The sequence below is a fragment of the Acinetobacter sp. ANC 5600 genome (assembly GCF_002018395.1).
Taxonomy (GTDB): Bacteria; Pseudomonadota; Gammaproteobacteria; order Pseudomonadales; family Moraxellaceae; genus Acinetobacter; species Acinetobacter amyesii.
This window is the reverse complement of sequence record NZ_MVKW01000002.1, coordinates 573,889-631,559: the sequence shown is the minus strand read 5'-3', so window position 1 is coordinate 631,559 and position 57,671 is coordinate 573,889. Positions and strand designations below refer to the sequence as shown.

49 protein-coding genes and 2 pseudogenes (1 of these 51 running past the window's edge) are annotated in these 57,671 nt (G+C 41.9%); 19 read left to right on the top strand and 32 right to left on the bottom strand.

All coding sequences use genetic code 11. The features are described from left to right. The 5 genes from B1201_RS06805 to B1201_RS06785 all read right to left on the bottom strand — a co-directional run. On the bottom strand, positions 1 to 686 hold the 5' portion of the coding sequence (locus B1201_RS06805; protein ID WP_228144761.1) for a hypothetical protein. It extends 475 nt beyond the left edge of the window; the window shows 686 of its 1,161 coding nt (coding positions 1-686); its start codon is at positions 684 to 686; the stop codon falls past the left edge of the window. A 98-nt stretch (positions 687 to 784) separates the two neighbouring features. Beyond that, entirely contained in the window at positions 785 to 2,233 is a 1,449-nt protein-coding gene (locus B1201_RS06800) for a hypothetical protein (RefSeq protein WP_078192832.1), read from the bottom strand. 11 nt (positions 2,234 to 2,244) lie between these two features. After that, positions 2,245 to 2,424 (bottom strand): hypothetical protein, encoded by a 180-nt coding sequence (locus tag B1201_RS06795; protein ID WP_078189814.1) that lies wholly within the window; start codon positions 2,422 to 2,424, stop codon positions 2,245 to 2,247. 351 nt (positions 2,425 to 2,775) lie between these two features. Next, on the bottom strand, positions 2,776 to 2,964 hold the full coding sequence (locus tag B1201_RS06790; RefSeq protein WP_078192831.1) for a hypothetical protein: 189 nt from the start codon (positions 2,962 to 2,964) through the stop codon (positions 2,776 to 2,778). 234 nt (positions 2,965 to 3,198) lie between these two features. Further along, on the bottom strand, positions 3,199 to 3,447 hold the full coding sequence (locus B1201_RS06785; RefSeq protein ID WP_078192883.1) for a glycine zipper domain-containing protein: 249 nt from the start codon (positions 3,445 to 3,447) through the stop codon (positions 3,199 to 3,201). Between the two features lie 237 nt (positions 3,448 to 3,684). On the opposite strand from B1201_RS06785, the gene B1201_RS06780 reads away from it, so the two are divergent. After that, complete coding sequence (locus tag B1201_RS06780) at positions 3,685 to 3,885, top strand: dodecin family protein (RefSeq protein ID WP_067761311.1); 201 nt, start codon at positions 3,685 to 3,687, stop codon at positions 3,883 to 3,885. Positions 3,886 to 3,961: 76 nt separating this feature from the next. Here B1201_RS06780 and B1201_RS06775 read toward each other — a convergent pair whose 3' ends face one another. The 5 genes from B1201_RS06775 to ompR all read right to left on the bottom strand — a co-directional run bounded on the left by B1201_RS06775 (position 3,962) and on the right by ompR (position 9,540). Next, positions 3,962 to 4,648 (bottom strand): DsbA family oxidoreductase, encoded by a 687-nt coding sequence (locus B1201_RS06775; RefSeq protein WP_078192830.1) that lies wholly within the window; start codon positions 4,646 to 4,648, stop codon positions 3,962 to 3,964. 149 nt (positions 4,649 to 4,797) lie between these two features. Next, positions 4,798 to 5,217, bottom strand: a complete 420-nt coding sequence (locus B1201_RS06770; RefSeq protein ID WP_078189811.1) for a GNAT family acetyltransferase — start codon at positions 5,215 to 5,217, stop codon at positions 4,798 to 4,800. A 127-nt stretch (positions 5,218 to 5,344) separates the two neighbouring features. Continuing rightward, on the bottom strand, positions 5,345 to 6,862 hold the full coding sequence (locus tag B1201_RS06765) for an acetyl-CoA hydrolase/transferase family protein (protein WP_078192882.1): 1,518 nt from the start codon (positions 6,860 to 6,862) through the stop codon (positions 5,345 to 5,347). 206 nt (positions 6,863 to 7,068) lie between these two features. Beyond that, positions 7,069 to 8,529 (bottom strand): ATP-binding protein, encoded by a 1,461-nt coding sequence (locus B1201_RS06760; RefSeq protein ID WP_078192829.1) that lies wholly within the window; start codon positions 8,527 to 8,529, stop codon positions 7,069 to 7,071. Positions 8,530 to 8,775: 246 nt separating this feature from the next. Beyond that, on the bottom strand, positions 8,776 to 9,540 hold the full coding sequence (gene ompR / locus B1201_RS06755; protein WP_078189809.1) for a two-component system response regulator OmpR: 765 nt from the start codon (positions 9,538 to 9,540) through the stop codon (positions 8,776 to 8,778). 335 nt (positions 9,541 to 9,875) lie between these two features. Between ompR and B1201_RS06750 the strand changes: the two genes are divergently transcribed. Both B1201_RS06750 and B1201_RS06745 read left to right on the top strand, forming a co-directional pair. After that, positions 9,876 to 12,233 (top strand): Tex family protein, encoded by a 2,358-nt coding sequence (locus B1201_RS06750; RefSeq protein WP_078192828.1) that lies wholly within the window; start codon positions 9,876 to 9,878, stop codon positions 12,231 to 12,233. A gap of 249 nt (positions 12,234 to 12,482) precedes the next feature. Further along, entirely contained in the window at positions 12,483 to 14,663 is a 2,181-nt protein-coding gene (locus B1201_RS06745; RefSeq protein WP_078192827.1) for a SulP family inorganic anion transporter, read from the top strand. Positions 14,664 to 14,733: 70 nt separating this feature from the next. Here B1201_RS06745 and B1201_RS06740 read toward each other — a convergent pair whose 3' ends face one another. The 8 genes from B1201_RS06740 to B1201_RS06715 all read right to left on the bottom strand — a co-directional run bounded on the left by B1201_RS06740 (position 14,734) and on the right by B1201_RS06715 (position 21,026). Further along, positions 14,734 to 15,048 (bottom strand): hypothetical protein, encoded by a 315-nt coding sequence (locus B1201_RS06740; RefSeq protein ID WP_078189807.1) that lies wholly within the window; start codon positions 15,046 to 15,048, stop codon positions 14,734 to 14,736. 72 nt (positions 15,049 to 15,120) lie between these two features. After that, complete coding sequence (locus B1201_RS06735) at positions 15,121 to 16,200, bottom strand: patatin-like phospholipase family protein (protein ID WP_078192826.1); 1,080 nt, start codon at positions 16,198 to 16,200, stop codon at positions 15,121 to 15,123. Positions 16,201 to 16,306: 106 nt separating this feature from the next. Further along, positions 16,307 to 16,462, bottom strand: coding sequence for a hypothetical protein (locus tag B1201_RS16935; RefSeq protein WP_171263744.1), 156 nt, complete (start codon positions 16,460 to 16,462; stop codon positions 16,307 to 16,309). 46 nt (positions 16,463 to 16,508) lie between these two features. Then, on the bottom strand, positions 16,509 to 16,715 hold the full coding sequence (locus B1201_RS16775; RefSeq protein WP_143221667.1) for a hypothetical protein: 207 nt from the start codon (positions 16,713 to 16,715) through the stop codon (positions 16,509 to 16,511). A 103-nt stretch (positions 16,716 to 16,818) separates the two neighbouring features. Next, positions 16,819 to 18,438 (bottom strand): ABC1 kinase family protein, encoded by a 1,620-nt coding sequence (locus B1201_RS06730; protein WP_078192825.1) that lies wholly within the window; start codon positions 18,436 to 18,438, stop codon positions 16,819 to 16,821. 18 nt (positions 18,439 to 18,456) lie between these two features. After that, positions 18,457 to 19,125: a ubiquinone biosynthesis accessory factor UbiJ gene (locus tag B1201_RS06725; RefSeq protein ID WP_078192824.1), complete on the bottom strand. Its 669-nt coding sequence runs from the start codon at positions 19,123 to 19,125 to the stop codon at positions 18,457 to 18,459. Between the two features lie 16 nt (positions 19,126 to 19,141). Further along, positions 19,142 to 20,086, bottom strand: a complete 945-nt coding sequence (ubiE, locus tag B1201_RS06720) for a bifunctional demethylmenaquinone methyltransferase/2-methoxy-6-polyprenyl-1,4-benzoquinol methylase UbiE (RefSeq protein ID WP_078192823.1) — start codon at positions 20,084 to 20,086, stop codon at positions 19,142 to 19,144. Positions 20,087 to 20,312: 226 nt separating this feature from the next. Then, the gene (locus tag B1201_RS06715) at positions 20,313 to 21,026 is read right to left on the bottom strand and encodes an FFLEELY motif protein (protein ID WP_078192822.1); all 714 of its coding nucleotides are present in this window, start codon (positions 21,024 to 21,026) and stop codon (positions 20,313 to 20,315) included. A 205-nt stretch (positions 21,027 to 21,231) separates the two neighbouring features. Between B1201_RS06715 and B1201_RS06710 the strand changes: the two genes are divergently transcribed. Beyond that, entirely contained in the window at positions 21,232 to 22,650 is a 1,419-nt protein-coding gene (locus tag B1201_RS06710) for a phosphate--AMP phosphotransferase (protein WP_078192821.1), read from the top strand. Between the two features lie 140 nt (positions 22,651 to 22,790). On the opposite strand, the gene B1201_RS06705 is transcribed toward B1201_RS06710, so the two are convergent. After that, positions 22,791 to 23,312 (bottom strand): hypothetical protein, encoded by a 522-nt coding sequence (locus B1201_RS06705; protein ID WP_078192820.1) that lies wholly within the window; start codon positions 23,310 to 23,312, stop codon positions 22,791 to 22,793. A gap of 179 nt (positions 23,313 to 23,491) precedes the next feature. Here B1201_RS06705 and B1201_RS06700 point away from each other — a divergent pair, with 179 nt between their 5' ends. The 6 genes from B1201_RS06700 to B1201_RS06675 all read left to right on the top strand — a co-directional run bounded on the left by B1201_RS06700 (position 23,492) and on the right by B1201_RS06675 (position 37,871). Continuing rightward, positions 23,492 to 27,277 (top strand): exodeoxyribonuclease V subunit gamma, encoded by a 3,786-nt coding sequence (locus tag B1201_RS06700; protein WP_078192819.1) that lies wholly within the window; start codon positions 23,492 to 23,494, stop codon positions 27,275 to 27,277. Beyond that, the gene (locus B1201_RS06695; RefSeq protein ID WP_228144760.1) at positions 27,274 to 31,044 is read left to right on the top strand and encodes a UvrD-helicase domain-containing protein; all 3,771 of its coding nucleotides are present in this window, start codon (positions 27,274 to 27,276) and stop codon (positions 31,042 to 31,044) included. The genes B1201_RS06700 and B1201_RS06695 overlap by 4 nt, the downstream gene beginning before the upstream one ends. Before the next feature lie 194 nt (positions 31,045 to 31,238). Further along, on the top strand, positions 31,239 to 32,966 hold the full coding sequence (gene recD / locus B1201_RS06690) for an exodeoxyribonuclease V subunit alpha (protein WP_257229884.1): 1,728 nt from the start codon (positions 31,239 to 31,241) through the stop codon (positions 32,964 to 32,966). A gap of 867 nt (positions 32,967 to 33,833) precedes the next feature. Next, entirely contained in the window at positions 33,834 to 34,103 is a 270-nt protein-coding gene (gene rpsO / locus B1201_RS06685; RefSeq protein ID WP_067761248.1) for a 30S ribosomal protein S15, read from the top strand. A gap of 273 nt (positions 34,104 to 34,376) precedes the next feature. Then, positions 34,377 to 36,464 (top strand): polyribonucleotide nucleotidyltransferase, encoded by a 2,088-nt coding sequence (gene pnp / locus B1201_RS06680; protein ID WP_111885640.1) that lies wholly within the window; start codon positions 34,377 to 34,379, stop codon positions 36,462 to 36,464. Between the two features lie 138 nt (positions 36,465 to 36,602). Further along, entirely contained in the window at positions 36,603 to 37,871 is a 1,269-nt protein-coding gene (locus tag B1201_RS06675) for a magnesium transporter CorA family protein (protein WP_078192817.1), read from the top strand. A gap of 35 nt (positions 37,872 to 37,906) precedes the next feature. Here the strand turns inward: B1201_RS06675 and B1201_RS17300 are convergent. The 11 genes and pseudogenes from B1201_RS17300 to B1201_RS06625 all read right to left on the bottom strand — a co-directional run. Continuing rightward, positions 37,907 to 38,046 (bottom strand): annotated as a pseudogene (locus B1201_RS17300) (DUF2147 domain-containing protein); the annotation flags it as partial. Positions 38,047 to 38,156: 110 nt separating this feature from the next. Further along, positions 38,157 to 38,339: a hypothetical protein gene (locus B1201_RS17165; RefSeq protein WP_228144759.1), complete on the bottom strand. Its 183-nt coding sequence runs from the start codon at positions 38,337 to 38,339 to the stop codon at positions 38,157 to 38,159. A gap of 158 nt (positions 38,340 to 38,497) precedes the next feature. Next, entirely contained in the window at positions 38,498 to 38,761 is a 264-nt protein-coding gene (locus B1201_RS06665) for a YdcH family protein (protein ID WP_078192816.1), read from the bottom strand. 81 nt (positions 38,762 to 38,842) lie between these two features. Then, positions 38,843 to 39,179: pseudogene (locus tag B1201_RS06660) on the bottom strand (chaperone modulator CbpM). 10 nt (positions 39,180 to 39,189) lie between these two features. Then, on the bottom strand, positions 39,190 to 40,152 hold the full coding sequence (locus B1201_RS06655) for a DnaJ C-terminal domain-containing protein (RefSeq protein WP_078192879.1): 963 nt from the start codon (positions 40,150 to 40,152) through the stop codon (positions 39,190 to 39,192). A 141-nt stretch (positions 40,153 to 40,293) separates the two neighbouring features. Further along, complete coding sequence (locus B1201_RS06650; protein ID WP_078192815.1) at positions 40,294 to 40,758, bottom strand: DUF2147 domain-containing protein; 465 nt, start codon at positions 40,756 to 40,758, stop codon at positions 40,294 to 40,296. A gap of 188 nt (positions 40,759 to 40,946) precedes the next feature. Beyond that, complete coding sequence (locus B1201_RS06645) at positions 40,947 to 41,411, bottom strand: DUF2147 domain-containing protein (protein WP_078192814.1); 465 nt, start codon at positions 41,409 to 41,411, stop codon at positions 40,947 to 40,949. A gap of 284 nt (positions 41,412 to 41,695) precedes the next feature. Continuing rightward, the gene (locus tag B1201_RS06640; protein ID WP_078192813.1) at positions 41,696 to 42,148 is read right to left on the bottom strand and encodes a DUF2147 domain-containing protein; all 453 of its coding nucleotides are present in this window, start codon (positions 42,146 to 42,148) and stop codon (positions 41,696 to 41,698) included. Positions 42,149 to 42,395: 247 nt separating this feature from the next. Further along, positions 42,396 to 43,271, bottom strand: a complete 876-nt coding sequence (gene hslO, locus B1201_RS06635) for an Hsp33 family molecular chaperone HslO (protein ID WP_078192812.1) — start codon at positions 43,269 to 43,271, stop codon at positions 42,396 to 42,398. A gap of 50 nt (positions 43,272 to 43,321) precedes the next feature. Further along, entirely contained in the window at positions 43,322 to 45,163 is a 1,842-nt protein-coding gene (locus tag B1201_RS06630; protein WP_078192811.1) for a monovalent cation:proton antiporter-2 (CPA2) family protein, read from the bottom strand. Between the two features lie 79 nt (positions 45,164 to 45,242). Beyond that, positions 45,243 to 47,465 (bottom strand): primosomal protein N', encoded by a 2,223-nt coding sequence (locus B1201_RS06625; RefSeq protein WP_078192810.1) that lies wholly within the window; start codon positions 47,463 to 47,465, stop codon positions 45,243 to 45,245. Positions 47,466 to 47,615: 150 nt separating this feature from the next. Between B1201_RS06625 and gspF the strand changes: the two genes are divergently transcribed. The 4 genes from gspF to B1201_RS06605 all read left to right on the top strand — a co-directional run bounded on the left by gspF (position 47,616) and on the right by B1201_RS06605 (position 50,504). Further along, a complete protein-coding gene (gene gspF / locus B1201_RS06620; protein WP_078189785.1) occupies positions 47,616 to 48,821 on the top strand; it encodes a type II secretion system inner membrane protein GspF in 1,206 nt (401 codons plus the stop codon). 36 nt (positions 48,822 to 48,857) lie between these two features. Beyond that, positions 48,858 to 49,295: a type II secretion system major pseudopilin GspG gene (gspG, locus tag B1201_RS06615; protein ID WP_078189784.1), complete on the top strand. Its 438-nt coding sequence runs from the start codon at positions 48,858 to 48,860 to the stop codon at positions 49,293 to 49,295. Positions 49,296 to 49,579: 284 nt separating this feature from the next. Further along, positions 49,580 to 49,915: a hypothetical protein gene (locus B1201_RS06610; protein ID WP_078192809.1), complete on the top strand. Its 336-nt coding sequence runs from the start codon at positions 49,580 to 49,582 to the stop codon at positions 49,913 to 49,915. A 250-nt stretch (positions 49,916 to 50,165) separates the two neighbouring features. Then, on the top strand, positions 50,166 to 50,504 hold the full coding sequence (locus B1201_RS06605) for a tRNA-binding protein (protein WP_078192808.1): 339 nt from the start codon (positions 50,166 to 50,168) through the stop codon (positions 50,502 to 50,504). 84 nt (positions 50,505 to 50,588) lie between these two features. Here B1201_RS06605 and lnt read toward each other — a convergent pair whose 3' ends face one another. Together lnt and B1201_RS06595 are read right to left on the bottom strand one after the other, a co-directional pair. Next, complete coding sequence (gene lnt, locus B1201_RS06600) at positions 50,589 to 52,148, bottom strand: apolipoprotein N-acyltransferase (protein ID WP_078192807.1); 1,560 nt, start codon at positions 52,146 to 52,148, stop codon at positions 50,589 to 50,591. Continuing rightward, positions 52,145 to 52,984, bottom strand: coding sequence for an HlyC/CorC family transporter (locus B1201_RS06595; RefSeq protein ID WP_078189781.1), 840 nt, complete (start codon positions 52,982 to 52,984; stop codon positions 52,145 to 52,147). The genes lnt and B1201_RS06595 overlap by 4 nt, the downstream gene beginning before the upstream one ends. A gap of 200 nt (positions 52,985 to 53,184) precedes the next feature. Between B1201_RS06595 and tusA the strand changes: the two genes are divergently transcribed. The 5 genes from tusA to B1201_RS06575 all read left to right on the top strand — a co-directional run bounded on the left by tusA (position 53,185) and on the right by B1201_RS06575 (position 57,628). After that, positions 53,185 to 53,442 carry a sulfurtransferase TusA gene (gene tusA, locus B1201_RS06590; protein ID WP_078189780.1) on the top strand — a complete coding sequence of 86 codons (258 nt, stop codon included), beginning with the start codon at positions 53,185 to 53,187 and terminating at the stop codon, positions 53,440 to 53,442. Between the two features lie 134 nt (positions 53,443 to 53,576). Next, positions 53,577 to 56,333, top strand: a complete 2,757-nt coding sequence (locus tag B1201_RS06585; protein ID WP_078192878.1) for a type VI secretion system Vgr family protein — start codon at positions 53,577 to 53,579, stop codon at positions 56,331 to 56,333. Continuing rightward, entirely contained in the window at positions 56,333 to 56,623 is a 291-nt protein-coding gene (locus tag B1201_RS17160) for a hypothetical protein (RefSeq protein WP_228144758.1), read from the top strand. Before B1201_RS06585 ends, B1201_RS17160 begins: the two co-directional genes overlap by 1 nt. 12 nt (positions 56,624 to 56,635) lie before the next feature. Next, entirely contained in the window at positions 56,636 to 57,022 is a 387-nt protein-coding gene (locus B1201_RS17155; protein WP_228144757.1) for a hypothetical protein, read from the top strand. A 90-nt stretch (positions 57,023 to 57,112) separates the two neighbouring features. Continuing rightward, positions 57,113 to 57,628: a hypothetical protein gene (locus tag B1201_RS06575; RefSeq protein WP_078192806.1), complete on the top strand. Its 516-nt coding sequence runs from the start codon at positions 57,113 to 57,115 to the stop codon at positions 57,626 to 57,628. The last annotated feature ends 43 nt before the right edge of the window (positions 57,629 to 57,671 follow it).

Below are 57,671 nucleotides of genomic sequence, written 5' to 3'. Positions count from 1 at the left end.
AGATCAACGTCAGTTTCGAAGGGCAGTCGATCTGAAATTTCTGACCAACGTAAAGCCAGTGAACTGTTATCTTCACGGGTTTGCTTATTGTCATAATTTTTATCACTACGCCCCGCAGGGTTTTCATTGGTAATTGCAGCATTATTTTCTAATTCATTATCAAGTGAGTCATCACCAAAGACCACACTCAATTTTTTCTCTAAAGTGGGAAGCTTAATTTTACCGCGAATACGTGGCTTAATTTCGTATTCATCGTGCTTATTCCAACTGTTGTCTAAAATCACCCTAAGGGTAGCATTGGCTGGTTTATCAGGCTCACTTTGCCCAAACCAGTTATCCATGCGAACGGCCGTTCGATCTGCCCAATTTCGGACTTTCTTCTGTTGTCGATCGGTCCAGCTATTATTTTCCGTTTGTTCTGTTGTCGGAACAATGGGGTGATCTGATTGTTCAGGTAAGAAGGTCGGTGTTGCATCAATCCAACGTGGAATTTGATCTAAAAAATCATAGGTTTTTGGCATGATATACGGTGAACTATGCTCGGTTGCAGGCACATCCTGCGAATGTTCACCCTCAGTTTCATTGACGACAGCATCAGTTTCATTGGCCCAAGCAACTTGATACATCAAGCTCATTGATGCGGAAAAAAGCAAAGTCCGAATAAAGTACTGTTGTTTTTTATGCATATGTTTTGGCTCTATTTAATTATCATCTGAGTATCCTGCATCTGTAGTTTTGTTATTTTTATCGGATAAATGCAAGCCAAACTACAAAATAAATGCAATTAATCTTCGGTCATTTGCTTAAGTGCTTGATAAAGCGAAATCACATCAATGGGTTGAGGCAATTGTTGGATCACATTTTGGATGCTTTGCCAATTTAAACCTTGCTGTCGATGGAGGATCAAATAGGGAAGGGCTTGTTCGGTACGCAAGAGTGCCATGCGTTTTTGACCGTGGATTAAACGTATTTTTTGACGTTCTTGTAATAATAACAGCGGGGTATGTAGCGTCGGTTCAGGTTCATCAAAATGAATGAATTTTTGCGTATGAATTAACTGTGCCGGGATAAATGGATAATAGTCGTTTTGCGACCAAATTATTTCAGCCTGCTGAGACTGTTGATAGAGCTGATCAGGTGCAGCACAGAGTTGCTCTAGATTGTCCCATGTCATGACTTTAATCGCGGCAATTTCATGTTGATGTTGTTGGCAAAACAGTTGAGAGAGTCGAATGGCTTCCATTTGCGTTTGCGCACCAAACAACAAGAGATATTTGATGAAGCGGCCCTCGGTATTGATTTGCTCTGCTAAATACAGCGGCTGGTTTTTCCAATCTGTACCATCTATCGTATGCAATAGAACATCAAGTTGTGTTGTGAGTTCAGGCTGATCTATAAACTGCAATTCATACAAGGCCAATTGCGCATCGATGTTTTGCAGCGTTTGAACGCGAGCGGCATATTGAGCGATTTGAACCTGTTCAGGAAGTTCAACGCCTGCCATTGTCGAGTTGAGATGTTCCTCCGATGGCGCATGTGTTGGCTGCTCAATTAGAACAAGAGGAACGGTATCAGGTGCAGAAAGCTCCGGTTTATTTGTATTTGAGTTATCAAGCAACGTATCCGCTTCATTGATTTGCTTATCGCAATGATCTATATCGACAGATCCATCTTTATTTATTGTTTCAATCGGCAGTAGGGCATCCACACTTGCTGCAACATTGTTTGGTGCTGTGCTGACTTCTTCTTTTAGGCGTACGGCATGTAGACGTAGATCGATATCACTGATTAAACATTTATATAGCTGTTGTTGCTCAATTAACCAATCATAGCATTCACTGAAATTGCCCCATTCACTGAGTAACGCCGTGCGCTGTTTAGCTGGAATCATCCAAACTTGCCAACCTAATTCATGGTCATGCAGCAAGGCCCAACCCATCTCTGGATATTGATATAAAGCATTTTCAAGTGCAGCATCATGGTTAAAATAGCCACGAAATAACAATGAATATGGCGTTTGTTTGGAAAATTCAGTGGCAGCCATTTGTGGCTTAGTTAATGCACGATAACTTAATATTTGCTTTTGAAAAATCGGTTCGTCGCATAAGGCAAAAATTTCATGAATCCGACGTTTAGAAAGCGCAGTTTCATAAAAACTCAAAGCACGGTGTTCAAGTTGATGGGTCAGTACATGGATTTCTTTTATTAATTGTACTTTCTCTTGTAAATTCATTTGTCCGCTTCCTAAAGGACTTTTTGTGCTTTTTCTAAATATTTAGCCAATACAATATTGGTTGCAAGTTCTACTAATTTATATTCAGCCGAATTCGGGTTTCGATATGTATTGGCCAATTCAATCAGGCGTTCAATATCGATAACCTGCGGTGAAATTTTTCCTTGTATCAGTGCCTGAAGTTCTTGCATAGGACAATGTAAATTTAAAAATAAAGAAGTCGATTAGTTCATTTGATTATAGAGATTTCATTAAAAAAAACATGGAAATAAATGTCAGCTTCTACAAATTAAGCGTTAAATATGACAATTAATGCGCATTTTGTTTAAAAATAATACCAAATCATTAGCTTAAAGATAGGTTTTGCAAAAGATATAGCGGTATGGTTTGATCAATTTTTTTGAAGTCATCATCAGCGATCGAGCGCTTTTAGATGTTCATTTTTAATGTTAAGTAAAGAATAAAGCCCAAAGTAAAGGCACATAAAATAAAAAACCGATGGTGGGAGCCATCGGTTTTTTTATGGAAAAATCAGCTAAAAATTAAGCTTTTTTTTCTGTGCTTGTTATAACTTCAGTTGTATCAGCAGCTGGAGCTTGGCTCTCTGCATTGGCAGTTTCAGCAGTTACAGCTTTTTTTACTGGAAAATCTGGTACGTAAACGATTTGTGCAGAAACAGTTGCAGAAAGCGCCATCACAGCAACAGCCATAGCATATTTGATTGCGTTCATTTGTGTATTCCTATCAATCATTAGTAACTCAAAAATTGAGTCAGGGAGAAAATTAATCACTTGAATTTATGTGAAAATAATATCAAAAAATAATCAATTAAAAATGATCGATTCGGCAACACAAGATAAATGGTAGGATTTAATATTTATATAAAACAGTCTATTAGAGTTATTGCTCTAGAGTTTTTAGTGGCTGAGTGACAGCGGCGTATCACTCAGATATAGATGAAAAATCTATGAATGTTTGGCACATTTCTTTTCATAGACTTTGCCTGCGATACCCCCAATAATGGCACCGCTAATCGTACCAAAAACAGGCAAAATACTGCCTGCAACAGCTCCGATCGCAGCACCTTTGACGGTCGGAGAAAAACGTGAGAGAAAGCTATTCTTCCCTGTTTGGGACTCGTTGGTGGTTGTTTGAGGGGGTGTATTGGTAGATAGTTCGGTTTCAGCAGAAGTTGCTTGAGGTTCAATAGTCATGACATTACTCCCGAGCATGATCGTTTGAAGAATGAAGCTTTTAGCCTAATCGGTAGTGGCCTTGGCTTAAACAGAAAGCATGTAATAAATGATGGTCAGTTTGTAATCCCTCGAAGTGGAATTCACTCCTGTGTAAGACATGTAATATTTTGCTGTTTTGATGTTTAAAAAATAACCAAAATAAGTGACTTAATCATATGATGAAGATTCAAAATCATAACAATGAGGATAAATACAATGTCTGTTGCTAAAGTCGTTGAAGTAAATGCAAGTAGCACAAAAAGTTTTGAAGATGCGATCCAAACGGGAATTAATAAAGTCACTGAAACCGTAAAGAACGTTCAGGGTGCATGGATTAATGAACAAAAAGTTGTGGTGAAAGACAATAAAATTGCGGAATATCGAGTGAACTTAAAAATCAGCTTCTTGGTTGAATAAGTTTAGTTTTATTGAAGTTAAAAACTGATCAAAAAAAATCCCCGAAGTTCGGGGATTTTTGTTTGAACACGCTGAATTATTTTTCAGGCGTTTCACAGCTTTCATCATTACACACAGGTGTAGGAGCAAGCTCAGGAAGTTCCGCAGCTTTGTCCATCACTTGTTTAAACACGTCTTTCGGTTGAGCGCCTGCTAAAGCAATGCGTTGCTCAAATACAAAGAACGGTACACCCGTAACTTTAAGTTGATCGCGTGCTACTTCTTCGTCGTATTTGACGAAATCAGCAAATTCATCTGAGTCTAATAAGTCATCGACTTCAACAGGGTTTAGACCAATACGAGATGCAACGTCTTCTAAGGTTTCACGTTCACCAATGGCCAAGCCTTGCGTCATATAGCTATAGAAGAAAGCTTCTTTGGCTTCACTGCCGAGACCTTTGCTTTGTGCAAGATGAATCAAGCGGTGCGCGTTGAAAGTATTGCCTGAATTGGCTTTTTGCCAGTTAAATTCAATACCTTCAGCTTTTGCCATTTCGGCAATATTGCGCTGCATTTCTTCAACTTCTTCAATAGTGCGGCCATATTTTTGAGCTAGACGTTCAGTATTAGAAATTTCTAGACGAGCGGGCGCATCTGCATCAAGTTGATAGCTATGCCAAAACACTTCAAGTTCTACACCCGATTCTTCGGCAGCAGCTTCAAGGCGTTTTTTCGCAATATAACAAAATGGGCAAACCACGTCTGACCAGATATCTACACGCATGGGAAATCTCTTTTCTATGTTCTGGGAAAATGATGGGGGCAAATCCTAAAATTTAAAGCCAAGCAATGCAATCCATTTTTGTTTCGATGGCGCAATGTCGTTTTTTTTTTGATTTTGTTACAAGGATTGAATGAAGATTTGTCGAACGATTAATCCGTGATTAAACGTTTACCCAAACAAATCACTTCAACCTCTTCATAGCCCAATTGTTCATAAAAATTTTGTACGTCAATGTTGTCTTGGCGAATCAGTAATTGAAGTTTTGGGCAGCCTAAAGCAATTAAGCGTTTTTCTAATTGCTGAATGAGGGCAGTAGCAACACCATTACGTTGAAAATGTGGATGCACGGCAAGATAATTGACCCAGCCTCGGTGTCCATCATAACCACCCATCACAGTTGCAATCAGTTGATCATCTTTGACTGCCAACAAGAATAATTGGTCGCGTTGCGCTAGTTTTCGAAATATATCAATTTCAGGATTATTCCATGGACGGGTCAGATCACACAGTTCCCAAAGTGCAATCACATCGTCTAAATCAGATTCGAGATAGGGGCGGATAATAAACATAATTTTTGTTTTAGCATGTAATTTGACCAATTTAGATTAGTCGAGTTTTGCAGACTTGATAAGTCATATTAAAAAATAAAAGCCATAAAAAAACGCTCCGAAGAGCGTTTTTTTAGTTCACTGTCAATTAAGCAGTTTTCACTTCAGGTTGAGCAGCTAACATATGGCCGTTCTCTTCGAAGTTGATGTGCCAAGACAATGCTTCACGTAGAAGGTGAGGTGTTTGACCACCTTTCGCACAAGCACGGTCGAAGTAATCGTTTAATGCTGCACGGTAGCTTGGGTGTGCACAGTTGTCGATTACAGCACGAGCACGTTCACGTGGAGCAAGACCACGTAAGTCAGCAAGACCTTGTTCAGTTACCAAGATGTCAACGTCGTGTTCTGCATGGTCAACGTGAGAAGCAAATGGAACAACAGAAGAAATGTCGCCACCTTTTGCAATTGATTTAGTCACGAAGATCGCCAAGTGCGCATTACGTGCGAAGTCACCTGAACCACCAATACCGTTCATCATTTTTGTACCGCAAACGTGAGTTGAGTTCACATTACCGTAAATGTCAAACTCAAGTGCTGTGTTGATACCGATGATACCTAAACGACGTACAAGTTCTGGGTGGTTAGAAATTTCTTGTGGACGTAATACAAGTTTGTCTTTGTATTGTTCAAGGTTATTAAATACTTTTTCGCCATATTTCGCAGAAAGCGTAATAGAAGAACCTGAAGCAAATTTCATTTTGCCTGCGTCGATCAATTCAAATGTACAGTCTTGAAGTACTTCAGAGTACATGATCAAGTCTTCAAAGTTTGAATCTTTAAGACCAGTCAATACTGCGTTTGCAATTGAACCAATACCTGCTTGTAATGGACCTAGGTTTTTCGGTAAACGACCTTCAGCGACTTCTTTTTCAAAGAAAGCGATAAGGTGGTTTGCAATACCTTGAGTTTCATCATCAGGGGCAGTAACTGTAGATGGAGAGTCATGCAATTCGTTGTTAAATACGATACCTACGATTTTTGAAGGATCGATGTTGATTGCATGTGTACCAATACGTTCGTCAACATGAGTCAATGGAATCGCTTGACGTGTTGGACGATATGTTGGGATATAAATATCGTGTAAGCCTTCAAATGCTGGGCTTAAGTTGGTGTTGATTTCAACAATCACTTTTTCAGCAAAAATTGCGAAGCTTGCAGAGTTACCTACAGAAGTTGTAGGGATGATGCCACCATCTTCAGTGATCGCAACAGCTTCAATAATTGCTACATCAGGCTTTTTAAGCTGAAGGTTACGCATTTGTTCAACTGTTTCAGACAAATGCTGATCGATGAACATTACTTCGCCTTTGTTGATCGCTTTACGTAATGTATTGTCTACTTGGAACGGTAAACGACGAGCAAGAACACCTGCTTCAGTCAATTTTTTGTCCAAATCGTTACCCAAGCTCGCGCCAGTAATTAGGGTGATTTTAAGAGGATTAGCATGAGCCTGTTGAACCAACGCTAAAGGTACAGCTTTCGCTTCACCTGCGCGTGTGAAACCACTCATACCTACCGTCATACCATCCTGAATGAATTCAGCAGCCTTTTCTGCGCTGATAACTTTGTCGTGAAGGGCAGCTAAACGGATGCGATCTAAAGACATCATATACTCTCGTGAAATTCTCAAAACTGATACGGATTGTACCGATCAAAAAAGCCATTTTGCATCCCTGTTAGGCTAAGGTCTAATTTTTTGAAAAAATGTGGGTATAAGATTTTATTATGTTTTTTAAGTAACTGAATAATAAAGTTAAAAATATCAATGGTTAAAGCTTAAACAAAACTGTTCGTTGCTTTTTTGAACGCTTGTTAAAAGCGTTCAGTTAAACTTTGCTTAATTTTTCCCAATGGGCTGTTGTTTAATATTTCATCATTTTCGAGTTTTTTCAGTGGTAAAGAAATGATCGCTTCGAGTCCACCTTCTGCTCGATTGTGAATTGAAAGTTGACCTTCGTGAATATCCACAATACGTTTTACAATGGCTAAACCGAGTCCACTGCCTTGAATGGTACGTGCATCATTACCACGTACAAAAGGTTGCATCAGGTCTTCAATTTGGTCTTCAGGAATCCCTTCGCCATTATCGGCAACGCGAATTTGAATATGGTCACCTTCATATTCGGTAGACAGTTCAATCGGCTCGGCACCATAGCGTTTTGAGTTATTGATTAAGTTGCCTATTAGTCGTTTTAAGGACAGGCTACGTGCTTGAATAATCGGTAAGTCTTGAGGTTCAAAGCGAATATCTAAAGGTTTAAATTGAATCACTAATTCCTGCAATAGCGCATTTAAATCAGTATCTTGCGGAACTTCATCAGAGCCATCTCGCATATACGAAATGAACTGATTCAGAATCGCATCCATATCTTCAACATCGTAAATCAGACCTTCTTTTAGGAAGTCATCATCAGGCATCATTTCTGCGCTGAGTCGAATACGGGTCAGCGGAGTACGCAAATCGTGGGAAATACCGGCCAACATGATGCGACGATCACGTTCAGTTTGTTCCAGCGTGTAGACCATGTGGTTAAAGGCTTGGTTTACTTCACGGATTTCTTGTGGCCCATGGTTGGTTTCTAAATAAGGTGCAGTGCCTTGTTTACTATAGTTGTTTGCCGCATCTTGTAAACGTTTTAGTGGACGGTTGAGCTGACGAACCAAGGTTAAGATAATGATGCCAGCAATCAGCGGAATACCCAATAACCAACCTAAAATCAGCTCTGCGCTATAGTTGGCATAGGTTTTTAAAGGCTCGCGAACCCAGTTGCCATTCATTTCTGGAGTTTGAATCCAGATGCGTGGGTCAGGTTTAAATTGGAAATACACGGTCGCATTATCAATGCGCATTTCTTTGGCCAGTTTCTTTTCAATTTGATTGGTAAAGAACTCTGCAATGACTTTGTCTTTGACGTTGGGGAATTCTTTCGGATCGGTCACATATTCGATCCCGACACGGTTGCGCATCCAGTCGTCGACATCCACTTCGGCATTGTTATGAAAAATCCGTAAATCAGGATTGTTAATGATTTCAAGTTCGACCGCGAGGTAACGAGCATGTTGTTGAATTTCGGGTAAATAGAGTGTGCGCCAAAAGAACCATAAGGACATAAACAGGCTAAAAAACACCACAAATAAGACCAATACGGTGGTCCGCATGGCTGCAGAGCGGGGTTTGATTTTATCGAGGAAGCGTTCCCAAGGTGTCCGTTTTTTTTCGGAGTAGGTAACGTAGTCGGTAAATTCCTGTGGGTCGATGGGTTCGAGTTTCACGCAGAATCCTTTAAGCAAATTTTTTGAAAGGCAGTTTTTATTCTTTGCGATGGAATCTTACTGCTGGAACGTTTTTTGGGAGGAGTTCGTTATGTTACTTTTTAAAAAAGTAACCAAAATTTTTGCCATTCGCTGAACTCGCGCACATTACTTTTATTCATTCAATTTCAAGTGGCTCGGACAGCAGCGAATGGCATTTCCGGACATGAGGTACGGTGACTCGATTCTCAGGTCTTATTTTATAGCTTATTCAGCACCATCTGGAACAAAAACATAACCTACACCCCAAACGGTTTGAATATAGCGCGCACGTGCTGGGTTTTCTTCAACCAAACGACGCAGGCGAGAAACCTGAACGTCAATTGAACGCTCCATAGCACCCCATTCACGACCACGAGCAAGATTCATTAACTTGTCGCGTGTCAGTGGTTCACGAGGATGTTGAACTAATGCTTTAAGTACAGCAAATTCACCCGTTGTTAATGTGACGACTTGACCTTCACGGGTTAATGTACGAGTAGACAGGTCGAGTGACCACGGACCAAAAGACACCACTTCCATTTGTTGGCTTGGTGCGCCCGGAACTTCACGCACTTGACGACGTAATACGGCACGAATACGTGCCAAAAGCTCATTCGGGTTGAATGGTTTTGGTAAATAGTCATCTGCACCGGCTTCAAGTCCAGCAATACGGTCTGAATCACTACCACGAGCGGTCAGCATAATGATTGGGGTATCGATGCTAGATTGGCGCAGACGGCGACAAATACTCAAGCCATCTTCAACAGGTAACATAAAGTCGAGCACAATCAGGGAAAAGAGTTCCCGCTGCAACAGACGATCCATCTGAGTCGCATCATGTGCGGTCTTGACCACAAAACCTTTATCTTCTAGGAAGCGTTGTAAGAGGGTGCGTAGACGCACATCATCATCGACAACCAGAATGCGTTCGACTCGGTCGGTTTCGGCTTGTACGGCATCTGTTTTTTCAGCAGGTACAACTAAACTCATGACGTGCTCCTTATTCTTTATTGTCATCGTAAACAAAAAGTCGATTTCACTTGAGTATACGATTCATTTATATAAATTTACTATGCTCTAAAGCAACAAATATTGCAGTTAAAATCAAGACATAGATACCAAATGTATACATGTTGTTCGAATCAGTTTGCTTGTCTAAGTCTCGCTAATTTGCTGTTTCATAGTCAGTTTCGTAAAAAAATGTGTATTTGAGATGAATTGGCATTAAAAACCACGAATAAATTTATAAAAACAATTGTGGATTTTATGGTCTTGGTCTTTATAATCATGGCTTTTAGAACTTATCCTTGCAGGGATCTAATACGATGACTGACTTAGTTCAGCAGTTGGCAAAAGAAATTGCCGTACGTCCAAATCAAATTGAAGCTGCCATCAAGCTCATTGATGAAGGTGCCAGTGTTCCATTTATCGCACGTTACCGTAAAGAAGTGACGCAAGGTCTGGACGATACTCAATTACGTCAGCTCGATACACGTCTGACTTACCTGCGTGATTTATTTGAGCGCCGTGAAAAGGTAATCGAATCTCTAAAAGAACAAAACAAGTTATCTGATGACTTACTTGCTCGTGTGAATGCAGCAGAAACGAAAAATGCTTTAGAAGAGATTTACGCGCCGTACCGTCCAAAACGTACAAGTAAATCATTTAAAGCCAAAGAAGCGGGTTTAGGCCCAATCGCTGAAAAAATCTTTAATGAAGCGGTTGATCCAACCGAAGCTTTAGCTGGTTTTAGTCATGAAGATTATGCTGATGTTGAAAGCCAATTAGACGCGATTCAACACATTTTAATTGATGACTGGGCACAAAATATTGCATTAACCACTGAGCTAAAAGCGACATTTGCGAAAACTGCAGTGTTGAAAAGTTTAGTTGCAAGTGATGAGAAAAAGGAAGTCGGTAAAAAATTCCGTGATTACTTTGATTTCTCTGAAAGCTTAAACAAAGTCCCTTCACACCGTTTACTGGCGATGCTCCGTGGCCGTCAAGAAAATGTCTTGGGCTTAAAAGTCGATGGTGAAGATGAAGCACCATTGGTTCGTATTGAAACTGAATACAATATAGAAACAGCTCAGCCACAAGCGCGTGCAGATTTTTTAAAACAAACTGCAAAATTGTTCTGGCTCGGTAAAGTTCGTCCTGCGATTGAACATTCATTATTGACTGAAAAACGTTTGGCTGCTGAAGCTGAAGCGATGGATGTCTTTGCTGAAAATCTACGTCATTTATTACTTTCTGCTCCTGCAGGCGCACGCTGCACCTTGGGTGTAGACCCTGGCATCCGTACGGGTGTGAAATTGGCTGTTGTGAATGCATCAGGTGATGTCCTTGCACATAGCACGATTTACCCATTTGCTCCGAAAGAAGACAAAGCTGGTTCAGTCGCTGAACTTGCACGTCTATGCCGTGAGTTTAATGTTGAACTGATTGCCATTGGTAACGGTACTGCAAGCCGTGAAACTGAAGCTGTTGTGGCTGAAATGATGGCAGCAAATACAGACTTAAACTTGATTCGTGTGTCTGTCTCTGAAGCAGGCGCGTCGGTTTACTCAGCATCTGAATTGGCGTCACAAGAATTGCCAGAGCTAGATGTATCTATTCGCGGTGCAGTGTCGATTGCACGTCGTTTACAAGATCCATTGGCGGAGCTTGTGAAAATTGATCCGAAATCGATTGGTGTAGGTCAATACCAACATGACGTGAACCAAACAGGTTTAGCAAAAACACTAGAAGCAGTAGTTGAAGACTGCGTGAACTCTGTTGGTGTAGATGTGAACACAGCATCATCTGCAATCTTGGGTTATATCGCGGGTTTGAATAAATCAATTGCACAGCAAATTGTGGATTTCCGTAAAGAAAATGGTCGTTTTGACAACCGTCAAAGTTTGAAGAAAGTACCTCGTTTAGGCGAACGTACCTTTGAACAAGCAGCAGGTTTCTTACGTATTCAAGATGGTTCTGAGCCACTTGATGCTTCTGCTGTTCACCCTGAATCTTATGGTTTAGTAGAAAAAATTGTGGCAGCGAAAGCAACCACAGTCAAAGATATTATTGGTAATACTGAAATTATTCGCCAAGTAAACGCCGAAGAATTTGTGAATGACCAATTTGGTCTACCGACAATTCAAGACGTTTTATCTGAACTTGAAAAACCAGGTCGTGATCCACGTCCAGAGTTCCGTACCGCAAAATTCCGTGAAGACATCACTGAAGTGGCGCAGTTGACTGAAGGTTTACAGCTTGAAGGTGTGGTTACGAATGTGACGAACTTCGGCGCATTCGTGGATGTGGGTGTACACCAAGACGGTTTAGTGCATATTTCTGAACTTGCAAATGAATTTGTTGCAGATCCGCACAAAGTCGTAAAACCAGGTCAAATTGTACAAGTTCGAGTGTTAAACGTTGATGTTGAACGTAACCGCGTGAACTTGTCGATGCGTGCTGAAGGCGCTGTTGCGGCAAAACCACAACGTCAACCACGTCGTGATAATGCACAGCAAGAGCAACGCGGTGAGCGTAAGCCACATGCGAAACGTCCACAGCAGTCTCGTCCTCAAGGCGACCGCCCACAAGGCAAGAAACCTCAAGCGGCTAAACCACAAGAAAACAAAATTGGTGGTTTGGGTGCATTGTTATTACAAGCAGGGATTAAAGGTTCGAAGTAATCTTTAAGTTCTAAAAAAACCTCCCTAATGGGAGGTTTTTTTTATTTTCTTTTACGGCCTATCAAAGATAAATGAGCTGAATCTTAAACTTCGCAATAAAGTGTAAAAATCACACAAACTACGTATCAAAATACACTATAGAATCGTTCGATTGTCAGACAATATAAGTCAAGCCATAAAGTGGTCACAAACTTTAGGCTTTACATACTTACATCTAATTATTTGATATTTATTATAAACGGTAAAATGATGACATCTAAAATTGAACGACATCGATTTCATATTCACGACTTTTTATCTGGAACTGTGGTATTTCTCGTGGCTTTACCGCTATGTCTAGGCATTGCATTGGCTTCTGGCGCACCGATTCTCTCTGGCATTATTGCCGGCATTGTCGGTGGTATTTTAGTTGGGGCACTGAGTGGCTCACATATCAGTGTTGCAGGGCCAGCAGCAGGTTTAACAGCAGTCATTTTGGTACAGCTTGAATTACTGGGCGGCAACTATGCCGCCTTTTTATTGTGTATTGTTTTTGCCGGTATTTTACAGATTGGATTTGGCATATTTCGGCTCGGTTTCTTTGCCAACTTTATTCCGAACAATGTCATATTGGGTTTGTTGGCAGCTATCGGGCTGATCTTGATTGGGAGTCAAATACCTTATTTGTTTGGCTTGAACCAATTTTCATGGTCTGTGCTGTGGCAGTCACAGCCGCTCGATTTGCAATGGGATATCGGTGCCGTTCTGATCGGTATAGGTAGCATTGTCTTGATGTTGCTTTGGGAGAGGAGTCCATGCAAAAAGTGGGTTCTGCCTTCAGCCTTGGTTGCTGTCGTTCTTGCTGCACTGTGCAATGCCGTGTTGGTGCTTAGTGGTTCGCCTTTGGCAGTTCATCCATCGAACCTCATCCAACTTCCAAATCTTTGGGATCAGCCACAAAACGTGATGATTTTTCCAGATTGGACCGCTTTAAATAATCCTCTGATTTACACAGGGGCTATCACTTTGGCGGTTGTGGCGTCATTAGAAACGTTATTGAATTTGGAAGCAGCAGATAAATTGGATCCGCATAAGCGTTCGTCACCCCCCAACCGAGAGCTATGGGCGCAAGGTATCGGTAATGTTGTTTCGGGCGCTATAGGCGGGATGCCGCTAACTTCAGTAATTGTTCGTAGTTCTGTCAATGCCAGTGCTGGAGCTAAAAGTAAATGTTCTGCCATCTTTCATGGCGTATTGCTCTTGTTTGCCGTACTGTGTTTAGTGCCTTTGATGAACATGATTCCGCTTTCAGCATTAGCCGCAATTTTAATCCTCACTGGGTTTAAACTGACACATCCCAAATTGTTTAAACAGTTGTATTTAAAAGGTTGGAAACAATTTATTCCTTTTATCATTACCTTACTGGCGATTTTATTCACAGACTTATTGCTCGGAATCTTGATTGGTTTAGCCAGTAGTGCGGCCTTTATTTTATATGCCAATTTTAATAAGGGACTGAAGGTGTATAAAGAGCATCATTTACATGGGGTGATTACACGGATTGAATTGCCTTCACAAGTCAGTTTTCTCAACCGTTCGGCATTAATATCTGCATTGGAACATATCCATCGCGGCGAACAAGTGGTGATTGATGCCACACATGTGAGTGATATGGATGCTGATATTTTCCAACTCATTCAAGAGTACCAACAGGAAAAGGCAGCACAGCGTAAAGTGCAAGTGCAGTTGATCGGTTTCAAGACACACTATGCCGATGCGCAGGAGGCGGCATTAGATATAGATATTAGTACAGCAGCTTTACAGCAACGTTTGAACCCAGAGGACGTGCTCGCTTTGCTTAAAGCAGGCAATGAACGTTTTGTACAAAATGAGCGTTTGCAACGAGATATCTATCGGCAACTGCGGGTGACCGCTGAAGAAGGGCAGCATCCGATTGCGGCAGTGTTAGGTTGCATGGATTCTCGTGCGCCGACTGAAATGATCTTTGATGTTGGAATTGGCGATTTATTTAGTTTACGCATAGCGGGGAATGTCGCAGGGCAAAAAGTATTGGGTTCTTTAGAATTTGCCTGCGAAGCCAAAGGCGCCAAAGTGATCGTAGTGCTTGGTCATACGGACTGTGGTGCGGTTAGCAGTGCTTGTCAGTTGCATTTAGCTGGTCAATCGATTCAGAGCCTGACGCGTATGCCACATATTCAATATGTGCTGGGGCCACTCAATGAGTCTGTATCGCGTGTTGCCGAATTGATGCAACCACAAACGCTGAGTCCGGCATTTTTAGAGCAAGTGACGCAAATGAATGTACATTACAACATCCGCTATATTTTGCAAAATAGTGAAGTGCTACAGCAGTTGGTGCAAGAAGGTAAAGTGGCGATTGTTGGTGCAGTGTATGATGTAAAAACTGGACGGGTTAATTTCTTCGGATAAATAAAATCGGATGACATAAAAAAGGATCATCATGAACACATGATGATCCTTTTTATTGAACTAAAATACATTAGCGAATCATCGGTACAATCCAACTGGTAATGATCAGCAAAATACCGAAATGTCCCAATTTACGGGTGACATATACCAATTTTGACGGCTTTTGTTCCAATTGTTTCGCATAGTCTTCGATGCTAATGCCTTGTTTTGCATTACTGGTAAATAAAAACACCGCCAAATCGATACAAATTAAAATGGTACCGACATCTGCCACCACTTCCATTAAATCGTATTGGCCGCTGATCAAGGCGGTTGACACTTGATAAACAAGGAAAAGTGCAAAAGCGATGCAGGCATACTGCAAAACAGTTAAAAATATCCGCATAAATCTATACTAAATAAGCTCAAAATTCTGAAACAGGATTATAGCGTCCCTCGCAAGAGATTACTGTAACGCTTAGAGTGCTTGCATGACTGCTGGGAAGTGTTGCTTCTCAACCATTTCCAAAAACTCATCGCCCATACGCTGACTTTCAGCCACACATTGGTTCCACATTTTAATCCGTTGTTGGTTGTCTAAGCCTTTGAGGGTAAAGTCTTTACGGTCAGGCAGTCGGCCAAGCGGCAAGCTTGCAAGGTATTCTTGTGAAGGTGATAGTAACAGGGTGCGCGCTTGATTGTCTGGATTAGCCTGACGTTTAAATAATTTATCAAACCAACCGGGGGTGATGCTATCTGTGAAATGTGGATACAGTACGATGCCTTGACTTTGGAAGGGCAGGTCAATGTGATAGTCGATTAGGCCGCCATCGCGGTAACTGCCTTGTGGTGCATCAGGGATATCACGGATCGCGGCCATAACACCAGGAATAGATGCAGATGCCATAAGCCACGGCATAACACTATTTTGAGTCAATGCATGATAATGCGTGGTAAAGCCATCATCTGCCACGGTAAATTGATGACCTGACACAGGCTGACTAATCACACGCTGCATGAAATAACGACTGTGTTTACGTGCAAGCGCTGTTGTGCCCACGATCCCTGCGACAGAGGCTAACAGCGGCAGGGCTTTATCACTTTGGAAAATATGCTGAGCTTTGACTGAAAGCACAGTGAGGTGATAATCAGGATGATTAACCAGTGCAGCTTCTTGACCTTGAATCAAATCGATCAGCATGCCACGACACACATCGCTGACTTCTTGACGACTCATCTTTTTATGAAAGCTCAGATTGGTATACAGCTCAGAGAGGCGTTTCGTGCCTTCGATAGCTCCCCAAGCAGCAATACTGGCAAAGCGCCAACTGCCAATCGATGAACCAATTAAAGTACGCTTTTGTTGCGCACGTGGCAAAAAGTCAGCAAAAATCGCCTGATCTAAACCTTGAATACCAATGCCTTTCGGGCCACCAGCAGCACCGGGCAGGATATCCACTTGAGCAGCGTTTAAACCTTCTTGTTCAATCAGTTGGCGTGCTAAATGGCCAGCACGGATATTGAGTGCAGGCGGTTTTTTTTGCAAAATTTGAGTCATGGCAGTCGCTTAAAATACAGTCGTAGAATTATTCTAGTGCGTTTTTGCACAGACCCAATGGCTGAAACTTACGACAAATGACTTCTCAGTCATATCAGGGCACCACTCACGAATGCTGTAATAATTGTTCATTATGCCGATGCAATTGAAACAAACTGAGGCAGACGATTGCCCATGTCGCCATTGGGAAGACCGCCCAAGCAAATAGATTAATGATAAAAACCACGGCCCCAGCTAATAACCAATAATTTAACCCGGCCATCAGTTTTTGCTGTGGCAAACAAAGCAGGAATAAACAAGGAAGAGCATTAAAGAGAATGATCCACCAAAATGCAGCAGCTACGCTGCATACTATACAGGGTGGTGTTGGCTGACGGTTGCCAGTTTAGAAACGGCATGTGCATATTTAATTGAACCAACACATCAAGCAGGGTCGAAAAACTATACAGCAAGGCCGTTGCACAAGCTCGGAGTGGATTTCGACCATACAGTACCCCTAAATAACTGTATGACATGGCGTTCAGCCTTATTTAATTTTTTGTTTTTATAGCTTTAAGCCCTTTATTGTCAAAGGGCTTAAAGGAGCTATGGATACAACATATTGTTTAAATACAAAGATTATTTAAACACACGCCAAATGGCAAGTAAGCTTGAAAGTGCAATTAATACGATGGAAACATACCATGGCGCAATTATCGCAATGGAGAAGAAGATGGCCATAACACTGCCAAAGACCCAACTACGCTTTTGCTGATGTTCCATTTGCAAGCGCATGCTTTGCAGTTCATTGAGTTGTTTTGCATGCCAAGCTGACTGATTTTTTAAACCATTCAGACTGTCGATCATCAGCGTTGGTAAATCTTGCGCACCTAAAAGTAAGTCTGGAATTTTTTGTCCGAGTTCTTTTAAGTTTTTCTGAGGATTCATTTGCGCTTTAATCCAATCGGTGAGGATTGGTTTTGCCAAACTCCAAATATCCAATTCAGGATAGAGATCCGTTCCTAAACCTTCGACATGGACCAAGGTTTTGAGCAGCAACATCAGTTGTGGCGGAATCTCTAAATGGAAACGACGCGCAATATCCATCACTTGAATCAGAATGCCGGCGAAGTCCAATTCATGCATTGGTTTAGAGACCATTGGGCCAACAGTGCGACGCATTTCACGTGCTAAGGCATCTTGATCTGTACCCGGTGGAATCCAACCCGCTTGATGCACGATTTGAATCAGCTGCATAAAGTCGCTGTTCATAACCGCAAGTAGCATGCGTGCTACGGTCATTTGGTCGTGCTTTGAAAGCTCACCCATAATCGCGCAGTCCAAGGCAATAAAGCGTGGATTGCTAGGATTGATGGTTTCGACGAAGACATTTCCCGGATGCATGTCTGCATGGAAGAAGTTATCGCGGAACACTTGGGTAAAGAAAATGGTGAGCCCTTTTTCGGCTAAATCTTTACGATCCATACCCAAGCGATCAAAGGTCGCAATATCTGAAATAGGCACACCGGTAATACGTTCTTCGACCATGACATCACGGCTATCCATATAGACTTCAGGCACGTACATCATGCTTGAACCGGTGAAGTAATGACGCATACGACGGGTGTTATCCGCTTCTAAAGTCAAATCCAATTCATTGAGAATAATTTGACGGTAGTCCTGAATAATTTCAGATAAATGCAGGGCACGAGCGGCTTCTAGACGTTTTTCAAGGAACTGACCAAGCCACTCTAATATTTCAAAATCTTCCAGAATTTGATTGCGAATATTTGGGCGAGTCACTTTTACCACGACTTCGCGACCATCATGCAGGGCAGCAGTATGCACTTGTGCAATAGATGCTGCGGCTAAAGGCTGCTCGTCAAAGCGTGCAAATAAGGTATTAACATCGGCTTTGAGTGATTCCTGAATACGCATTTTGGCAACGTCATTCGAAAAAGGTTTTACACGGTCTTGTAGTAGTACCAATTGCTGTAAAACTTCAGGTGGAATCAAGTCACGACGGGTAGACAGTAATTGCCCCATTTTAATGGCCAGCGGGCCCATCTCTTCCATGGCTTCTTTGAGCTTGAGCGGATTTTTACGCTCGCGGCTTGACCATGCCGCAGGGTGCATACGAATGAGAGAAAGAATATGACGGGCTTTTTCCGGTAATTCTTCCGCAGGAAACAACGTGTCGAGTCTATAGTGCGCAGCGATGCGCCAAAGGTCGAGTAAACGTGAAACGTGCGGAATCATATGTGCAATTACCTAGTCTTAAGTGTTGTCTTGTAATGAGTCAATTTGGCTATGCAGTTGCTGAATTTTTGCTTCTGCACGGTCCAGATTTTGATTCAAAATTCGTGTGTCTTGATTCAGGTCATCCATCTGCCAACGTGGGGCAAACAAGCCAGAATCTTCTTTTAACGCGTCTTCAGCAAAGAACAAATGGCTTTGTAAAGTACGTTTGAGATATTTGGGTGCAAGTTGCAACTTACCAATTTCATGCGCAAGGCTTGGACCTATCCAAGGGCTTAAATGCGAAGCTAAATCGGGCTCAGCTTGCTGCATAATGCGTTGGATATCCTGCAATAAATGATAATCACCTTGCAATGGGATATTGCCGACATCTTCAGCCAACAGCAGTTTAAGGAGCTCGACGACCGTTTTGACATGCAGGGTCGCTGTTGCTTCGGTCGTACTTGACTGCTGCTCGTAAGGGCGTTGCTCAAAGATAGATGCGGTTTCAGAGTGTCCTGTTGGCGTCGGTTCTAAGCGAACTTTCTGATTGTCAAAAAACACATCCACCGACAACTGTGGTGAGTCGATCACCACACGAAGCATTTTGCCTTGCAATTCATTCAGTTGGATGCGAGTAATAGCATCCAGATCAAGGAAATGATGAATTAAGCGTTCAACTGCACCAAGTGCGAGAATCGACCACATAGTTCAGCCTGCAGTATTAAAGTTTGAAACCACGATGTACGGCTACGATACCACCTGTTAAGTTGTGATAATCACAGTTTTGGAAGCCTGCATTTTCCATCATACCTTTAAGAGTACGTTGGTCTGGGTGCATACGAATTGATTCTGCAAGGTATTTATAACTTTCAGAGTCATTTGCTACGATTTTTCCCATAATTGGTAATGCAGTGAATGAGTACAAGTCATACAGTTTTGAGAATGGTTCAAATACAGGTTTAGAGAATTCTAAAATCAGTAAACGACCACCTGGCTTAAGAACGCGGTACATTGCAGCAAGAGCAGCATCTTTGTCAGTCACGTTACGTAGACCAAATGAAATGGTCAATAGGTCAAAACTGTTGTCTGCAAAAGGTTCTAAAGTTTCAGCATTGGCCAAAACGAAATCGACATTGGTACAACCAGCATCAATTAGGCGGTCACGACCGACATTGAGCATCGATTCGTTAATGTCTGAAAGCACCACATGACCTGTCGGACCAACTTCACGACTGAACACTTTAGCAAGGTCACCTGTACCGCCTGCAATATCCAGTACGTGCTGACCGCGACGAACACCTGACATGTTAATGGCAAAACGTTTCCATAGACGGTGAATACCAAATGACATTAAATCATTCATGATGTCGTATTTCGCAGCCACTGAGTGGAAAACTTCCGCGACTTTTTGCGCTTTGTCTTCGCTGCTCACGGTCTGATAACCAAAGTGTGTAGTTGGCCCAACATTACCTGTGTTCGCGCCACGTGGCAGATTATATTTGGGTACTGAACCTGTCACAGGTGTGTCGGTCAGACGTTGTTCTAAAGATTGTTGCTGACCTTGCGCTGTCCCTTGTGGTAAAGGTTCAGTTAAGAATGGACTCGCTTTGTCTGTATTTTGTGCCGACTCAGGTGTAGGGACAGGCGTTTGATTCTCGTTAGACATTAGAGTCACTCCTAACTTATAAATAGGGTTAATGTTGCTTTGCAAGCATGATGACAGATTCTCTGTTGTTATACAGCAGTCATTTGCATTTGTTGTGAATAATATACAGAAAAAATAAGGGGCTGCTGTAATTGCTTTGCAAAACCCCTATAAAAAATCTGAATTCAGCTTTGAGCGCCCTGTTTGTTTTATATCAAATGTGGGCTGAATGGGGATGATAATTTTGTTAGGCCGCAGGCTGAAACGGGTTCGGGTCTCCAGCATGTACACGGTCAATGATTTGACGTTCTACAGTGGTAAATTCACGCACAAATTTTTCTGCTGACTTAAGTGGTTTCATTGCGAGAAAGCCATCTTGCATAAAGTCATACATCACTTCGAAGTTATATTTTATTGCTGCACCTTTGCACATCTTAAAGGCGGTATAGACCATAAATGAGCGCATATATTTATCTAAATTACGACCTAAATCGTCCAATAGTTGCAGCTGTAACATACGGTCCTTGCCCTGATCGAGCTTAAGATAAGTCTGGCGCATCATTTCATCGGTTAGGGGCAGATTGGATGGATAATCTTCTAATAATTGCATGGCCACTTGTTCATCAAGCTGTACGGCTAAAATGGCAAGTTGTACGCCCGAAGTACCAGTCTTTATAGCATTGTCTGGAATCAATTTTTCAGCTTTGTGCGCATAGCGCGTGAGACGAGCAATTTGTGCTGCTAATGCATCAAAATCAGGACCGCCATATAAACGATTAATAAAATATTCAGACATCAGCACATTGTGTTTTTCAGCAAATTGTACGGCATGAGTGCGTTGCATACGCTGTTTTTGCCACTGCTGGACATCTTGTAAACGCTGTAAAATTTCTGGCTTTTTGTGGTAGTTCAACTGGTAATACAGTTCAAGTAAATCATCTAATACTGCAAGTTTGGACATTGAGTGTCTCAATTATTTTTTAGATGTTTGAATCTTAGTGGGTGTTGTAGCTTAGGGCTATGACAAAGTGACGAAATTACAGGTTAATCTGAGTCAGTTTGTTGCAGAAATGGTCATATTTTGCATTTCAGCATATACATGAAAGCATTGTTGTGTGATGAACGGCATGGTTATACTCAAAACAGAATAAAACCAAGGGTCCGCCATGAGCTTAAAAGAAACAGAATTTCAATTGATGGATGAAGAACAACTCTCGGTTGAGCTAATTGAAGCGCAATATCAACTGAAAAATACCAGCCGTCAGCCTAATGCCAAAAGTGTGTTGATTTTAGTCAGCGGAATAGAGCTTGCGGGTAAGGGGGAGGCCGTCAAACAGCTCCGTGAATGGGTCGATCCACGTTACTTAAGGGTGAAAGCGGATGCCCCGATCATATTTAATCCAAAACAAACCTTTTGGCAGTCTTATGCACGGTTTATTCCTGCCGAAGGGCAAATTATGGTGATGTTTGGAAACTGGTACAGTGATTTGCTCAGTACCGCTATGCATGTGTCAAAGCCTTTGGATGAAACCTTATTTGATGAATATGTTGAGAACATGCGGGCTTATGAACGAGATCTAAAAAATAATCATGTCGATGTGATTAAGGTCTGGTTCGATTTGTCTTGGAAATCTTTACAAAAACGTTTGGATGAAATGGACCCGAGTGAAGCGCGTTGGCATAAATTGCATGGTTTAGATTGGCGAAATAAAAAACAATATGACAACTTGCAACGTTTACGTCAGCGTTTTAGTCATGATTGGATCATTATCGACTGTGAAGATGAGCAAGTCCGTGATCAGCAATTTGCACAGTATATTTTACGCACTTTAAAACATTGTCCAACACATGAAACTAAAGCGGTAGGGCGTTGGAAACAAGCCAAAACACCACAGGCTTTATTGGAGCCAAGTACAGCCGTCGCTGATGAAGCCGATTATAAAAAAGAATTAAAAAAATTAAGCCGTAAGGTGGCTGAAGCTTTACGTTTTGATTCACGCAACGTGGTGATCGTGTTTGAAGGGATGGATGCCGCAGGGAAAGGCGGAGCAATTAAACGTATTGTTAAAAAGTTAGACCCACGCGAATATGAAATTCATACCATAGCAGCACCTGAAAAATATGAACTACGCCGTCCTTACTTATGGCGCTTTTGGAATAAAATTGTCCCTGAAGAGAAAATCACGATTTTTGATCGCAGTTGGTATGGTCGTGTTTTGGTTGAGCGGATTGAAGGATTTGCTAATACCGTTGAATGGCAGAGGGCATACGATGAAATTAATCGCTTTGAAAAGGACCTATATAACACTCAAACGGTTGTCATCAAGTTCTGGTTAGCCATAGATAAGGATGAGCAAGCTGCGCGGTTTAAAGCCCGCGAAGAAACCGCACATAAACGGTTTAAAATTACTCCAGATGACTGGCGGAATCGTGACCGTTGGGATGACTATCTCAAAGCTGCTGCAGATATGTTGCAACGCACGAATACAGAATATGCGCCGTGGCATGTGATTGCGACCAATGATAAACATAGTGCTCGTTTACAAGTGCTAAAAACGATTTTAGCGCAGTTGAAAGCAGATTGACTTTATGAAAAAAGCCACGCAATTCGTGGCTTTTTCTTCATTTTCAAAACTCGCTCATTTTCAAATTTACTGGATCTTCAGGCCTATGATTTAGAGCGCTTTAATGTTTTAAACCTATTCATAAACTAAACGTCACTGCATTAAGCATTGTTTGGTGTTGGGACAGGTTGGTTCGGAAATTTCTGTTGAATACGCTTCGCCAATTGGTAGCTTTCTTCTACATGGGTTTCAGCGACTTTTTTCATCACAATATAACCCAAACTTGCTGCCACTAATTGTCCACCTAATGGAATAAATTTAGTGACTTGTTTGGTAATATATTTTGCTGCAATGTTATTTAGCGATTTTTTCATGGCGGTTCGTGCAACCACTAAACCAGAAAATTCGACACCACGTTTACGCAGTTCTGTCCAATGAATTTGTTTGGTTTTTGGATCATACACACTAATTTGATCTGGCGCTAAACCAAAACGCGCATTAATTTCTGGAATGAGCTGTGACAAAATTCCGACGTCAATCACCACATCCAAAAATGGCACAGGAATAATGGCTGCACCTGCTGAAAAATAAGCACGTTTTTTAACGAGCTCTAAGCATTCAGCGCGAATAATGTCCAGATTTAAGTTAGGGTCGATGGAATCAGGAATGTTATCAATTTTCATAAGCAAATACCCTTAATACTGGATTGGTTTTTTTCTCATAAAGTATCATTAAGATACTTGTTTAAAAGCATTTTTTGCAATCTATTCTCTTGTCAAAGTCGCATAGACAGCCCAAGATGTATAGTAAATAATCATTGTTGTTTTGTAGTAGTTGGTCACTCAGGCTGTAAAGGTAATCCATGGCAATACATGTAATTCAGAGTCAAAGAATCGAAGTTTTGGTGGATTGTCTAATCAAAAAATTGAAATCAAATCAGTCGACTAATGCATTATCTGTCTTGCAAGAACGGCATATCGTGGTACCCGATCAAGCCATTGCAGCATGGTTAGAAAAACAAGTGGCTGAAAAAATCAGTATTAGTGCCAATATTAAGCATCATCGTAAAATTTTAGGGTTGCAGTGGAAAGCCTACGATTGGGCCTTGCCGAACAAACAAGACCGTGAGCGAATTAAAGGTATCAATATGCCGCCATTGATTATGCAATGGCGTATTTATAATGCTTTAGCCGGGTTTATTGCGGCAGACAAGTTTGATGCTGCTCAGATTCCGACAGACGTGCAGCCCTTAGTTCAGCGTATTTTTGACAACACAGCACAACTCTCAGATCGAAAAAAACGTGAGCAAAAGCGCCAAGAAATGTTGTACTGGATCGCTGCTCAAGTCACCCGGCTTTTTACCAACTACATGGCCTTTCGTGGCAGTTGTATTCATACCCCTGATGAAGGTGTTGAGCAATGGATTTGTCCACATTGCGATACCGACTGGCTAAAAGCGTGGAGTCATAACCAGCCATTAAATATTATGCAACTCATAGGTCTGAAACCTGAACAAGCTGATGAATATTTACCGACGCAGGCTCGACAACTAGAGCAGTGGCAGCGTTGGCTGTGGCATCAAGTATTCAAAAAAGATTTTAATGACCGTCAGGAAATAGACAATAAATTTTGGTTTGCCTTGGCGCATGCTGAGCAAAATCGGCAGCAGCAGTTTGATTTGGATGCTGAGGATGATGAACGCGATGATGATGAGCGTCATCAAACCTATAACGGTTTACCTGAACAGATTTTCGTCTTTACTACCTTAGAACTACCACCTGCACAACTCAAATTTTTATATCGTTTGGCGGCGTATACCGAAGTACATTTGTTGTATTTCAACCCATCGCGTGAGTATTGGGCAGACATGGTCGATCCTGTTTGGAAAGATCGTTATAACCTAAAATTGCAACAGCGTTATATTGAACGAAATCCTAATGTCAGCACAGCGCAAATTCAGGCCTATCTGAGTACCACCAATGCGGAATTTCGTGAATCACAGCATTCATTATTGACTCGTTTAGGCAAACGTGCGCGGGATAACTTTGCATTATTGGTGAATATGTCTGGTGGCGAAGGCTGGGAAGATATTTTTCCAGATACTGAGCCGACAACGCTGCTCGCTCAAATTCAATATGACATCATGACTCTAGAAGAGCCCGAACAGCATCAATATGCACTCGCGGGTTCAGATGAATCGATTCAATTTCATGTCTGTCATTCTAGCTTGCGTCAGTTAGAAGTTTTACGTGAGCAGTTGGTACATTGGTTGGCCGAAGGCTCGGAACAAGAGCCACGCCATCCGAGTGATATCTTGGTATTGGTGCCAAATTTAAAAGAACTGGAACCGCATATTCGGACGGTCTTTTCGACGACTCGAGGCATGGGTCGCAGTGCTGTGGATTTACCTTATATCCCAGTAAAAATTGCAGGAGTGGTTAGTCAAGATATTCAAAATGCATGGAAAGCCTTTGTTGGACGCATTGAAATTAGCCAAGGTCGTTTTACCGCAGAAGATTTTCACGATTGGTTGAATTTGAATGCGGTGCAAGAACTGTATCAGCTCGACCATGTACAAATGGAACGTATGATGGAACTGCTAATTCAAGCCGGTTTCCGTCGTGGTTTAGATGAACAGCACATGTTGGCTTATTTGTCTGAGCAAGACCGAGATTATCGTTATACCTTTAAATTTGCTTTAGACCGTTTGGCGTTAGGGATTGCGATTCCACAGCATGCCGTATTTGAGAATACCTTAAGTTTCGCAGGGGTGCAGAGTAGTGATTTTGAGTTGGTGCAAACCTTAATTCAGATCTATCAAGATATCAGTGCGCGTCGAGATTGGCTTAATCCGAACCTCAGTGCACAGACTGTCAAAGCGTGGTTGCAACAGCTAGATGCAGATTTAAAACCTTTTGTTGAAGCCAGTGGTCGAGCATTTGAAACCATACGCGGTGTGATGCGTGCAATGACACAACGACTGAAAAATGCCCAAAGTGAAAAAGTTGAGTCGCTACCAAATAGCTTTAATTTACCGCTATCTTTATTGCTCAAGGAGATACAACAAGGCATCGATGGTTCTGTCGATCAGATCGAACCAACTGGTTCAGTGACCTTTGCAGACATGGGTAAAATCCGTCAAGTCCCATTTTCACTGGTGGTGTTGTTGAACATGGATAGTGGAAAATTCCCACGTCGTGATCAGAAAGTACCTTTTGATTTAATGGATGTGTTTAAGCCAGTATTGGGTGATCGCTCACGTTTGGAAGATGATAAAGGTGCATTTTTAGATGCCTTGTTATTTGCCCGAAAGTCCTTATGGATTTTCTATAATGGCTTTGATGTCAATGGAGGTGAAAGTCGTGAACCATCATCTGTCATTTATGAGTTTAGCCAATTCCTCGCTCGAATGATTCAACCCCAGCGGTTAGATCAGCCACATGATGCCATGTTGGATTTGGATGGGTTACGAATTCCAGAGCAACTCGAACCGCTCTATCATATCTATCCGTTGCAGCCATTTGACCCGACAGGATTTCAGCAGTCGAAAAACGTACGATATAAAGATCAATGGTTTGCTGTGGCGGAACATATTTTAAATCAGTCTGGGCAACGCCAACCCTGGATTAACCTTGATTATCCAGTGCATGATGCACAAGAAGTAAGGGTGTTAGATGGTCAGGAATGGATTAAAGATGTGGTATTCCCAGCTCGGGCATATTTGAAAACGCTTGGTGTGGCCAGTGTGTATACCGGTGATCAGTTACCACAGAAAGAACCTTTATTACTTGACCGTTTACAGCAATACCATGTCCGTGAATTATTGCAAAAGCATTATGTGCAGCCTGCATCTCGTGTCAATCAAGCTGAGGATCAGAACTCTACGACTCCAACTGAACCAGATATAGCATTATTCCAAGATGTACTGCCTGTAGGACATAGCCAAATAGCAACGTGGAAGCTCAGTTTGCAAGAGCAGACACAATTGTTAGCACGTTTAGATGGACGTTATGTAACTGCGACCACTTTACAAAACTTACAGCTTGAACCGCATTTGATACTGAGCATCACCGTGCCTGAAGACCGTCAGAGTATGCATTGGTTAAGCTGTATGGCATCTGGGGCAAAGCCTAAACGTCAGACACAAACTTGGCTCGAATATCTACTGTGGTTGAGCTATTTAGACTTAGGCGATGAGGGCGCGACGTATCGTCGTGAAGTAATTTGTAATGATAAAAGCATTGTTTGTTGCGGATTAAGCTCCGCACAAGCCAAGCTACAGCTCAGTGAATGGCTGGCGATGTGGAAACATGCACAAAAACGTCCTGTGGTGCTGCCTGCTGCTTTAATTCGCCAAGAAAAATGCACTTGGGTGGAAAATGAAACAGGCCAACTCATGCCTGATAATTTTGCAAAGCTTCAAGAGGAATGGCTGAAAAATCATAGTTTTGGTGGAGTGGAGTTGGAGTCGAATGAAGCCAATAGCCACCATCGTGATTGGAGCTTTATTTTACAGCAACAAGCGGCAGATGAACTTCTGGCATTGTCCTGTCGTTATTATGCAGAACGTTTATATCATGTGATGGATACCGAGGCAGATGACGGCCTAAAAAAACTTAATGTCATCAAGCCTGAGGTCAAAAAATGAATATGCCACAGCAAACGATGAATATGTCCACCAACCCGATTGCAGACATGAGCTTTACAGGACTCCATTGGATAGAGGCTTCTGCGGGTACAGGGAAAACCTATACGCTTTCTAGTCTGATGGTGCGGATTTTTCTCGATCGTTATATGCCGAATCAGGTCATTGCCACTACCTTTACACGTAAGGCTACAGCGGAACTCAAAGCGCGGGTTCGACTGCGGATTGAAGAAACCCGTGACTTTATTTATAGCCTGTTAGCGGCACCTCAAGATGAGTTGGCCGAACTTCAGCAGAGTTTGAGTGACCCTTTGTATCAGCAGGTGTTGAAAGATCATGGGCATCATTTAGATTATGCCTACAATCGGCTGAACGTGGTCTTACAACAATATGAAGAATTGTTTGTTGGGACCTTGGACAGCTTTAGCCAAAAGTTATTACGTGAATTTGCCTTTGAAAGTGGTCGTATTGAACAGGTGCAAATCAGTGAAGATGAAGATCTACATATTGAACGTATTATTCATGATTTATTAAGAGATTGGATTCAGCAGCAGCCTGCGCATTTGATTGAATATTTGATGTTGAATCATCAGTTGAAAGGCCCTGAATACTATCTGGGCGTGGTAAAGGAAAGTCTAAATTTCCCATCGGTGGATTTACGCGTCCCTGAATTACCCGAAAATGCTTTGGCACATTTTGAAGCGATGTGTCAACAGCTTGCGCAAATGCTGCCTGCTGCTCGTGTAGAACTTGCAGCGTGTTTTGATGCCGCAAGTCATTATAAGAACCTTGTCGACGCTCGACGTTTTAATAAAGGGGCATTCTTTGTCACCTTTAACACACGCATTCCCGAGTTTTTACAGCACTTTGAAGCTGCGGGTAGCCAAGGGGTTTTGACTCAGTCCGACGTGTTACAACCGACGATGAAAGCCATTCGTTCATTGTTTTATGATCCGAATAAAACTGAATTTAAGCCACGTGTCTTTAAAGACAAAATCGTTGAAGAGCAGCCAGATGTCTCAAAAGAATTTTATCAACATGCTTTTGTTCAACAACTCCGAGCGGTGCTCAATGCTTATGAACATATCAATCAAGCAGAACAATATCTAAATTTTTATTTGGCGCAGGAAGTTAAAAAGCGTTTGCCTCAAGTGCTGTCCCACGCTGGGGAAACCACCTTTTCACAACAAATTCGGACCTTATCGGAAGCCTTACAGCAAAGCTCAGCAGCAGGGAAAGACAGTTTTGCTGCCCATGTTTTGGCACGATATCCGCTGATTTTAGTCGATGAATTTCAAGACACCAACCAAGATCAAGATGACATGCTTTCTAGCATTTGGCGGGTCAAGGAGCGCTTACATCAGGGCTGTATGATTATGGTCGGCGACCCCAAACAGGCGATTTATGGGTTCCGTGGCGGTGACATGCTGACCTATCGTAAAGCGCGTCATGATATTCAAGCCAAGGGTGGGCGTTGTTATACCTTGAACAAAAACCATCGTTCAGTCAAAAACTTGGTTGAAGTGGTGGATGCCTTGTTTCATCGGCAAATGGACTTTGGTGAGCAAGTTGAATACACACCGATTCAAGCAGGTGAGCGTGAGCATCCGCCGTTGATTGATCATGATCAAGTCAATCCACAACCGCTGCGTTGGTTGGCTTTGGATGAAACGCTGAATGAAGCAGAGCAAGTGGCTTGGCAGATTCAGTCCTTGCTGAACCAAGCTCAGCAAGGACATTTATATTTTCAAGACAACAATACCCAGCGAGCACTGACAGCAAACGATATTGCGGTCTTAGGGCAAAACCATTTCGACTTAGAGCAAGTGCAACAATGTTTATTGCAACTGGGTGTTCCTTGTTATAAAGCATCACGGGACAGCGTCTATAAAAGTTCCGTCGCACAAGACGTTGCCGCTTTGCTGACCGCAATTTTAAATCCTTATCAAGAAGCCAAGGTGAAACGTGCGCTGCTGAGCCGTTTATTGGGTTTTGATCTGAAACAACTGGTCGCACTCGAACAGCAGGCAGATGGACTGAGCGAAATTATCGAAAAACTCGAACAGATCCGACAAATTTGGAATGAGCAAGGATTCCGCAGCGCGTGGAATAGCTGCATGACGGTCTTTCAGGTGTGGACGCGTTTGGTGGCTGGGCAAAGTCGAGATAATGAACGCACAGTGGTGAATTTACGCCATATCGCAGAATTATTAAGTCAGCAAAGTGAACACTACACCGGTGCGCATAAGCTCTATCAATGGTTTATTCGCCAAATCAATTTAGGCATCAATAATGAAAGTACCCAAGAGCGAAAATTGACTGGGCAATTGGGGGTGCAATTGATGACGATCCATGCATCCAAAGGCTTAGAGTTTGGTTGTGTATTTTTATTGGGAGCAAATGCCGGCTTAAGTGAAAAAGGCAATTTGAATTTTTCCCTTAAAGACAATCAGCAAAAAAGCCTTGGGTTAGAACGTGTGATTGCTGTGAAGTCTTCGGACTTACCCGAAGATGATATTCAACAAAATGAAGCACGCAATGAAGCAGAGCACCATCGTTTGTGGTACGTGGCGTTGACCCGTGCCAGTTATCGTGTCTATGCCGTGCTGCGTCATCATGAAGTAGAAAAGAAACAAATGGCAGAAGCGCGTTCAGGACTGACTTTTTGGCGTGGAAGCGCACCAGATCTGTTCCAACACGCAGATAGTGTGGATGCCGATGTCCTGCGTGCAGCACCACCGATTTTGACCCAGACTCAGGTTGAAGCTGTTGTATTAGAGGCGGCAGAAATTCCTAACAGCCATTTTTATCCACGGGAAACCACCAGCTTTACCGCGCTCACGCGCACGACACATAAGGCACATATACAACGTGACCAACTGGCAGCGGTCATGACCGAGCCAGAAGACAGTGCTGCCGATGAAGTTGAACAAATTGAAATCATTGAAGCAGAAACTGCAGAGAAAATTAGCTGGATTAAACGGCATTTTCCAAAGGGAACCAAGCCCGGAAGTTTCTTGCACAAGTTGATGGAAAAAGTTCGATTTAGCACTCCAGAAGATAAGTTGGCCAAAGCCATCGCATCGCGCTTTCACAGTGATGTTGAGTTTGATTCGCCGCAAATATTGCAAAATTTGATTAAACAGTTTGGGCAAACGGCGAACCCTGAACAAGACGAAGCTGAACTGATTGAAGAAATGCAGGAATGGTACAGTCAAATCATTCATACACCGTTGCATGATGGTTTTAGCCTGCATCAGTTAAACGATGGCGAATACCGTTCAGAAATGGACTTTCATTTAAGTATGGCGGATCGTGCATTGGCAATACGTAAAATACGCATGCTATTTGAAAGCCTAAATGAGCCAGATTTACAGATACAAGATTTGAATGATGTGTTTACGGCACGCTATCTGACGGGGTCGATTGACTTGGTATATTATGATGGTCAGCGTTATCACATTGCCGATTATAAAAGTAATTTCTTAGGCGATCAGACCGCACATTATAATCATGCCTATATTCGAGAAAGTATGAGTCATTCTAGTTACTGGTTGCAGGCGGCATTATATTTGGTGGCCCTACATCGTTATTTGAAAGCCGTGATGAAAGACTATGACATGAAGCAGCATTTGGGTGGGGCGAGTTATTTATATCTTCGCGGTATGGATGGACAGTCCGATCGTGGGGTATATCACTGGAAGCCGGCGGATACATTCATTCAAAACCTCGATGCAATATTGAGCGAAACGGTTGTGGCTAAAACGTGAATAAGCACGAAAAAGATAAAAATATTTACGCTGAAACAATAAGTTGCATTGTGGATAAGTTTGAGGATAACTGTGTGGAAAATGATCAAAAAGCCTTATCAGCACAGCCTTTGCACGCGGGACAAGAAAATACTGTAGAAACGCAGGTTTTAGTTCCCCCAAATACCCAAGAAAAAGCTGATTTAGATGCGGTTTTGCCGGATTGGATTGACTATTTAATCCAACATTATTTACCCGATCAGGACAGTCATCCTGCTGCAAATCAGTTAATTCAACAATTGATGCAAGCCGTGGAAAAAGGCGATAGTTGTATTTTGGCCGAAGATGCGCAGATTCAATGTTTGGCTCAGATGGTTCAGCACGAGCAAGCTGAAAAAACACCTGTTGCGCCTTTTATTTTTGATTCACAGCGACTTTATCTTTATCGCTATTGGGCACTAGAAAATGCTTTAGCCAAGCAAGTTGCACGTTTAAAACAGCAAACAGAGCAAAATCTCAATCAAACGCAGATGCTTAATATTGAAAAGGATTTACTGACCGATCCCCATCAGATCCAAGCACTGCACATGGTGTGTCAGCACAATTTTAATATCATTACCGGTGGGCCTGGGACAGGTAAAACCTATACCTTGGCTCGGATTATTGCCGTGTTGAATGAGCAAAATCCAAATTTAAGAATTGCGATGGCAGCGCCGACAGGAAAAGCGGCGCAGCGAATGGAAGAAGCCTTACAAGCAGCGTTTAAAGATCCTGCATTGCAGCATTATTCGATTATTCACAAACATTTGAAACCCGTAACTTTGCATCGCCTATTGGGTTTAGGGACGCGCGCTATCCCGCGGTTTAATGAGCGCCAACGCTTACCCTATGACGTTATTGTGGTCGATGAAGCCTCCATGTTGGATTTAAGTTTGGCGCAGATGCTATTCGCGGCAATCCCTCAACACAGCAAGCTGATTCTATTGGGGGATGCAGAACAGTTGGCTTCGGTCGATGTTGGCGCTGTTTTGGCTAATCTTCAGGATGTGGATGCCTTACAAGCCAACCGCACCCATTTACAAACCAGCCGCCGTTTTGTACAGGGTGCAGCCATTGGTGAGTTTGCCCGTTTTATTCAACAACAAGAACAACAGCAAACAACCACAGAAGTTCTGGCGAAATTCGAACATCAGGTGGTATCTGCATCCGAACTTCAGCCGATTCAACTAAGACCGAATATGAGCGATGTGATTCAGTTGCAATATCTCCCCGAAGCCACGAACAGTGCGGCACATTGGGCAAAATATTATGATCAACTGATGTATGGTTTTCAGCCCTATGTGGCATGGTTAAAACAATGGCCAGAGCAATCCGCTGAATATGCAGATTGGTTAGCCCAATTGATTCGCTATTTTGATGATTATCGAATTCTATCGGCCATTCGACATGGAAAATTAGGCTTACATGAGCTCAATCAGCAGATTGAACTTCGGGTCTTAAATGCCTTAGGTGTGTTGAAACAAGGGGATTGGTATGTTGGTCGTCCAGTTATGATGACCTATAACGATTATCAACTTGGACTATCAAATGGTGATATTGGGATTTGCTTAAAACGACCGATGACGGAAAAGTCGCAGTTTGAGGTTTATTTTCCCAGTTTGGATAAATGGGTTGTGGCAACACGGTTACCTAAAAGTATAGAAACTTCCTACGCATTGACTATACATAAGTCTCAAGGTTCTGAATTTACCCATACGGCGGTAGTTTTGGAAAATCATGCAACCGAAATGATGAGCAAAGAGCTGATTTATACCGCTATCACACGTGCAAAAAAAGTGGTGAGTTTACTTGTTGCAAAAGATGCATTGGCAAAAGCGCTTATAAAAAGAACAGCACGAGTTAGTGGTTTGTTAGAAAAAATTAACAATCACCTATCTTTGTAAAGCCTGGGCAAAATGTACCGTATTTTGTAAGAAATAGCTTACATTGATTCAGGAGATTTGCGCATAGAGCTTCTTAGAGCTTTTTGAGAAGATGACTTCACAGAAAAAGAACTCAACACGGATGGTTGAGTAAAATCGCAAAAGTATAAGAATAACGTCAAAAGACAGCGAACTTACAGTGAAGTAAGGAAATAGGAAACTTACAGCCGCTAAGCCTTGTAGTTTTGGGAGAGACTACAAGGCTTTTTTATGTATAGAAAATAAGAAATGCCTATATGCTGTAACAGAAAAGAAATAGAGCTTAACCGATGTACGAAAAAGCTTACATATAGATACGAAAAATACGACTTTTATCTAACAGCCGTTGTGGCAAAATCTACCACATAAGGAAGTGCAAGTTAAAACATGGAATGTTTAACATAAGGACGCGGAAAAGCGCCACATAAAACAATAAATAATAAAACAATAACTAAAAAAGAAGAAACTACAGCGCAAAAAAGCCCGAGCCTAGCTCGGGCTTTTTTTTAATTATTCCAGTTTGAGTTTTGTATCCTAAATATCGAGTGGCAAAATGTATCAAAAATAAGTTTAAAATTCATTCAATAATCTGGAATTCAATGTGTTGGAAATATGCAGTTTTATGTCGTATAGAGTGTCGAAGCATATAAAAAATTTATAATGGAATCGAGAGGAAAAATAAGGCGTTATTGTCATTAAGAAAACCTGACGAAGTCGGCTATCTCTTTTTGCAATTAAGACGATTTTCCCTTAATATAATGCACTTGCTGTAGTGATGCACGGCAGTCAGCTGATTTATCGGCTGATTCGTATCAAAAGTTAACTTTATAAGCATCTCGGAGAAATCGAATGGCTTTAACAAACGCAGATCGCGCAGAGATCATTGCAAAATTCGCTCGCGCTGAAAACGACACTGGTTCACCAGAAGTTCAAGTAGCTCTTTTAACTGCTCAAATCAATGATTTACAAGGTCACTTCAAAGAGCACAAACACGACCACCATAGCCGTCGCGGTCTTATTCGTATGGTTAACCAACGTCGTAAGCTTCTTGACTACCTTAAAGGTAAAGACGCTACTCGTTACAGCGCATTGATTGCTGCTTTAGGTTTACGTCGTTAATTCGATTTAAACTTTTATTTTCGGACTATTGCATGCTAAGTGCCGTATTACTGAAAACTAAAGTCTATCCAACCTTGGTTGGATAATGGGGAAGGGGCGATGATTCGCTCCTTCTTTGTGTCTTAAATTAGTATTTTAAATTAATGTTTTTAATCTCTAGTGAGGTCGGCTTCTAAGCTTTGTCATTTATGTTACAGCGTTTGGGGCGTTGAATGAATGCCAAACCTTAGGGGTCTCCACTAGAATAAAATCAGGAAAAAATAAAACATGTCGATGTTTAATATTATTCGTAAAGAATTCCAATATGGTCAGCATCAAGTTGTCCTAGAAACAGGTCGTATTGCGCGTCAAGCGAATACTGTGATCATCACTATGGGTGGTGTACAAGTTCTTGTTGCTGTTGTTGCTCAGCCAACAGCGAAAGCAGGTCAAGACTTCTTCCCATTGACTGTTAACTACCAAGAAAAACAATATGCTGCAGGTCGTATTCCAGGTGGTTATGGTAAACGTGAAGGCCGTGCGTCTGAAGCTGAAACTCTTATTTCACGCTTAATTGACCGTCCAATTCGTCCATTGTTCCCAGAAGGTTACTACAACGAAATCCAAGTGACTGCGACTGTTATTTCTTCTGATAAGACAATGGAAGCTGACATTGCTGCAATGTTAGGTACTTCAGCTGCTCTTGCAATTGCGGGTACACCTTTCCGTGGTCCAATCGGTGGTGCACGCGTTGGTTTAATCAACGGTGAATACATCCTAAACCCGAACCACGAACAGCTAAAAGAATCTGACCTTGACCTTGTGGTTGCAGGTACAGAATCTGCGGTATTGATGGTTGAATCAGAAGCGAAAGAGCTTTCTGAAGACCAAATGCTTGGCGCTGTATTGTTCGGTCATGACGAAATGCAAATCGCGATCCAAGCGATTAAAGAATTTGCTGCAGCTGCTGGTGCAACAGAGTCTACTTGGACTGCACCTGCGAAAAACGAAGAGCTTCGTGCGAAATTAAAAGAAGCGTTTGAAGCGAAAATCTCTGAAGCATACACAATCGCTGTTAAACACGATCGTTATGCAGCACTTGATGCGCTTCAAGCTGAAGCTGTTGCTCAATTCGTTCCAGAAGAAGACGTTGATGGTATCGCTGACGACTTAGCTGAATTATTCGAAGACCTTAAATACCGTACAGTACGTGACAACATCTTGTCAGGTAAGCCACGTATTGATGGCCGTGATACCAAAACAGTTCGTGCGCTTGACGTACAAGTTGGTGTATTAGACCGTGCTCACGGTTCTGCATTATTTACACGTGGTGAAACCCAGGCGTTGGTAACAACAACTTTGGGTAATACACGTGATGCGTTAATGGTGGATACATTAGCAGGTACGAAAACTGACAACTTCATGTTGCACTACAACTTCCCTGCATACTCTGTAGGTGAAACTGGTCGTGAATCTGGTCCTAAACGTCGTGAAATCGGTCATGGTCGTCTAGCGCGTCGTGGTGTACAAGCTGTTCTTCCTGCAGCTGACCGCTTCCCGTACGTGATTCGTATCGTATCTGATATTACTGAATCAAACGGTTCATCTTCAATGGCGTCTGTATGTGGTGCTTCTTTATCACTTATGGATGCTGGTGTGCCAATTAAAGCGCCAGTTGCTGGTATTGCGATGGGTCTTGTGAAAGAAGGCGAACGTTTCGCAGTGCTTTCTGACATCTTGGGTGATGAAGACCACCTTGGTGATATGGACTTTAAAGTAGCCGGTTCTGCAAACGGTATTACTGCACTTCAAATGGATATCAAAATCGAAGGTATCACTGAAGAAATCATGGAAGTTGCATTAAACCAAGCGTATGCAGGTCGTATGCACATCTTAAATGCAATGAACCAAGTGATTTCACGTGCTCGTCCTGAAATTTCAATGCATGCACCTACATTCCAAGTGATCAACATCAACCCTGATAAGATCCGTGACGTGATTGGTAAAGGCGGTGCAACAATCCGTCAAATCACTGAAGAAACCAAAGCGGCAATTGATATCGAAGACAACGGTACAGTACGCGTATTTGGTGAAACTAAAGCTGCTGCTTCTGCTGCTGTTGCGAAAATCCAAGCGCTTACTGCTGAAATCGAACCAGGTACAATCTACACTGGTAAAGTAATCCGTATCGTTGAATTTGGTGCGTTTGTAAACATCCTTCCAGGTACTGATGGCTTACTTCACATCTCTCAAATTTCAAACGAACGCATTGCGAACGTTTCAGACGTATTGTCTGAAGGTCAAGAGATCAAAGTACAAGTTGCTGATGTCGACAACCGTGGTCGTATCAAATTAACTATGAAAGACATCGAACAAGCTTAATAGTTTGCTGATTCACAGAGTTTCGGCTCTGTGAATGGATTCACAAAAGCCTTGAGTGTAGTCAGAGTATGAACTTTGACTTGCTCAAGGCTTTTTTTATGGCATCATGCAAAAAGTAAACACAATAATAAATGAGATATGCAAACCTATTATTTTTTTCAGCATCCAACAGCCGCGCATATCTATGTGCAAGACCAAGTGCAATGTGAGCATCATCCTGAACTTGAACCTGAGTTTATTTGGATTGATTGTACCCGTGAAGATGTCGTCAACCGCCCAGAGCAGTGGCAGAGTGATATTTTTCAGGCATCAGATCTACGGGTCAATGAATACCATCTGCGGGATATTTTAAATTTAGAGCATCCGTGTGCCTTTGACACACTCGATGATTATGATTTATTAATTTTTAGAAAAATGGTCACACCCGATGACCAAATTGTTGCAGGTGCAGAAGCTCTTGAAAAGCATGAGCGGGTCTTTGGTTTGGCGACCACCCCGATCAGTTTTTTGATCACGCCCCAAGTGCTGATCACGGTGCGCGAAAAAGGCAACAAAGCCATTGAAAGTTATATCCAACGGATTGAAACTTTAATTTCTCGTCCGATTGATGAACAAAATAAACCACGAAAATTAGCCATTACACCCTTAGATTTGGCATTGCGCTTACTGAATAATATGGTAGATGGTTACTTGGATTTACGTGTTCCTTTGACCCGCCGTGTCGAGTTTTGGCAGCGAGAATTGCTGCAAGGCCATCGGCGTTTTACCAAGTGGCATCAGCTGCTGCAGGAAAATATGGCCTTTCAGCAAGTGGAAAATTTGTGTGAAGAGCAAATTGAAGCCTTGCAAGAACTGCGTGATGAAGTTGTAGATAATTACCCACATTTGAAAGGCAAAAAGCGCAGTGAAAAGCAGGATATCATGCTGGTTCGGGTAGATGATTTAAGCAGTCATATCGAACGCATTCAAAAACACACCACACGATTACGCAGTGCTGTGCAGGCCGCCATTGATCTGCATTTTTCAGCCGTTGCTAACCAAACCAATGAAAATATGCGTATTCTGGCGATTATTACGGCAATTTTCGCACCATTAACCTTATTAACCGGTATATACGGTATGAACTTTGAGTTTATTCCGGGACTCAAATCGCCAACCGGTTTTTGGATCATGCTCGGCATCATGCTGATGACCACGATTTTACTACTGTATTATTTTTATCGACGGCATTTGGTCGGGCGCGGTGAAAAAAGTGTGATTGATATGTTGGCACAGCAGCACGGCGATCAACACATGAATCTGTTTTGGTTTATGGATTATGAACCAATCAAACAGACGGTGAAGGGCACAGTCAAAGGTACGGTTAAAACCATGAAAGAAATTGAGAAGCTGACGAAACTCAAATAATTCGCATCAGCTTCTCAGAAGGATGGGTTTAGTTGTTAATCATTACGAATCCATGTGGTGCTGCGTCCGAATGCAGACACGCCAATATAACCGCGCATGGTTAAGCGTTTTACATTCGCACTTAGCTTGCTTTCTCTTCATAGATATTGCCCTAGAGGGGATCCAGAATGGTTCCATTTCTATATTGATTTGGACGTTGTGGGTCTGATTTAAATTCTTTGATAATTTCGAGGCCCACCAAGGGAGCATTTTCGAGTTTGCCTTTGCATTTTAAGCATATTTCGACTAATGGGGCATTGCAGTGAGTGTTCCACTATACGTCCCGTCGGCATTTTTAACGACGGTGACATCGCCGCGTGAATATCCTGTTTGGTCATCAATTGTTTTCCAAATACTGGTCATATTATTGGCATGCAACAGAGCGCTGAAACTGAGTAATGCTCCAAATAGCACATGATGTATTTGCATGATGAATCCTTTGTCATGATTTTATTGTTTTTTAAAAATCTGCAGTACAACGCGATTTGACCGATCCTTATGGTCTTAGTAATTCAATTGCGTAGCCTTGTGGGTTGTACTGCGAACGACATGCATCATGAAAAATCCCCTATACATGAATCGATATCTCAAGAGATATCATCATTTTCGTTACTTTTCAGCAAGCGATAAATTTCATCTTTTAGCTTTAATTTCTTACGCTTAATGGTCTCAATATCCGTGTTGTGGTGATTGACAGGATTTAATTCCAATTGAATAATTTCACGATCTAACTCATCATGTTCTTCAAAGATCCGCGCAAAATATGGATTTTCATCACGTAACTGAGAGACCAAATCACGGTACTCAGGAAACATGTTTTTGACTTTTTTATTGCAATCTCGTGTTTTCATGGTTGTCGATCACTTCCTCTACAAGACAAACTCTACAAGAAAAGAAAAACGCCCTGCGAGGCAGAGCGTTCATGAATACATTTAATGTGAATGAAACTGTTGGTGTTTGACTTGGCGACGTAGTTGTTGAACTTCGTCAATTAAATCAAGCATCATAGCGACCGCAGTAAAACTGGCATCGAAATCTCGTTGAAGCCGATACGCACGCCGTGCGCGAGATATAATCGCCAAAAAATTGATGAATCCTGTCTTCTGAACGGCTAGGCAGAATATCGTATTCGAGTAGTTGCAGAACCCATTCTGGACTTTGCCCACAGGCAGAGGCAAAGTGTTGTAGATCAAAACTACTTTTTTCGTCTACGATTTCAGTCTGTTTACATCCGTCACAGACAATTTCACGATAATGAATTGTTGTCATGGTGCTCTCCTTAAGACTGTCGTGGATTAAATGACGGAAAAGCTTGAGCAAAAGCCGCATATGCTTGTTGCTCTTGTTCGGTTTGTGCAGCTGGTATCTGTATATTTAAAATCAGGTAAAGGTGTCCGGGTGTTTTGTTTGGTATCCCTTTGTCCTTTAATCGTAGCTGCTGCCCAGTACGTGCATTTTTAGGAATTTGTAGTTCTAATGTTTTGCCATCAGGACTGGTAAATGCAATTTTTTGACCCAATGCGGCTTCCCATGGGCTGATATTCAGTTGTTGGAAAATATCAACGCCTTCTACACGGGTTTGCTCAGTTTGTTTATACAAAATTTCAATGTATAAATCGCCGGCGGCTCCACCGTTATAGCCAGCTTGCCCTTGGCCGGAGAGTCGAATTTGTTGACCTGATTTCATACCTGCAGGAATTTTGACTTGCAGGGTTTTACGTTGGACTTCAGGCTCACCATGGGCGTTGAGGCTTGGAATCTGTAAGGTGATATTCTGCGTTGCACCATGAAATGCGATTTCTAAATCCACTTCTAAACTGGCGTGTTGGTCTTCACCACGGAAGCTCTTGGTTTGGCGGTTTGCACGTTGATACTGATAGTCACCGCCACCAAAGCCTTGCCCAAAACGACCAAACAAGTCTTCAAATCCACTAAAGTCCGCATGCTGACCATCACTCGTCGATTGGCGATAAAACTGAGATTGGTCAAAACCACCTTGGTTGCCAGCATTAAACCCAGCAAATCCTTGAGGATGATCGAGTTCAAAATCGTATTGTTTTTTCTTTTCGGCATCACTTAAAGTGTCGTATGCAACATTAATCGCTTGCATACGCGTTTCAGCATCAGCCTCTTTACTGACGTCAGGGTGATATTTACGCGCTAATTTTCGATAGGCTTTTTTTATTTGATCAGCCGAAGCATCTCGGGCGATCCCTAAAGTTTGATAGTGATTGTCTGGCATACTCTCTGTATAAATATTGATCATGTTTTAATCAATATAGAAGGGTTCATCAAACTGTCATAGGGGCAAACTGCATCTTATTGTTTCAAAACATGACAATAAAAAAGCCTCACGAGGAGGCTTTTAAAAACACATTTAAAATTAATATTTTATCCAAGTGACACTACGACCAATCACAGATACACCAACATACCCACGTATAGTTAAATGTTTTCCTGAAGCACTAAGTCTTGCTTTGCCTTTATAGATTTTTCCACCAATCGGGTCCAGAACTTTACCGTTTTGGAATTCACGTGGATTTTTTGGATCTTGTTTAAAGTCCCAAATAAATGGCAAGCCGATAAAAGGTTTATTTTTCAATTCACCTGGGCAGTTCGAGCAGACGCCCATTTTTTCAGTGCCAGGGACATTGCGTGTGGTGACAATGATGCCTTCATAGCTTCCATCGGCTTTTTTGCGAATTTCAACGTCTGCACGCGAATATCCTGTACGGTCATCGACGGTTTTCCACTTCCCCACTAGCGGATCGGTTTCCGCAGCGATTGACAATCCTGACAAAGTGCTAAGTAGTATTCCGGCAAATAATTGTTGATATATTTTTTTCATTTCATCCCCTGAAAATTCAGAATTGTGTTTTTAGAGTAAGTTGCCTAATTTATATATAAAGTCCTACAAAATCAATGTGATAGTTTGTGATGTATTTGGCATATTTTTTTAAAACGCTGCTTTAATATGGAGTTTTTACTCTAATTTTTAAGTTAAAAAAGGCCTTTAATGATTTAAAGGCCTCGTGCTTAGTTTTTGACCCAAGTGACATTGCGTCCAATTGCAGAGCCTTCAGTACGACCATTGATGATCAAATGCTTACCATTATTCATCAAACGAGCGCGTGCATTGTAGTGCTTGCCTGATTTGGGATCGAGCATCACTCCACCCACAAATTCATTGGGCTTTTCTGGATCAGCGCTTAGGCCGCTTAAAGTGGTTAAACCGACCATGGGTTTATTTTTCTGAGCACCGGTGCATTGCGTGCATGTCGAAACATTTGCCGTTCCCGGTACGCTTCGGCTTTGGATAATGGTGGCTGAATACAGGTCATGCTTATCTTTGCGAATCACCACATCGGCAAGGGAATAACCTGTTCTATCATCAATGGTTTTCCATGTCCCCACTAAGGGGTCAATCGCTGCAAAAGCAGAGGATAAACTGCAGATGGAGAACATGCCGAACAGGATAGAAGAGAGGAGTTTAACAGCCATATAATTACCCACATTACACAAAAAGCGGATGCCTAAAACTTAAAGGCATAAAAATATTATGGGTTTAATGTAGCCTGAAATAATATGAATATTCTAGTGATTTTTTAAGAATTGGTATTTATATTTTGAGCCAAAACATGAACGAGTTGGCGCTAAATAAGGTTTATGCTGAACGTCTACGCACTAGTAAAATAGTCGGAATTCATCTCAAAGTAGATTGTTATTGGCATGATGAACTCGTCTGGAGTTGAGTTCATCATGCCAATGAAAGCCAAAAGGCCGCTTTAGTTGACGCGGATCCAAGATACCGTCCGGCCGAGAAGCGTGGTCCCGACATACCCTCGAAGTGTCAGGACATTGCCGCGCGCATTCAATTGCCCTTTACCTTGATAGGTATTGCCTGAAAGTGGGTCGATCACCTTGCCATCGGTATAGGCATTCTCTTTTGCATTATGTTTAAAGCCAGAGAAGATCGGTAAACCAATTAAGGGTGCATTTTTGAGTTTACCTTCGCATTTTTCACAAATCGTGGTGACAGGGCGGTTAGGGATGGCATGTACTTTGGTGATTTTACCGCTATAGCTGCCGTCTTTTAATTTGGTGATTTGGACTTCAGCACGGGCATAGCCTGTTTTATCATCTATGGTTTTCCATGTCCCGACAAGGTCTGCTGCATGTGCTGTCATTGGGCCAAAGCAGAACATGGCTAAAAGAATAGCGAGTGTTTTGAATTTCATATTTTATCCAGTTTTTTTTACATTATTTTTCTATTAAAAATAAAGCTTTGTTGGTTTTTTTGACTTTATTTCTGGCGCGATTCTACTCGAAAAAAAATTGATCGCAAATACAGCTGATCATCTTGAGGTTATAAAGTTCGCAACCATTCGACTAAGCGGAAGAAAGTAGCTGTTCTAAATTTAATGGGAATAATAAAAAAGCACCCCGAAGGATGCTTAGATTTAGGCTTTCAATCATCACGATGATTTAGCTGAGGTGTTGACCAAAAAGGGATAAAGCTTCTTCTGCAGTAAAGGTATATTTTGTATTACAGAATTGGCAATCCATTTCAATTGGGTTTTGAAACTCTAGGGTTTCACGAACTGCAGCAACACCGATTTGTTCAAGTGCTGTCGCACAGCGTTCTTTTGAACACGTGCAGCCAAATTTTAAGGCTTCAGTTTCAGGTAGACGAACTTCTTCTTCGTTGTATAAACGATATAAGATTTCATTTGCGGATAAAGACGTTAACTCTTCTGCTTTTAATGTCTCAGTCAGCATGGTTAAACGTGGCCATAGATCTTCATCGACACGGCGTTGTTCTTCTTCGTTGTTACGTGGTAATAATTGAATCAGTAAACCACCTGAACGGCTGTTGCTGCTTGCTAAGACGATACGTGTTGGGATCTGTGCAGATAGATCATAATATTGCATCAAGCAACCCGCTAATGTCGGTTTGTCTAAAGGTACAATCCCTTGATAACGCTCACCAAATTCAGGCTCGATATTAATGAAAAGCACTGGGTTTACCAAGGCTTTTAGTATCGTGCTGCTGTCTTCAGCAGCTTGAAAGTGCGGGTCTTCTTCATAATCTGCAAGTGCGCGAACTTCACCGAGATGATTACATTCCGCCATTGCCCATTTAAATGTGCCTGCTGCCTGAATTTGTAAGCTAATACGACCTTTAATTTTTAAGGTGCTGGCCAACAAGGCAGTCGCGCTGAGCATTTCACCCAAGAGAATTTGTACAGCAGGTGCATAGTCACGCTGTGCAAGAATCGTTTGTAGGGCTTCTTCAAGATGAACCACTTCTCCACGAACAGGGCTATCTTCAATAAAAAAGCGTTGGCGTAAATCTGACATAAAATTCTCCATAACCCTGCTTTAATGGTGACGATATTGTAAAACACAAGTCATTCATTATCATCTCTTGTGACATCAATACGATGACGTTGTAAGCTGCGTTGTAAATCAACACCTGTAGGTTTTTCACGGGCTTGCGCATCGCTTTCAAACAAATGTTCCAGTTCAGCTAAAGCGTTACGATGCGTTTCATAAATCTTTTGTTCATCGGTATAGATTTGCTGCTGTTGAGTCAGCAGTTTCTCATCATAATCACGGAACAATTCGATACTCTTATAGGCATCTTCATCGCTGATGCCTAAGTCGCACAGCATGTGATAGGCCATTCCTAAAGAGGATAAATAGGTTTCACGCCAAATATGCTCAATCCCCAAATCACGCAGCAGATGCACCTGATGACGGTCACGCGCACGGACCAATAATTTTAACTGAGGGTAATTCAGGCGAATATGACGCGCCACGTTCATCGAGTCTTCAATATCATCTATGGCAAGGACAAACACTTTGGCATGTTCAATGCCCGCAGCGCGTAAAATATCTGGTTGTGTGGCATCGCCATAATACAGATGACCACCATAATTACGTACGAAATCGACTTTGTCTAAGTTGCTATCAATGGCGGTAAAAGACAAATGCTGTAAATGCGCCACACGAGCAATGATTTGTCCAAAACGTCCAAAGCCGGCAATAATCACAGGATTATGTTCATCCGGAATGTCGTCATATTCGGGGATGGTTTTTGGATTAAAACGCGGCAAAATTTGTGATTGTATTAACCAGTACAACATTGGGGTCAACACCATCGACAAAGTGACGATGAGGGTTAATGGCTCCAAAATGGCTTGCTGTACGACATTTTCACTTTTCGCCACACTAAAGACCACAAAGGCAAATTCACCGCCTTGAGCCAAACAGGTCGCCAGTAAAATACTGTTGCGCCATGAATTTTTGAGATAACGTGCAATCGCGGTAACTGACGCCATTTTGATGAGCAGCAGTGCCAACGCACCACCGATAATGAACCATGGCATTTCAACAAACAACGACAGTTCCGTGGTCATGCCCACGGTCATAAAGAACAGACCAAGTAAAAGCCCTTTAAACGGAGCAATACTGGCTTCGAGTTCATGGCGGAATTCAGAGTCTGCCAATAGTACGCCAGTCAAAAATGCTCCGAGTGTGGTACTGATGCCAAGTACATCCATCAACACCACGACACCCAGCACTATAAATAAACCGACAGCGGTGATCAGTTCATGCGCACCACTTTTCGCGACGAAGCGGAAAAAAGGCCGCATTAAGTATCGACTAAATAAAAATAAGCCTGAAAAAGTCGCAATGATGGCAGCGAAATAGGCGATTCCGTGATGTGATGATTCTGTCCCTGCGAGCAGGGGAATGACTGCAATCAGGGGAATTGCGGCCATATCTTGAAACAGCAAAATCGAAAAGGATTGCTGCCCATAGGTGGTGTTCAATTGCTGCTTCTCACTCAGCATCTGCAAGACAAAGGCAGTAGAAGAAAGAGCGAGAGCGAAACCGATAACGATACTGGCTGCAATGCCTTGTTGTAATGCAAAAAAACTGCCTAGCGCTAAAACAAGACCGGTCAGACCGACTTGTAAACTCCCCATGCCGAAAATAGAACTACGCATACTCCATAGACGCTGTGGACGGAGTTCGAGGCCGATCAGGAACATCAGTAAGATCACGCCAAACTCAGCGAGATCTTGGATCGCTTGGGGATCACTGGCAATGTTAAAGACATCGGGGCCGAGCAAAATACCAGTGAACAGATATCCCAATACCGTTGCAATACCAAAGCGCTTGAGCAAAGGGACAAGCAATAAGGATGCGCCAAGGAAAATTGTGATCTGTAACAGTAGTGACATTTACTCGTCCTAGAGTTGTGTTTTTGGTCGAAAGTTGCAATTCAGTATGACTGATATTTTCAGACTGAATTGTACGCGTTTAACTAAGTTCCTGTGGGTCTATATCGAGGCTCAATTTCATATTTGATGGCTTGTTATGCAAGATGTTTTGCCACCAATAACGCAGATAATAATGTAAGCGCGCACGATCTGTAGACAGTAAAACCATGTGGGATTGGTAACGTCCGGCTTTGCGCTCCATCGGGGCAGGAATCGGCCCCCAAATATCAATAATTCCAGCAGAGTCCTGACGCAGCAATTGGGCATGTTGCTGTAAAAATTCAGTATTGAGTTCTTGGTTTTTTGACTCACAGCGTACCAATGCGGCATAGCGAAACGGTGGCATTTGTGCCATTTCCCGTTCTTTCATGGTTTCTTTGGCAAATTTTCGATAGTTCTCATTGACCAAAATATTCAAAAGCGGATGGTCGGGTCTTAATGTTTGTAGGAATACATCGCCTTTACGTTCGCCACGGCCGGCACGCCCTGTGACTTGCACAATGAGTTGAGCGGTACGTTCGATGGCACGGAAGTCCACACTCAGCAGACCTGAATCGATATCTAAAATCGCCACCAAGGTGACGTAAGGAAAATGATGACCTTTGGCCAGCATTTGCGTACCAAGCAAAATAGCAGGCTCACTTTTTTGAATTTTGTCATAAATCTTTTGCCAACTACCAACGCGGCTGGTTGAGTCACGATCCACTCGAATGATGTCATGTTCAGGAAACAACTCATTTAAACTTTCTTCAACTTTGGCTGTGCCCATCCCAATAGATTTGAGCTCCTGATGATTACACTGTGGACAGTGATCTGGCATACGGTGAATGGTGCCGCAGTGATGACAATGTAAATGTTGATAAGGTGTACGATGAACCGTGAAATTGGCATCACAGTGTGGACATTTGGCCTGCCATGCACAACTTTCACAAATCAGTACAGGTGCATAACCGCGGCGGTTTAAAAACACCAATACTTGCTCTTTTTTTTCAAGGCGCTTACGGATTTCACCAATTAATAATTGGCTAATTCCATGCTGTTTCTGTGCCACTTTCAGATCAAGGATGTGCATTTTCGGCATGACCGCGGTGCCTGCGCGTTGGTTTAGTTCCAAAATTGTCATCTTGCCTTGTTTGGCAAGGGCATAGCATTCAATGCTAGGCGTGGCAGAACCTAAAATTACGGGGCATTCTTCCAGATGCCCACGATAAAGTGCGACATCCCGAGCGTGATAGCGAAAGCCTTCTTGTTGTTTAAAGGACAGATCATGCTCTTCATCAATCACAATTAAACCTAGATTAGGCAGTGGCGTATAAATCGCAGAACGTGTGCCTAAAATAATTGACGCCTTACCTGTTTGCGCAGCTTGCCAAGCTTGCATACGTTTTGAATCGTTTAACCCCGAATGTAATAGGGCAATATTGCAATGAAAACGTGATTGGAAGCGGCTAATGGTCTGTGGGGTGAGTCCAATCTCAGGAACTAAAACCAAGACCTGTTTGCCTTGCTTGAGAACCTCTTGCATGATTTGTAAATAGACTTCAGTTTTACCACTGCCAGTTAAGCCATCGAGCAGGAAGGCCTGATATTTTTTACGTGCTTTTAATACGCTATCGATCGCTTTTTTTTGGTCAGGGTTTGCTGTAAGTGGCATTTGCGCCATGCTCATCGGCATCGGGCTAAAGTCTTGTTCTGCTAACACACATTCGCAGATGCCTTTTTTCTCTAAGGCTTTGAGTGTTGCTGTTTCCACACCTGACAAATTTAAAAGATTTTCACCTGTGCCTGTGGGATGTAATTTTAGCATTTTATACGCTTCTTGTTGACGCTCTGAACGTTTAATTTTGGCTTCAGCATTATGGTCAATCAGATTCCATGTCCGTGCCAATAAATTATAGGGCTTTCCTTGGCGTAACAGCGTCGGAAGGGCAGTTTGCATCACTTCACCAATCGGAAATTGGTAATACTGTGCAGACCATGTCAATAAATTTAAAACTTTCTCATCTAAAATGGCACGATCATCAAGAAGTTCAGTAATGGCCTTGAGTTTAAAGCTTGAATTGAGTGGTGCATCGGGTGCAATTTTTTCCACGATGATGCCGGTCAAATTTTGCCGACCAAAAGATACAGCAACGCGTGCACCTACTTCAGCTTGTTGGTATTGCTCTTGGCTTAAGCTGTAATCGAAGCAGTCGTATAAATATACCGGAACGGCGACTCGAACGCGGTAAATAGGTGTTGCAATGCTCGCTGAATTTGCCATAAAACGTGGATAAGTTCCTGATTAAATTTCGTCGTGATCGTAAAGGAGTTGTGTTAGAGTGAGCTCATATTTTATATCTAAGAATATGAATGATTTTGATGGTCAGACGCAACTGCGCTGATAGAAATTTTGGAAAATTAGAGCATTACAATGCCTGCATATCAGTTTACTGCCATAGACGCTTCAGGGAAGCAGCAGAAGGGTGTACTTGAGGGTGATTCTGCGCGTCAAATTCGTCAACAGCTCAGAGATCAGTCACTCATTCCAGTTGCTGTCGATCCGATAGAGCAAAAAGACAAACACGCGCAGCAGCGCTGGTTTCAAAAAGGGCTGAATGCCTATGACTTGGCTTTATTGACTCGCCAACTTTCAGTTTTGGTTGCCGCTGCGATTCCATTAGAAGAAGCGATTCGTGCTGTGGGAAAACAAAACGAAAAAGCCCATGTGCAAAACCTGTTGATGTCGGTGCGTTCTAAAGTTTTGGAAGGGCATTCTTTAGCCAACGCACTACAACAAGCGGGACGCTTTCCGGAACTGTATATTGCCACGATTGCAGCAGGTGAGCGTTCAGGTCATCTCGATCTCATTCTCGACCAACTTGCCGATTACACCGAAAACCGCTTCGCCATGCAAAAAAAAGTGCAGGGTGCGATGATTTATCCCATCATCCTGATGTTAATGTCTTTCGGTATTGTGATGGGACTCATGACCTATGTGGTCCCAGATATTGTCAAAACCTTTGACCAAAGCAAAGATGCCTTGCCGTGGATAACGGTCGCTTTAATGAAAGCCAGTGATTTTATTCGAATGGCCTGGCCATTTTTATTGGTTGGTAGCGTAGTCTCGATTTTTCTCTTGGTTCGATTCCTCAGAACAGCGGCGGGACATTATGCCTTTGACCGATTGACCTTGAAATTACCGTTATTTTCCAAACTGTCTAAAGGCATTAATGCCGCTCGTTTTGCCAGTACCTTGTCGATTTTAACCAAGTCTGGCGTGCCATTGGTCGATGCTTTAAAAATTGGCGCAGCGGTCAGTAATAATTGGGTGATTCGAGATTCGGTCAACCTTGCGGCAGAGAAAGTAACAGAAGGTGGTAATTTAGCAACACAGCTTGAGCGAAGTGGTTATTTCCCACCGATGATGGTACAAATGATCAAAAGTGGTGAAAGTTCAGGCGAATTAGACCGGATGCTAGAACGTGCGTCGACGATGCAAGACCGAGAAGTGACGACTTTAATTTCAACTTTATTGGCGTTGCTTGAACCGCTGATGTTGGTATTTATGGCGAGCATTGTACTGGTGATCGTGATTGCTGTGATGCTGCCAATCGTGAATATGAATAATATGATTTAAGACATTCGAACAATGATGTGAATAGAGATTTGTAACATGCAAGTGAAGACAAAAAATATGAAGCAACAAGGTTTTACTTTAATTGAAGTGATGGTGGTCATTGTCATTTTAGGTGTTTTGGCTGCGCTGATTGTACCGAACGTGATGGGCCGTGGTGAAAAAGCCAAAGTTGATACTACGGCCATTACTTTAAAAAGTGTCGCTGGCTCATTAGATCAATACAAAATGGATAATGGTAAATTCCCTTCAATGCAAGACGGTGGATTAAATGCTTTGGTCACTAAACCTGAGTCTGCTAAAAACTGGTTGCCGGGTGGCTATATCAAAGGTGGCTATCCAAAAGACAGTTGGGACAATGACATTCAATATGTGATTCCAGGTTCTGAAGGCCGTCCTTATGATCTTTATTCATTTGGTGCGGATGGTCAGTCTGGCGGTGAAGAAAATGATGCCGATATTTACTATAAACACTAACTGAGAATAATTATAAATTCAGTTTTAATGGAATTAATCACTTCACTTAATAGTGATGTTTCAATATTGAGTGAAGTGATAATAAATCTTAATTATAAAATTAATATTAAGTTGTTGAATTTACTTTAAATAAAATAATGCAAAATATGTGATATTTATAATAAGAATTATTCCCAATTTTATTGATTACAATAATCGCAAAATATGAATAAATATAGGCTTTTCATTTAAATAAAACCGAGCATAATATCTTTTATGGTACTTTTTTAGCCATGGAGGATAGTATGAAAGCATTATTATTAACGGATGAAATTAACCAATTTCATTGGTCTATGCTGAAATCTGTTCTTTTGATTTTAAGTATTCTGCCGATCAGTCAAGGCATTGTGTATTTATGGCAAAGCACTGAGGGCAGTAGCCAAATTATGGTGGGCTTCTTTGCCATGAGCTTAATGAGTTCATTACTGGCTTTAAGTTTTTGGTCTGCATTAAAAGCGACTGTGGCAAATTTAAAACAAGAACATGCATCTGCCATCGAACAACTGGTTGTTCGTCTTTATCGATATATTCCAATGGTATCTTTAGCTGCCATGCTTTCCTATTTAGTTACGCAGTTATAACCCCAAAATTAAACCTTCAAAACTGGAGCTTGCTCCAGTTTTTTTATGTCTCGTGTTAATGAACAGTTCGTAGCGTACATCAAGGCATACTTCTACATGATACGCGCTATAACATAACCTTGCTTTGTCCGTTTTGACGCATCGAATGTCTGTTTCACATATGGTCAGCCTGAATGAAATTTTTATAATCTTTACATATCAGATCTTAGATAGTTAGATGAAGTACAACAAAGAAAAGAAAGAGGGAAAAATGCAACAGATCGATTGGCAAGATTTTTTGAAAGTTGAATTACGTGTGGGGAAAATTGTGCAGGCTGAAGTCTTTGAGCAAGCACGTAAACCCGCGTACATTCTCCATGTGGATTTTGGAGAGGAACTGGGCATTAAAAAATCCAGTGCGCAAATTACACAGCTATATCAGCCGGAAAATCTATTGGGAAAATTGGTCGTTGCCGTCGTGAATTTTCCAAAAAAACAAATTGGTCCGATCCAGTCAGAGTGTTTGGTCACAGGCTTTCATAATGCAGATGGGCATGTTGCTCTTTGTGTGCCTGAGGCAGAGATTCCCCTAGGCACCAAGTTACTTTGAAAAAGTAGGGTGAACTGGCACCCTGAAAGTTTATCAATAAAAAACCGAGCTTTGGCTCGGTTTTTTTGATCTTTTGTAGCGGAATTAACGGCGTGATTTAAAAGAAATATCAACTTTACGCGGGCGATAAATCCAACCGAGAACCAATAACAAGAATGAGAAAATCAACACAGGCCAATCACTTAAGCGTGTGTAAAGTGTCTCGCCTTGCATGGCGGGTAAATCACCACGCAGTACCGCATCTTTATCCATCGGTGCCTGCTTCACAATGTGACCATTATGATCAATAAAGGCGGTAATGCCGGTATTGGTTGCACGGATAAACCAACGGCCATTTTCTTTGGCACGCATTTGAACCATTTGTAGGTGCTGATGCGGGCTCGCTGTTCCAGTAAACCATGCGTCATTGGAAATGGTCACCAGATAATCACTTTGACTGGCATTACGGCGCGTTAAGTTGGGATAAGCCACTTCATAGCAAATCGCTGCACCTAAATCATGACCTTTAATATTCAAAGGCTTTTGGTTATTTTCACCACGTGAAAAGCCACTCATCGACGGGTCATTTTGTAGGGCAGGCAGTACCCAACTTAACATCCCTGAAAGCGGAATGTATTCACCAAACGGAACTAGGCGTTGCTTCTTATATAGACCAGAAGATTCATCACCAGTTGCCATGATGGTGTTGTAATACATAGGGTGTTGGTTTTGCTGTGATTCCGCTAAATCCCAATAGGGAATACCTGTCACCCAAGCCGTCCCTGTTTTATTGGCTTGGACTTTCATCGCATCCAGAAACGGCTCAATATCGGTTTGGAACATTGGAATGGAGGATTCCGGCCAAACAATGACATCACGCCCCCATTCGGTCCGACTTAATGACGCATATTTCATTAAGGTTTGAGCTTGGTATTCTGTTAACCATTTTAAATCTTGTGGAATATTGCCTTGAATTAAGGAAACACTCAGCGGTTTTTCATTTTTAGGCTGAACAAATTGCAGTTGCGCTGCACCCCATGCGCCGAGCAAAACAAGGGCAGATGGAACAATCCAAAATATGCGTTTACGCAGGATTTCAACTAAGGCACAGGCCAATAAAATGACCGCAAAAGACACCCCAAAGATCCCGAATAATGGCGCATAGCCATCGAGGAACCGTTCAGTAAAGGCATAACCTGCAAACAGCCATGGAAAACCGGTAAAGACCCAAGTTTTACTCCACTCGAAAAACACCCACAGTGGCGCAAAGGTCAGTGGGGTTTCTGGAAAGAAGCGGCGGTAGAGCCAACTCTGAACTGCGGTAAACAGCCCCATCACAATCGCCATAATGGCAATCATCAAAACACTGAGTGCTGAATTGGTATCACCATAGACATGGATTGAGGTATATAGCCAAAAAGCCCCGACAAACCATAAGCCAAAGCCATAAGCTAGACCAATGAAAAACGATTGTTTAGGTGCACGTTGACTTAGGCAGGCATACAACAGGGCTGGAGATAAAATTGCCAACCACCAATAATGATAAGGTGCCAGCGACAAGCTGAATATGGCACCTGAAAATAATGCGATCAGCAAAGGATAGATGAAAGGTAGCTGTTTTTTTTGTTGTGAGTGGTTTAGCAGCTTATCAAAGTAGGTTCTCATTTACGGACAGCTCGGATCAGATGAATGGTACGTGCATCTGCCTCCAAAATGGTAAACTCCCAGTTTTCAAGTTCAATCACTTGACCTTGTAAATCACTGACCAAGCCCATTTCTTGTAGCAGTAAGCCGCCCACAGTTTCTACTTCATCATCTGAAAAATCAGCATCTAAAAGATTGTTAAAGTGTTCAATTGGTGTAAGTGCTTGAACCAACCATGTATTTGCACTTAGTGGATCTTCATCTGGAATGATAAATTGAGCTTCTTCATCGACTTTGTCGTGTTCGTCTTCAATTTCACCTACAATTTCTTCAAGAATATCTTCTAAAGTCACTAAACCTGAAGTTGTACCATATTCATCAATCACTACAGCGATATGGGTTTGGGTATTTTTTAACATACGTAAAACTTGGTCAGAACGCGCGCTCTCGGGTACAAATAAGGGTTGACGCATTAATGCACGAATATCGACTTTGGTGGTCGGTTCTGTCAAAAATGGCAACAAATCTTTGGCCAACAAAATACCGACAACATTGTCTGGCTGGTCTGAGGAAAACACTGGGAAACGTGAGTGTGCAGATTCAACAAGTACATGCAAAATATCTAATAGCTCATCATCTTCTTGCAAGCTGATCATCGCAGTACGGGGGGTCATGACCTCGCGGATTTTAGTTGCAGGTAAGTCGAGTACCCCTTCGAGCATGGCAACTGTATCGGGTTCTAAGAAGCGACGTGAATCTTGTACCAATTTCAACAGTTCGTCACGGGTTTCTGGTGCAGTGCCCAGCCATTTACGTAAGCCGCGCATGCCCCACGACGGGCCGGATTCCTCTTGCATGATCTTTCCTAAAGACTCTTAATATCTAATAAATGATGATTTTATCATACCGTAGAAAATACAGTTGTCTATTGTTAATGTTGATCTAGATGATGAGCGATCAAGTCATTTTAAGAGACTTTCACCTGCATTTTTCAAGCTAACATTCAGTCTTCAGGATTATGCTAAAATAGCCTTAGATTTTAATGCTGAGTTTTCTAATGTCTGAGCCTTCTGTGCCCCCATCAATTCAATTAAACACCCGTGGCTTACGTTGCCCTGAGCCTGTGATGATGTTGCATCAAGCCATTCGTAAATCAAAATCGGGCGATATTGTTGAGGTTTTTGCAACAGATAATTCGACCTCTTGGGATATTCCGAAATTTTGTATGCATTTAGGGCATGAGCTTTTGCTTCAAGAAGAACGTCTTGATGAAAATGGAAATAAAGAATTCCATTATTTGGTTCAGAAAGGTTAATTTAAGAGATTGTAAAAAATAATAATTATTAATATGTTACATTTATTATTAATAAAATAGGCTGGTCAAGTCTGATGGCTAGCCTATATCATTCGCAGCATAATTATACAAAGTTTAAAAAACAGACTTTTAAAATGTTAAATTCGATTGCTCTTATACTTGAAAAATTAGGCTTATCCGCTCAAAAACGTGCCATTCATGTGCAATTTTCCAACCCTGCGTTGAATGATGAGCTTTTTATTCAACGTATTGATGGGGAGCATGTCTTAAACCAAGGCCTGCAAGCGACTTTGATTTGCCTATCTACTAATGCACTTATTCCACTAAAACAATTTATTGGCGCACAAGTTGCCGTTGATCAAGTGACCGATCAGGGCGAACTCTTCCGTACCACGGGTATTATTACCGAAGCCACCCAAGGGCAGAGTGACGGTTCACTCACGCTATATAAACTCACTTTAGAAGATGCAACATCGCTGTGGCATAAGCGCCGCAACAGCCGTGTGTTTATGAACAAATCGGTGCGTGATGTCAGTGAGACTCTTTTTAAAGAATGGCAAAGCAAAAGTCCGCTCTTTGCTGCCAGTCTAACGCTAGATCTAAGCGGTTTAAGCCAAAACTATGATGTACGACCTTTCATCATGCAGTCGAATGAAAGCGATTATGACTTTTTAACGCGACTTTGGCGCAGTGAGGGTATCAACTGGCTCATCGATGAAGCACAGTTGAAAGTGCCGCATTCCTCAGCCCAAATTGAAAAACAAAAACTCCGCCTGATTGATGACAATAGCCAATATCAAGCACTCAGCCGTCGTAGTATCCGCTTTCATCGTTCTAGTGCCACAGAAAAACAAGACAGCATCACCAGTTTGATCGGTGAACGTAGCATTCAACCGACTGCGGTCCATGTACAGCGCTGGCAAGCCGATGGACTCAGCCAAGAAGAAGGCGCAGGTTCAGTTCAAAGCAAACATCAGCATAGCCAAAGCCAAGACAATGCCAGCTTAAGTCTAGAGCAAGCTTGGCATGTCAGCCCTGCATGGATGCAAGACTTAAAAGGCGAAGACCAAGCTACGGCTTCATCCAACAGCCAAATTGAAAAATTGAATCAAAACCTAACGCGCTATCACGAGCTACAATCGAAAAAATTTAATGCACAATCGACCGTGCGTGATACCCAAGTGGGTTATTGGTTTGAATTGAATGAACACCCAGAAATCGATCAACACAGTGGTGCAGACAAACAATTTTTAATCACAGAAAAAAAATTCTATAACCAAAATAACTTACCTAAAGACCTCTCTGAACAAGTCAATCAACTGATTGAACAAAGTCAGTGGAACATTAAACCCATCCATGAACAGGCCGAGCGTCAGGCCAATCAGCTCACATTACAACGCCGCAATATTGCGACGGTTCCTGAATATAACCCACTCGAACACCGTCCAAGTACTCATCCGCAACGGGCTAAAGTTGTCGGGCCAAGTGGTGAAGAAATACATGTCGATGAATGGGGGCGTATCAAAGTCCGCTTCTTATTTACCCGTGGAGATGACCACAGCCATGATGGTGGTGCAGGCAGCAATGACAATGACACAGATTCTGCATGGGTCGATGTGCTTACACCATGGGCAGGTGAAGGTTATGGCGCACGCTTCTTGCCACGCATTAATGAAATCGTGGTCATCGATTTCTTTGACGGTAACATCGACCGACCATTTGTGGTGGGGCGTATACATGAGGCACAGCGCAGTCCGACCCAATTTGATGGTAAAGGCAAACTACCTGACACCAAAAAATTGGCTGGAATAAAAAGTAAGGAAGTCCAAGGTGAAGGTTTTGGACAACTGCGCTTTGATGACACGACTGGACAAATCTCAACACAATTACAAAGTACCCATGGTGCCACCCAGCTCAACCTCGGTAACCTCAGTCATCCCAAAGAAACCGCAGAAAGTGAGGGAAGAGGCGAAGGCTTTGAACTGAGAACCGATCAATGGGGCGCAGTGCGTGCAGGTCAAGGGCTCCTTGTCAGCACACACCCACAACAACAAGCAGCAGCAATGCACCTCGACGCACAAGCTGCAAAAGAACAAATCGAAGCCAACTTAAACAGCAGCAAAGCCTTAAGTGAAGTGGCGAAAAATCAACAAACTGACCCACTTGAAGTCTTAGATAATCTGAAAAACTTCCTTGGACAAATCGAAAAAGGCAGTAAAGAAAAAGCTGATGCCTTTAAACAAGCCTTGATGATTTTATCTGCACCAAACTCAATTGCTGTGAGTAGTCAGGAAGATATTCATCTTTCAGCAGATGGACAGATCAGCCAAAGTGCAGGCGATAGCATCAATCTCAGCAGTCAAAAATCCTTAATTGCCCATGCACAAAGCAAGATCAGTCTATTTGCAGCACAAGAAGGATTACGTGCGTATGCAGGCAAAGGCAAAGTTGAAATCCAAGCCCAAGGAGATGGGGCGGATTTGATTGCACGAAAGGGTATTCAAATTATTTCCACGGAAGATACAGTCGAAATTAAAGCCAGTAAGAAAATAGTACTGACAGCTGGTGGTAGTCAGATTGAAATTAGTAGTGCGGGTGTATTACCGACAACTAGCGGTAAGTTTGAAGTGAAGGCAGGGCAGCATAATTTTAAACAGGGTGCAAAAGTAAATAAGCCGCTTCCATTTTTGCCTGAAAAAGAAAAGCAAAAATATGGCGTATGGTTTGATGTGATGGATCATCAAGGAAAGAAACTTGCTTCAGGTACGGAATATATTATTTACGATGAGACAGACAAAGAAGTTGAACGTGGAAAATTAAATAAATCCGGTCTTGTTAGGTTAGAAACTGAAGAATTAAATAAACAATATAAAATACATGTGGTGATGTGATGGGATTAGAAGAACAAGCCTATGCTGACTTAGTTAGGACAACTATGGGAAATGTAAACCCTACACCACCTGTAGTTCCTGTTCAGCTGGTGGTATATACACATAGTTATACCGCATTTATTGGTGGAGCATCTGATAAGTACTCTTTTGCTCCTAACGATCTGCCTATTAATATAGGAGGTAGAGGCTTAGGACCTAATAGATTTGTTGGTGAATATTTTGATGAGTTTGATTTATCACAAAAGAAGAAATTTAAAAATGAGACGATTGAATATTACGGGTATGAGTAAGCATATACTGGCATGAAAGCTGGAGGGAAAAAATTAGATGCATTTGACAATATTAAGAAATTCTTAGAAAAAAACCCGAATACTCAGGTAAATATTATTGGACATAGTTTAGTTGGATGGAACGCAGCTGGACTCGCAGCTGAACTAGGCAAAAAAAAGATATGCAAAGTTAATTTACTGATAACAATTGATCCTGTTGGAACTTTATTATCATATAGTGCATTAACTCCAGTAAGAGCTCGAATCTATTTTAGAGAGCCTTCACCTAATTGTAATTATTGGATAAGTGTAACATGCGAGCCAAAGTCGTATGATAGTAACGATGCTGTTGCAGATTCAGGAGGGCAGTGGAGGGATAAACCCAGAGAGAGCAAATGTTTTTTATTCTACAAAATATAGTCATGCTGAATTTAAGGAAATGATGAAAGAAAAAATATTTATGGGCCAGTCTGCTGAAGATATGATGTTCACTCAATTGAAGAAAATAAAATGAAAAAAAAATACATTTTGGGTTTTGTTGTATTTATTTTGGGTTGCCAAAATGCTAATCATCAAAGCTTAGATAGAAAAATTACTGTTAATCCTTCTCTTAAATTAAGCTATAGTATTATCGGTTCAGAAGAAAAACCTGCATTAGCAGTTACAGGAAATTTAATAAGTTCAGTTTCATTAAAAGAAGTTTTGATAAAAGAACAATTCGACTTTGCACGTATTGAGTGTGACAAGTTGAATGAGTTCAAACCTTATGCGTATTTAAAAGTAAAAGATGAAAAAAGAAAGAAGAATACTTTTCAATCGGATTTTTTGTTGAAAATATGTCCGGAAGATGATGCTAATAGTGAGCATTGTGTTAAAAATATTGAAGATTTTAGGAATAGAATAAAAACAAATTTAAGTTGTGAAGTCGTTTTTGGTGGAATGACTAAATCAAAAATAATTATTTCAAATCGATTTAAAATCGATAAGAATCAAATATTAAATGCAGAGGAGTATGCATTGGAATAAGCATATTCTTATGGAGTAGAAGCTAGAATTAGAATATTTATTA

Bases quoted from the DNA above. Each gene is read 5' to 3' on its own strand.
- B1201_RS06665 (WP_078192816.1), bottom strand. From the start codon at position 38,761: ATGAAAACACGAGATTGCAATAAAAAAGTCAAAAACATGTTTCCTGAG.
- lnt (WP_078192807.1), bottom strand. From the start codon at position 52,148: ATGAGAACCTACTTTGATAAGCTGCTAAACCACTCACAACAAAAAAAA.
- B1201_RS17165 (WP_228144759.1), bottom strand. From the start codon at position 38,339: ATGCAAATACATCATGTGCTATTTGGAGCATTACTCAGTTTCAGCGCT.
- B1201_RS06610 (WP_078192809.1), top strand. From the start codon at position 49,580: ATGAAAGCATTATTATTAACGGATGAAATTAACCAATTTCATTGGTCT.
- B1201_RS06640 (WP_078192813.1), bottom strand. From the start codon at position 42,148: ATGAAATTCAAAACACTCGCTATTCTTTTAGCCATGTTCTGCTTTGGC.
- B1201_RS06775 (WP_078192830.1), bottom strand. From the start codon at position 4,648: ATGCGTGTAGATATCTGGTCAGACGTGGTTTGCCCATTTTGTTATATT.
- gspF (WP_078189785.1), top strand. From the start codon at position 47,616: ATGCCTGCATATCAGTTTACTGCCATAGACGCTTCAGGGAAGCAGCAG.
- B1201_RS06750 (WP_078192828.1), top strand. From the start codon at position 9,876: ATGACTGACTTAGTTCAGCAGTTGGCAAAAGAAATTGCCGTACGTCCA.
- B1201_RS06705 (WP_078192820.1), bottom strand. From the start codon at position 23,312: ATGAAAATTGATAACATTCCTGATTCCATCGACCCTAACTTAAATCTG.
- B1201_RS16935 (WP_171263744.1), bottom strand. From the start codon at position 16,462: ATGGCCGGGTTAAATTATTGGTTATTAGCTGGGGCCGTGGTTTTTATC.
- B1201_RS06740 (WP_078189807.1), bottom strand. From the start codon at position 15,048: ATGCGGATATTTTTAACTGTTTTGCAGTATGCCTGCATCGCTTTTGCA.
- B1201_RS06695 (WP_228144760.1), top strand. From the start codon at position 27,274: ATGAATATGCCACAGCAAACGATGAATATGTCCACCAACCCGATTGCA.
- B1201_RS06800 (WP_078192832.1), bottom strand. From the start codon at position 2,233: ATGAATTTACAAGAGAAAGTACAATTAATAAAAGAAATCCATGTACTG.
- B1201_RS06745 (WP_078192827.1), top strand. From the start codon at position 12,483: ATGACATCTAAAATTGAACGACATCGATTTCATATTCACGACTTTTTA.
- B1201_RS06785 (WP_078192883.1), bottom strand. From the start codon at position 3,447: ATGACTATTGAACCTCAAGCAACTTCTGCTGAAACCGAACTATCTACC.
- B1201_RS06710 (WP_078192821.1), top strand. From the start codon at position 21,232: ATGAGCTTAAAAGAAACAGAATTTCAATTGATGGATGAAGAACAACTC.
- B1201_RS06575 (WP_078192806.1), top strand. From the start codon at position 57,113: ATGAAAAAAAAATACATTTTGGGTTTTGTTGTATTTATTTTGGGTTGC.
- pnp (WP_111885640.1), top strand. From the start codon at position 34,377: ATGTTTAATATTATTCGTAAAGAATTCCAATATGGTCAGCATCAAGTT.
- B1201_RS06645 (WP_078192814.1), bottom strand. From the start codon at position 41,411: ATGGCTGTTAAACTCCTCTCTTCTATCCTGTTCGGCATGTTCTCCATC.
- B1201_RS06790 (WP_078192831.1), bottom strand. From the start codon at position 2,964: ATGAACGCAATCAAATATGCTATGGCTGTTGCTGTGATGGCGCTTTCT.
- B1201_RS06780 (WP_067761311.1), top strand. From the start codon at position 3,685: ATGTCTGTTGCTAAAGTCGTTGAAGTAAATGCAAGTAGCACAAAAAGT.
- B1201_RS17155 (WP_228144757.1), top strand. From the start codon at position 56,636: ATGAAAGCTGGAGGGAAAAAATTAGATGCATTTGACAATATTAAGAAA.
- B1201_RS06795 (WP_078189814.1), bottom strand. From the start codon at position 2,424: ATGCAAGAACTTCAGGCACTGATACAAGGAAAAATTTCACCGCAGGTT.
- ompR (WP_078189809.1), bottom strand. From the start codon at position 9,540: ATGAGTTTAGTTGTACCTGCTGAAAAAACAGATGCCGTACAAGCCGAA.
- B1201_RS16775 (WP_143221667.1), bottom strand. From the start codon at position 16,715: ATGTCATACAGTTATTTAGGGGTACTGTATGGTCGAAATCCACTCCGA.
- B1201_RS06730 (WP_078192825.1), bottom strand. From the start codon at position 18,438: ATGATTCCGCACGTTTCACGTTTACTCGACCTTTGGCGCATCGCTGCG.
- B1201_RS06630 (WP_078192811.1), bottom strand. From the start codon at position 45,163: ATGTCACTACTGTTACAGATCACAATTTTCCTTGGCGCATCCTTATTG.
- rpsO (WP_067761248.1), top strand. From the start codon at position 33,834: ATGGCTTTAACAAACGCAGATCGCGCAGAGATCATTGCAAAATTCGCT.
- gspG (WP_078189784.1), top strand. From the start codon at position 48,858: ATGCAAGTGAAGACAAAAAATATGAAGCAACAAGGTTTTACTTTAATT.
- B1201_RS06625 (WP_078192810.1), bottom strand. From the start codon at position 47,465: ATGGCAAATTCAGCGAGCATTGCAACACCTATTTACCGCGTTCGAGTC.
- B1201_RS06595 (WP_078189781.1), bottom strand. From the start codon at position 52,984: ATGCAAGAGGAATCCGGCCCGTCGTGGGGCATGCGCGGCTTACGTAAA.
- B1201_RS06655 (WP_078192879.1), bottom strand. From the start codon at position 40,152: ATGCCAGACAATCACTATCAAACTTTAGGGATCGCCCGAGATGCTTCG.
- B1201_RS06725 (WP_078192824.1), bottom strand. From the start codon at position 19,125: ATGTGGTCGATTCTCGCACTTGGTGCAGTTGAACGCTTAATTCATCAT.
- B1201_RS06585 (WP_078192878.1), top strand. From the start codon at position 53,577: ATGTTAAATTCGATTGCTCTTATACTTGAAAAATTAGGCTTATCCGCT.
- B1201_RS06605 (WP_078192808.1), top strand. From the start codon at position 50,166: ATGCAACAGATCGATTGGCAAGATTTTTTGAAAGTTGAATTACGTGTG.
- B1201_RS06715 (WP_078192822.1), bottom strand. From the start codon at position 21,026: ATGTCCAAACTTGCAGTATTAGATGATTTACTTGAACTGTATTACCAG.
- tusA (WP_078189780.1), top strand. From the start codon at position 53,185: ATGTCTGAGCCTTCTGTGCCCCCATCAATTCAATTAAACACCCGTGGC.
- B1201_RS06700 (WP_078192819.1), top strand. From the start codon at position 23,492: ATGGCAATACATGTAATTCAGAGTCAAAGAATCGAAGTTTTGGTGGAT.
- hslO (WP_078192812.1), bottom strand. From the start codon at position 43,271: ATGTCAGATTTACGCCAACGCTTTTTTATTGAAGATAGCCCTGTTCGT.
- B1201_RS06765 (WP_078192882.1), bottom strand. From the start codon at position 6,862: ATGTCTTTAGATCGCATCCGTTTAGCTGCCCTTCACGACAAAGTTATC.
- B1201_RS06770 (WP_078189811.1), bottom strand. From the start codon at position 5,217: ATGTTTATTATCCGCCCCTATCTCGAATCTGATTTAGACGATGTGATT.
- B1201_RS06650 (WP_078192815.1), bottom strand. From the start codon at position 40,758: ATGAAAAAAATATATCAACAATTATTTGCCGGAATACTACTTAGCACT.
- B1201_RS06675 (WP_078192817.1), top strand. From the start codon at position 36,603: ATGCAAACCTATTATTTTTTTCAGCATCCAACAGCCGCGCATATCTAT.
- B1201_RS17160 (WP_228144758.1), top strand. From the start codon at position 56,333: ATGGGATTAGAAGAACAAGCCTATGCTGACTTAGTTAGGACAACTATG.
- ubiE (WP_078192823.1), bottom strand. From the start codon at position 20,086: ATGTCTAACGAGAATCAAACGCCTGTCCCTACACCTGAGTCGGCACAA.
- B1201_RS06735 (WP_078192826.1), bottom strand. From the start codon at position 16,200: ATGACTCAAATTTTGCAAAAAAAACCGCCTGCACTCAATATCCGTGCT.